Annotated in this window: 59 protein-coding genes, 6 riboswitches and 1 other annotated feature (1 of these 66 only partly in view); of the genes, 21 read left to right on the forward strand and 38 right to left on the reverse strand. The window is 46.3% G+C overall.

The features are described 5' to 3' along the window. The first annotated feature begins 223 nt into the window (after positions 1–223). Positions 224–1,039 carry a flagellar motor stator protein MotA gene (gene motA / locus AC3WTF_RS05825; RefSeq protein WP_007408461.1) on the forward strand — a complete coding sequence of 272 codons (816 nt, stop codon included), beginning with the start codon at positions 224–226 and terminating at the stop codon, positions 1,037–1,039. Then, the gene (motB, locus tag AC3WTF_RS05830) at positions 1,011–1,796 is read left to right on the forward strand and encodes a flagellar motor protein MotB (RefSeq protein WP_003154685.1); all 786 of its coding nucleotides are present in this window, start codon (positions 1,011–1,013) and stop codon (positions 1,794–1,796) included. The genes motA and motB overlap by 29 nt, the downstream gene beginning before the upstream one ends. A gap of 35 nt (positions 1,797–1,831) precedes the next feature. Here motB and mhqR read toward each other — a convergent pair whose 3' ends face one another. Further along, the gene (gene mhqR, locus AC3WTF_RS05835) at positions 1,832–2,278 is read right to left on the reverse strand and encodes a MarR family transcriptional regulator MhqR (RefSeq protein ID WP_007408463.1); all 447 of its coding nucleotides are present in this window, start codon (positions 2,276–2,278) and stop codon (positions 1,832–1,834) included. A 198-nt stretch (positions 2,279–2,476) separates the two neighbouring features. On the opposite strand from mhqR, the gene kinD reads away from it, so the two are divergent. Continuing rightward, positions 2,477–3,994: a sporulation kinase KinD gene (kinD, locus tag AC3WTF_RS05840; protein WP_046559543.1), complete on the forward strand. Its 1,518-nt coding sequence runs from the start codon at positions 2,477–2,479 to the stop codon at positions 3,992–3,994. Positions 3,995–4,203: 209 nt separating this feature from the next. On the opposite strand, the gene spo0E is transcribed toward kinD, so the two are convergent. The 6 genes from spo0E to AC3WTF_RS05870 form a co-directional block, all read right to left on the reverse strand. After that, on the reverse strand, positions 4,204–4,464 hold the full coding sequence (spo0E, locus tag AC3WTF_RS05845) for an aspartyl-phosphate phosphatase Spo0E (RefSeq protein WP_007408464.1): 261 nt from the start codon (positions 4,462–4,464) through the stop codon (positions 4,204–4,206). Positions 4,465–4,744: 280 nt separating this feature from the next. Beyond that, positions 4,745–5,281: a 1,2-dihydroxy-3-keto-5-methylthiopentene dioxygenase gene (locus tag AC3WTF_RS05850; RefSeq protein ID WP_007408465.1), complete on the reverse strand. Its 537-nt coding sequence runs from the start codon at positions 5,279–5,281 to the stop codon at positions 4,745–4,747. A gap of 15 nt (positions 5,282–5,296) precedes the next feature. After that, on the reverse strand, positions 5,297–5,926 hold the full coding sequence (locus tag AC3WTF_RS05855) for a methylthioribulose 1-phosphate dehydratase (RefSeq protein ID WP_007408466.1): 630 nt from the start codon (positions 5,924–5,926) through the stop codon (positions 5,297–5,299). After that, positions 5,884–6,588 (reverse strand): 2-hydroxy-3-keto-5-methylthiopentenyl-1-phosphate phosphatase, encoded by a 705-nt coding sequence (mtnX, locus tag AC3WTF_RS05860; protein WP_047935655.1) that lies wholly within the window; start codon positions 6,586–6,588, stop codon positions 5,884–5,886. Before mtnX ends, AC3WTF_RS05855 begins: the two co-directional genes overlap by 43 nt. Further along, complete coding sequence (mtnW, locus tag AC3WTF_RS05865; RefSeq protein WP_015239734.1) at positions 6,585–7,799, reverse strand: 2,3-diketo-5-methylthiopentyl-1-phosphate enolase; 1,215 nt, start codon at positions 7,797–7,799, stop codon at positions 6,585–6,587. Before mtnW ends, mtnX begins: the two co-directional genes overlap by 4 nt. A gap of 81 nt (positions 7,800–7,880) precedes the next feature. Beyond that, positions 7,881–7,980: riboswitch (SAM riboswitch) on the reverse strand. A gap of 36 nt (positions 7,981–8,016) precedes the next feature. Beyond that, positions 8,017–9,213 (reverse strand): pyridoxal phosphate-dependent aminotransferase, encoded by a 1,197-nt coding sequence (locus AC3WTF_RS05870; protein WP_041482189.1) that lies wholly within the window; start codon positions 9,211–9,213, stop codon positions 8,017–8,019. Positions 9,214–9,304: 91 nt separating this feature from the next. On the opposite strand from AC3WTF_RS05870, the gene AC3WTF_RS05875 reads away from it, so the two are divergent. The 3 genes from AC3WTF_RS05875 (at position 9,305) to mtnA (ending at position 12,694) form a co-directional block, all read left to right on the forward strand. Beyond that, entirely contained in the window at positions 9,305–10,084 is a 780-nt protein-coding gene (locus AC3WTF_RS05875; RefSeq protein ID WP_003154702.1) for a carbon-nitrogen family hydrolase, read from the forward strand. Between the two features lie 92 nt (positions 10,085–10,176). Continuing rightward, positions 10,177–10,331, forward strand: a riboswitch (SAM riboswitch). Between the two features lie 110 nt (positions 10,332–10,441). Further along, the gene (gene mtnK, locus AC3WTF_RS05880) at positions 10,442–11,626 is read left to right on the forward strand and encodes an S-methyl-5-thioribose kinase (protein WP_047935654.1); all 1,185 of its coding nucleotides are present in this window, start codon (positions 10,442–10,444) and stop codon (positions 11,624–11,626) included. A gap of 6 nt (positions 11,627–11,632) precedes the next feature. After that, a complete protein-coding gene (gene mtnA / locus AC3WTF_RS05885) occupies positions 11,633–12,694 on the forward strand; it encodes an S-methyl-5-thioribose-1-phosphate isomerase (protein WP_015239731.1) in 1,062 nt (353 codons plus the stop codon). Positions 12,695–12,935: 241 nt separating this feature from the next. On the opposite strand, the gene AC3WTF_RS05890 is transcribed toward mtnA, so the two are convergent. Together AC3WTF_RS05890 and AC3WTF_RS05895 are read right to left on the reverse strand one after the other, a co-directional pair. After that, positions 12,936–13,433, reverse strand: coding sequence for a methylated-DNA--[protein]-cysteine S-methyltransferase (locus tag AC3WTF_RS05890; protein WP_007408473.1), 498 nt, complete (start codon positions 13,431–13,433; stop codon positions 12,936–12,938). Beyond that, positions 13,430–15,649, reverse strand: a complete 2,220-nt coding sequence (locus tag AC3WTF_RS05895) for a PAS domain-containing sensor histidine kinase (protein ID WP_020955724.1) — start codon at positions 15,647–15,649, stop codon at positions 13,430–13,432. Before AC3WTF_RS05895 ends, AC3WTF_RS05890 begins: the two co-directional genes overlap by 4 nt. Positions 15,650–15,904: 255 nt before the next feature. On the opposite strand from AC3WTF_RS05895, the gene AC3WTF_RS05900 reads away from it, so the two are divergent. Continuing rightward, positions 15,905–16,927: an acyltransferase family protein gene (locus AC3WTF_RS05900; RefSeq protein ID WP_007408475.1), complete on the forward strand. Its 1,023-nt coding sequence runs from the start codon at positions 15,905–15,907 to the stop codon at positions 16,925–16,927. Between the two features lie 41 nt (positions 16,928–16,968). Here AC3WTF_RS05900 and AC3WTF_RS05905 read toward each other — a convergent pair whose 3' ends face one another. The 4 genes from AC3WTF_RS05905 to htpX all read right to left on the reverse strand — a co-directional run bounded on the left by AC3WTF_RS05905 (position 16,969) and on the right by htpX (position 20,314). Beyond that, positions 16,969–17,139 (reverse strand): protein YkzE, encoded by a 171-nt coding sequence (locus tag AC3WTF_RS05905; RefSeq protein ID WP_007408476.1) that lies wholly within the window; start codon positions 17,137–17,139, stop codon positions 16,969–16,971. A 1-nt stretch (position 17,140) separates the two neighbouring features. Further along, on the reverse strand, positions 17,141–17,815 hold the full coding sequence (locus AC3WTF_RS05910; RefSeq protein WP_042635144.1) for a DUF421 domain-containing protein: 675 nt from the start codon (positions 17,813–17,815) through the stop codon (positions 17,141–17,143). Between the two features lie 94 nt (positions 17,816–17,909). Then, positions 17,910–19,262: a TrkH family potassium uptake protein gene (locus tag AC3WTF_RS05915; protein ID WP_007408478.1), complete on the reverse strand. Its 1,353-nt coding sequence runs from the start codon at positions 19,260–19,262 to the stop codon at positions 17,910–17,912. A 158-nt stretch (positions 19,263–19,420) separates the two neighbouring features. Beyond that, positions 19,421–20,314, reverse strand: a complete 894-nt coding sequence (gene htpX / locus AC3WTF_RS05920; RefSeq protein ID WP_007407207.1) for a protease HtpX — start codon at positions 20,312–20,314, stop codon at positions 19,421–19,423. A 148-nt stretch (positions 20,315–20,462) separates the two neighbouring features. On the opposite strand from htpX, the gene htpK reads away from it, so the two are divergent. Beyond that, on the forward strand, positions 20,463–21,164 hold the full coding sequence (gene htpK, locus AC3WTF_RS05925) for a transcriptional regulator HtpK (RefSeq protein ID WP_007407208.1): 702 nt from the start codon (positions 20,463–20,465) through the stop codon (positions 21,162–21,164). Positions 21,165–21,299: 135 nt separating this feature from the next. Beyond that, positions 21,300–21,494 carry an alpha/beta-type small acid-soluble spore protein gene (locus AC3WTF_RS05930; RefSeq protein ID WP_003154717.1) on the forward strand — a complete coding sequence of 65 codons (195 nt, stop codon included), beginning with the start codon at positions 21,300–21,302 and terminating at the stop codon, positions 21,492–21,494. Between the two features lie 6 nt (positions 21,495–21,500). Here the strand turns inward: AC3WTF_RS05930 and AC3WTF_RS05935 are convergent, their stop codons facing one another. The 4 genes from AC3WTF_RS05935 to AC3WTF_RS05950 form a co-directional block, all read right to left on the reverse strand. Next, positions 21,501–22,670 (reverse strand): anti-sigma factor domain-containing protein, encoded by a 1,170-nt coding sequence (locus tag AC3WTF_RS05935; RefSeq protein ID WP_007407209.1) that lies wholly within the window; start codon positions 22,668–22,670, stop codon positions 21,501–21,503. Beyond that, positions 22,667–23,422, reverse strand: coding sequence for an RNA polymerase sigma factor SigI (sigI, locus tag AC3WTF_RS05940; protein ID WP_003154719.1), 756 nt, complete (start codon positions 23,420–23,422; stop codon positions 22,667–22,669). The genes AC3WTF_RS05935 and sigI overlap by 4 nt, the downstream gene beginning before the upstream one ends. Positions 23,423–23,698: 276 nt before the next feature. Further along, positions 23,699–24,481 (reverse strand): TerC family protein, encoded by a 783-nt coding sequence (locus tag AC3WTF_RS05945; protein ID WP_015239726.1) that lies wholly within the window; start codon positions 24,479–24,481, stop codon positions 23,699–23,701. Positions 24,482–24,726: 245 nt separating this feature from the next. Next, positions 24,727–25,362, reverse strand: coding sequence for a DedA family protein (locus tag AC3WTF_RS05950; RefSeq protein ID WP_369878818.1), 636 nt, complete (start codon positions 25,360–25,362; stop codon positions 24,727–24,729). Between the two features lie 533 nt (positions 25,363–25,895). On the opposite strand from AC3WTF_RS05950, the gene ku reads away from it, so the two are divergent. After that, complete coding sequence (ku, locus tag AC3WTF_RS05955; protein ID WP_007610913.1) at positions 25,896–26,777, forward strand: non-homologous end joining protein Ku; 882 nt, start codon at positions 25,896–25,898, stop codon at positions 26,775–26,777. A 2-nt stretch (positions 26,778–26,779) separates the two neighbouring features. Continuing rightward, a complete protein-coding gene (locus tag AC3WTF_RS05960; protein WP_047935653.1) occupies positions 26,780–28,615 on the forward strand; it encodes a DNA ligase D in 1,836 nt (611 codons plus the stop codon). Between the two features lie 9 nt (positions 28,616–28,624). On the opposite strand, the gene AC3WTF_RS05965 is transcribed toward AC3WTF_RS05960, so the two are convergent. From AC3WTF_RS05965 to AC3WTF_RS05980, 4 genes are all read right to left on the reverse strand, one after another. Beyond that, positions 28,625–29,179: a YkoP family protein gene (locus AC3WTF_RS05965; protein ID WP_047935652.1), complete on the reverse strand. Its 555-nt coding sequence runs from the start codon at positions 29,177–29,179 to the stop codon at positions 28,625–28,627. A 178-nt stretch (positions 29,180–29,357) separates the two neighbouring features. Further along, entirely contained in the window at positions 29,358–29,822 is a 465-nt protein-coding gene (locus tag AC3WTF_RS05970; protein ID WP_007610911.1) for a MarR family winged helix-turn-helix transcriptional regulator, read from the reverse strand. Positions 29,823–29,964: 142 nt separating this feature from the next. After that, positions 29,965–30,147 carry a Fur-regulated basic protein FbpA gene (fbpA, locus tag AC3WTF_RS05975; RefSeq protein ID WP_003154731.1) on the reverse strand — a complete coding sequence of 61 codons (183 nt, stop codon included), beginning with the start codon at positions 30,145–30,147 and terminating at the stop codon, positions 29,965–29,967. A gap of 88 nt (positions 30,148–30,235) precedes the next feature. Continuing rightward, on the reverse strand, positions 30,236–30,391 hold the full coding sequence (locus tag AC3WTF_RS05980) for a hypothetical protein (RefSeq protein WP_003154733.1): 156 nt from the start codon (positions 30,389–30,391) through the stop codon (positions 30,236–30,238). Positions 30,392–30,585: 194 nt separating this feature from the next. Between AC3WTF_RS05980 and AC3WTF_RS05985 the strand changes: the two genes are divergently transcribed. Beyond that, positions 30,586–30,918, forward strand: a complete 333-nt coding sequence (locus AC3WTF_RS05985) for a MerR family transcriptional regulator (RefSeq protein ID WP_003154734.1) — start codon at positions 30,586–30,588, stop codon at positions 30,916–30,918. Positions 30,919–30,953: 35 nt separating this feature from the next. On the opposite strand, the gene mgtE is transcribed toward AC3WTF_RS05985, so the two are convergent. The 3 genes from mgtE to AC3WTF_RS06000 form a co-directional block, all read right to left on the reverse strand. Further along, positions 30,954–32,309, reverse strand: coding sequence for a magnesium transporter (mgtE, locus tag AC3WTF_RS05990; RefSeq protein WP_007407216.1), 1,356 nt, complete (start codon positions 32,307–32,309; stop codon positions 30,954–30,956). 234 nt (positions 32,310–32,543) lie between these two features. Next, positions 32,544–32,709: riboswitch (M-box (ykoK) riboswitch) on the reverse strand. 106 nt (positions 32,710–32,815) lie between these two features. After that, complete coding sequence (locus AC3WTF_RS05995) at positions 32,816–32,953, reverse strand: transcriptional regulator SplA domain-containing protein (protein WP_003154740.1); 138 nt, start codon at positions 32,951–32,953, stop codon at positions 32,816–32,818. Between the two features lie 88 nt (positions 32,954–33,041). After that, positions 33,042–34,304 (reverse strand): glycoside hydrolase family 18 protein, encoded by a 1,263-nt coding sequence (locus AC3WTF_RS06000; RefSeq protein ID WP_007407217.1) that lies wholly within the window; start codon positions 34,302–34,304, stop codon positions 33,042–33,044. A gap of 148 nt (positions 34,305–34,452) precedes the next feature. Continuing rightward, positions 34,453–34,566, forward strand: a riboswitch (TPP riboswitch). A gap of 179 nt (positions 34,567–34,745) precedes the next feature. On the opposite strand from AC3WTF_RS06000, the gene AC3WTF_RS06005 reads away from it, so the two are divergent. The 3 genes from AC3WTF_RS06005 to thiX are packed head-to-tail and all read left to right on the forward strand — an operon-like array spanning position 34,746 to position 37,705. Then, entirely contained in the window at positions 34,746–35,345 is a 600-nt protein-coding gene (locus AC3WTF_RS06005) for an ECF transporter S component (protein WP_007407218.1), read from the forward strand. After that, positions 35,332–36,969: an ABC transporter ATP-binding protein gene (locus AC3WTF_RS06010; protein ID WP_007407219.1), complete on the forward strand. Its 1,638-nt coding sequence runs from the start codon at positions 35,332–35,334 to the stop codon at positions 36,967–36,969. Before AC3WTF_RS06005 ends, AC3WTF_RS06010 begins: the two co-directional genes overlap by 14 nt. Beyond that, a complete protein-coding gene (thiX, locus tag AC3WTF_RS06015) occupies positions 36,944–37,705 on the forward strand; it encodes an HMP/thiamine ABC transporter permease ThiX (RefSeq protein ID WP_007407220.1) in 762 nt (253 codons plus the stop codon). Before AC3WTF_RS06010 ends, thiX begins: the two co-directional genes overlap by 26 nt. Before the next feature lie 45 nt (positions 37,706–37,750). Here the strand turns inward: thiX and AC3WTF_RS06020 are convergent, their stop codons facing one another. Beyond that, entirely contained in the window at positions 37,751–38,584 is an 834-nt protein-coding gene (locus AC3WTF_RS06020; RefSeq protein WP_007407221.1) for an STAS domain-containing protein, read from the reverse strand. Between the two features lie 219 nt (positions 38,585–38,803). Here AC3WTF_RS06020 and AC3WTF_RS06025 point away from each other — a divergent pair, with 219 nt between their 5' ends. Both AC3WTF_RS06025 and metE read left to right on the forward strand, forming a co-directional pair. After that, the gene (locus AC3WTF_RS06025) at positions 38,804–39,763 is read left to right on the forward strand and encodes a S8 family peptidase (protein ID WP_042635138.1); all 960 of its coding nucleotides are present in this window, start codon (positions 38,804–38,806) and stop codon (positions 39,761–39,763) included. Positions 39,764–39,902: 139 nt separating this feature from the next. Then, a riboswitch (SAM riboswitch) is annotated at positions 39,903–40,057 on the forward strand. Positions 40,058–40,140: 83 nt separating this feature from the next. Then, positions 40,141–42,429 (forward strand): 5-methyltetrahydropteroyltriglutamate--homocysteine S-methyltransferase, encoded by a 2,289-nt coding sequence (metE, locus tag AC3WTF_RS06030; RefSeq protein ID WP_047935651.1) that lies wholly within the window; start codon positions 40,141–40,143, stop codon positions 42,427–42,429. A gap of 47 nt (positions 42,430–42,476) precedes the next feature. Here metE and yeiL read toward each other — a convergent pair whose 3' ends face one another. Further along, positions 42,477–43,148 (reverse strand): transcriptional regulator YeiL, encoded by a 672-nt coding sequence (yeiL, locus tag AC3WTF_RS06035; protein ID WP_041482289.1) that lies wholly within the window; start codon positions 43,146–43,148, stop codon positions 42,477–42,479. A gap of 81 nt (positions 43,149–43,229) precedes the next feature. On the opposite strand from yeiL, the gene AC3WTF_RS06040 reads away from it, so the two are divergent. Next, entirely contained in the window at positions 43,230–44,414 is a 1,185-nt protein-coding gene (locus tag AC3WTF_RS06040) for an MFS transporter (protein ID WP_007407225.1), read from the forward strand. Positions 44,415–44,685: 271 nt separating this feature from the next. Beyond that, positions 44,686–45,927, forward strand: a complete 1,242-nt coding sequence (locus AC3WTF_RS06045) for a BclA C-terminal domain-containing protein (protein ID WP_047935650.1) — start codon at positions 44,686–44,688, stop codon at positions 45,925–45,927. A 20-nt stretch (positions 45,928–45,947) separates the two neighbouring features. On the opposite strand, the gene AC3WTF_RS06050 is transcribed toward AC3WTF_RS06045, so the two are convergent. From AC3WTF_RS06050 to ohrB, 4 genes are all read right to left on the reverse strand, one after another. Continuing rightward, positions 45,948–47,075, reverse strand: a complete 1,128-nt coding sequence (locus AC3WTF_RS06050; RefSeq protein ID WP_007407227.1) for a glycosyltransferase — start codon at positions 47,073–47,075, stop codon at positions 45,948–45,950. Between the two features lie 4 nt (positions 47,076–47,079). Continuing rightward, positions 47,080–47,541, reverse strand: coding sequence for a hypothetical protein (locus AC3WTF_RS06055; RefSeq protein WP_080129844.1), 462 nt, complete (start codon positions 47,539–47,541; stop codon positions 47,080–47,082). A gap of 20 nt (positions 47,542–47,561) precedes the next feature. Further along, positions 47,562–48,092, reverse strand: a complete 531-nt coding sequence (locus AC3WTF_RS06060; RefSeq protein ID WP_240679665.1) for an alpha-helical endospore appendage domain-containing protein — start codon at positions 48,090–48,092, stop codon at positions 47,562–47,564. 140 nt (positions 48,093–48,232) lie between these two features. After that, the gene (gene ohrB, locus AC3WTF_RS06065; protein ID WP_003154758.1) at positions 48,233–48,643 is read right to left on the reverse strand and encodes an organic hydroperoxide resistance protein OhrB; all 411 of its coding nucleotides are present in this window, start codon (positions 48,641–48,643) and stop codon (positions 48,233–48,235) included. 73 nt (positions 48,644–48,716) lie between these two features. Here ohrB and AC3WTF_RS06070 point away from each other — a divergent pair, with 73 nt between their 5' ends. Further along, positions 48,717–49,226, forward strand: a complete 510-nt coding sequence (locus tag AC3WTF_RS06070; RefSeq protein ID WP_012117386.1) for a MarR family winged helix-turn-helix transcriptional regulator — start codon at positions 48,717–48,719, stop codon at positions 49,224–49,226. Positions 49,227–49,253: 27 nt separating this feature from the next. On the opposite strand, the gene AC3WTF_RS06075 is transcribed toward AC3WTF_RS06070, so the two are convergent. The 8 genes from AC3WTF_RS06075 to AC3WTF_RS06110 form a co-directional block, all read right to left on the reverse strand. Next, entirely contained in the window at positions 49,254–49,679 is a 426-nt protein-coding gene (locus tag AC3WTF_RS06075) for an organic hydroperoxide resistance protein (RefSeq protein WP_007407231.1), read from the reverse strand. Between the two features lie 113 nt (positions 49,680–49,792). Continuing rightward, a complete protein-coding gene (gene proA / locus AC3WTF_RS06080; protein WP_007407232.1) occupies positions 49,793–51,040 on the reverse strand; it encodes a glutamate-5-semialdehyde dehydrogenase in 1,248 nt (415 codons plus the stop codon). Further along, a complete protein-coding gene (proB, locus tag AC3WTF_RS06085; RefSeq protein WP_007407233.1) occupies positions 51,037–52,149 on the reverse strand; it encodes a glutamate 5-kinase in 1,113 nt (370 codons plus the stop codon). Before proB ends, proA begins: the two co-directional genes overlap by 4 nt. A gap of 69 nt (positions 52,150–52,218) precedes the next feature. Continuing rightward, positions 52,219–52,432 (reverse strand) — a binding site (T-box leader). Positions 52,433–52,518: 86 nt separating this feature from the next. Next, positions 52,519–53,421 (reverse strand): formyltetrahydrofolate deformylase, encoded by a 903-nt coding sequence (gene purU, locus AC3WTF_RS06090; protein WP_007407234.1) that lies wholly within the window; start codon positions 53,419–53,421, stop codon positions 52,519–52,521. 74 nt (positions 53,422–53,495) lie between these two features. After that, positions 53,496–53,810: a DMT family transporter gene (locus AC3WTF_RS06095; protein WP_007407235.1), complete on the reverse strand. Its 315-nt coding sequence runs from the start codon at positions 53,808–53,810 to the stop codon at positions 53,496–53,498. After that, positions 53,810–54,148, reverse strand: coding sequence for a DMT family transporter (locus AC3WTF_RS06100; RefSeq protein ID WP_007407236.1), 339 nt, complete (start codon positions 54,146–54,148; stop codon positions 53,810–53,812). Before AC3WTF_RS06100 ends, AC3WTF_RS06095 begins: the two co-directional genes overlap by 1 nt. A gap of 66 nt (positions 54,149–54,214) precedes the next feature. Next, a riboswitch (guanidine-I (ykkC/yxkD leader) is annotated at positions 54,215–54,323 on the reverse strand. Positions 54,324–54,335: 12 nt separating this feature from the next. Further along, on the reverse strand, positions 54,336–54,881 hold the full coding sequence (locus tag AC3WTF_RS06105; protein WP_007407237.1) for a GNAT family N-acetyltransferase: 546 nt from the start codon (positions 54,879–54,881) through the stop codon (positions 54,336–54,338). A gap of 99 nt (positions 54,882–54,980) precedes the next feature. After that, positions 54,981–55,499 (reverse strand): acyl-CoA thioesterase, encoded by a 519-nt coding sequence (locus tag AC3WTF_RS06110; protein ID WP_003154772.1) that lies wholly within the window; start codon positions 55,497–55,499, stop codon positions 54,981–54,983. A gap of 189 nt (positions 55,500–55,688) precedes the next feature. Here AC3WTF_RS06110 and AC3WTF_RS06115 point away from each other — a divergent pair, with 189 nt between their 5' ends. Next, positions 55,689–56,067, forward strand: the 5' portion of a protein-coding gene (locus AC3WTF_RS06115; RefSeq protein WP_015239707.1) for a dimethylarginine dimethylaminohydrolase family protein. 482 nt of this gene lie beyond the right edge of the window; 379 of the gene's 861 nt are visible here — the first part of the coding sequence; its start codon is at positions 55,689–55,691; the stop codon falls past the right edge of the window.

The raw sequence follows: 56,067 nt of genomic DNA on the forward strand, positions 1-56,067 counted from the left end.
CTAATTTCGGATAACAACGATCCGTTTTCAAACTTGAAGGTGTTTTTTGTTTGTCTCATATTATGGGGTCAGTCCCCGGGGAGCCGCTTTTTTGTTTCTTTCTCCATGCCGGAAGGGAGAAACTGTGAAGAATTCGGGAACAATTTCTCAATCACCCTAAAGTTCCATGCACTGCCACCGATATTAACCATAGAAAGCTAGTATAAAGGATTTGGTGAAAACTATGGATAAAACATCGATTATCGGTATCATCCTCGCCTTGATTGCTTTAAGCGTGGGCATGGTGCTGAAAGGGGTCAGCTTAAGCGCACTCGCTAACCCGGCAGCTATTCTGATTATTTTGTTCGGTACGATTTCTGCGGTGATCATCGCATTTCCCGGAAAAGAAATCAAAAAAGTGCCTGCCCTTTTTAAAGTGCTGTTTAAAGAAAACAAACAGCTGACAATTGCGCAATTAATTCCTATGTTCTCTCAATGGGCGCAAATCGCCAGACGTGAAGGTCTGCTCGCATTGGAAGCAAGCATTGAAGACGTGGATGACGCATTTTTGAAAAACGGCCTGAGCATGGCGGTTGACGGACAAAGCGCAGAATTTATCAGAGATATTATGACTGAGGAAGTTGAAGCGATGGAAGACAGACACCAGGCCGGCGCAGCCATCTTTACACAAGCCGGCACATATGCGCCGACACTCGGCGTTTTGGGTGCGGTCATCGGCCTTATCGCGGCTCTTTCCAACATGAACAATACCGAGGCGCTCGGACATGCCATCAGTGCGGCGTTTGTCGCCACCCTTCTCGGGATTTTCACAGGATATGTACTATGGCATCCCTTCGCCAACAAACTGAAACGCAAATCAAAGCAGGAAGTCAAACTGCGTGAAATCATGATCGAAGGCGTTCTGTCAGTGCTTGAAGGACAGGCCCCGAAAGTGATCGAACAAAAACTTCTCATGTATCTTCCTGCGAATGAACGCGCAAAAGTCGCTGAACAAGAAGGAGAGGCAAACAATGGCGAGAAAAAAGAAGAAGAAGCATGATGACGAGCATGTGGATGAGTCTTGGCTGATCCCGTACGCGGATTTGCTCACCCTTCTTTTGGCTCTGTTCATTGTATTGTTCGCCATGAGCTCGGTCGATGCGGCGAAATTCCAAATGCTGTCTAAATCATTTAACGCCGTGTTTACCGGAGGCACGGGTGTTCTTGAATATTCAAGCGTCACCCCTCCTGAAAACGAAAAAGACGGCGTTGATCAGTTAAAAAAAGACAAGGAAAAAGATAAAGAACAGAAAAAGAAAGAAAGAGAAGCAGCCGACCGCGAAGAACTTGAAGGCGTGCAAAAGCAAGTCAATCAATTTATAAAAAATAAAAAGCTTGAAACTCAGCTGGAAACAAAGCTGACTAAAGAAGGACTCTTAATTACCATTAAAGACAGTATCTTTTTTGATTCCGGACGGGCGGATATCCGTCAGGAAGATATTCCGCTTGCCAAGGAAATCTCGAATCTCCTTGTGCTGAATCCGCCAAGGAACATTATTATCAGCGGACATACGGACAATGTACCGATTAAAAACTCACAATATCAATCTAACTGGCATTTAAGCGTCATGCGGGCCGTCAACTTCATGGCTATTCTCACGGAAAACCCGAAACTTGACGCAAAAGTATTCAGCGCCAAAGGTTTCGGAGAGTATAAACCGGCCGTGTCGAACAAAACCGCCGAAGGGCGCAGCAAAAACAGGCGCGTCGAGGTATTGATACAGCCTAGAAACGCCGCGACTGACCAAAATCAGTAATATAAAAAAGGAAGCCTTTCAAATGGCTTCCTTTTTTATTTCTGATGAAAATGTTTAGCGTTTAACCCCACTCTTTTCAGCATTTCCGTACACATTTCTATCTCTTCATCACTCAACACACTGATCATTTCTTTAATTTCGTCAGCATGATCAGGGAAAATATCGTCCAAAAGACGGATTCCCTTTTCGGAAATCTGTGCGAAAGTCACTCTTCTGTCAGTCGGCGAGGCTTTTCTGATGAGAAGTTCTTTTTTCTCTAATTTGTCAACAACGTATGTAATACTTCCGCTCGCTAATAAAATTTTGTCGCCGATCTGCTGAAGCGGCTGGTTGCCTTTGTGGTACAGCAGCTCAAGCACCGCAAATTCCGTCGGGTTCAGGCCGTGCTTATGAATATGTTTATTCATATGGTCGTTAATAGATCGGTACGCACGTGACAGTACAATAAATAATTTCAATGAGTTTTCTGTTTTATCCGTCATACATTCAATCATCCTTTTACAAAAGAAACCGTTACAGAGAAACATTAATAAACAAAATGAAAAATGTCAACAAAAATGTTTCCAAAATTTCTCTTCTTTTTGTCAGACCTTAATAAAATAATTTGTTTTTCTATCATTTTGGTTATTTTTTCTTATTAAAGAAGTATAAAAATGATATAATACCTCTATTCAAGTGTAATGTTGGAGCGATGCAGAGTGAATACATTTAAAGGTGCCCGGGGAAAGATCAAGCTTTATCTCATATTGGTGATCATCCCGGCACTTATTATCAGCTTTTTCATTTATGAAAAAGAAAAGCAGAAAATAGCCGATAAACACATACAGGAAGCCAGTATGATGCTCAACCTTCACCGCAATAAGCTCAATTATTTAATCGGTGAAACAAAAGCCCGGATGACAACACTTGCGATCGCTGTCGATAAGCCTGTCAATGAAGAAAAGATCATTGACATTCTCGATCAGGCTTTTGAGGATGAACCCAGATTCAGCGGTCTGTATATGCTGAATTCCAAAGGTGATGTCATCGCAAGCACGACTGATCTGAAATCAAAGGTGAATTTGGCCGACAGACCGTATTTTACGAAGGCGAAAAAGACGAAAAAAACGGTCATCACAAATGACTACTCCAGCAGAATTACAGGCCAGCGCATCTTCACGATCTGCGTGCCGGTGTTAGACGCAAAACGGGAAGTCACGGATTATTTAGTAGCCGCCATACAAGTCGATTATTTGAGAAATATGATCAATATGCTGAGCCCTGACGTTTATGTCAAGGCAACCAATCAGAATAAAGTGATATTTGCCAGCGGACGGGCTGATCAATCAGAAGGTGTGAAACCGGTCAGCGGCTATCTGGATGATATTAATTGGAATATCAATGTTTATCCGAAACCGGTTGAGCTGAATGAGCTGACCAAAAGCGTGCTGCTGCCGATGTCCAGTATTGCCGTGCTGCTGAATATTCTGTTCATCCTCGTTCAATATTATTTGCTTAAGCGCAAGACCCAGCTGGAGCGCGCTCAAAATGAAGCGCAGAAATTGGAGCTTATCGGAACGCTTGCCGCCAGCACCGCCCATGAAATCCGCAACCCGCTTACAGGGATCAGCGGCTTCATTCAGCTTTTGCAGAAAAAATACAAATCGGAGGAAGATCAGCTGTATTTCTCAATTATTGAGCAGGAGATTAAACGGATCAATCAGATTGTCAGTGAGTTTTTAGTGCTTGGAAAACCTACTGCTGAACGGTTGGAAGTGAACTCGCTGCAGGATATTCTTGATGAGATTATGCCGATTATTTATTCTGAAGGGAATCTATACAATGTGGAAGTGAATGTGGAGATTCTCGTCAATCGGCCGCTCAAGGTCAACTGCACGAAAGACCATATTAAACAGGTGATTTTAAATGTCGCGAAAAACGCGCTGGAATCCATGCAGGAAGGCGGCCGGCTGTCCATCTATTTAGAAGCCCGCGATCATAAAGCAGTCATTAAGGTGGCCGACAACGGAATGGGCATTTCTGAAGATATGCTTGAGCACATTTTTCTTCCGTTTGTAACGTCAAAGGAAAAAGGCACCGGCCTCGGCCTTGTCGTATGTAAACGAATCATGCTGATGTACGGCGGTTCGATTGACATTCAAAGCGAAGTCGATAAGGGCACAGAGGTCACCATTACCCTCCCTGCCGCTTCTCGATGAAAAAAACACCCTGATCGGGGTGTTTTTTATTTAAAGAAGAGTATGTGTAAGAGGATATACCAGAGGAACGGCATCATAGCCGGCAGATAGTACGAGGCGCTTCGTGAGCCGTGCCAGCGGAAAAATGTGCTGACTGTACGCGGTCATCTTTCGGATGCGGCGCTTGATCAGGAAGCGCATTCAGTCTTCGTTATCTGTTTTATCATCCATCATTTGTTTGCTTCATATGCAGGCATGACGTCACCGCGGGAGAACAAGCCTATTTTCTTCACAAGGCCCTGTATTCCTTGGTGATGTGTACGATCACGGTTTACCAGCTGCTGATACGCGTTCATCAGACAGTCCAGTTCCTGGCTGTGCCTGATCGTGTCATATCCTGTAAACCCTTGCCTGTTAGCCGCATCTATCATCATTTTTCTTTTTTTATCAATAGATAGAAGCAATTTTTCTTGTTCAGAATAACTGCCCATTCACTTCACCCCTCACCGCTAAAAGAATAGGAAACAAGTTTGATTGGGTTATTGAGCATTATTACAGATTATACTTTATTTGTAAACATTTTTTTACTAAATAACTTATTTTTTCATTTCATATTGGAATCTTTAGCATGAATAAGAGAATAATACCCATTCGGGTAATGATATAAACAGAATGCGGCATATTCAAGAATTAAAAAACAGCCAAAGCTGACTTTATATTACAATAAAAAACCTCTCATGCCGGTGGGTGCATGAGAGGTTCGGGCGTCTATCAGTTTTGCACACTTTCATTTTCGTAAATCGGCACCCAGCCCTCAGTCGTCACGAAGATTCGGATTGCGACGACCCGGCGGTCTTCCTGAAGCGTAAAGTAGTGGCGGATGTTCTCCGGAACTGAAATCAAATCTCCCGGATTTAAACGGACGTCGAAAAATGTGCCGTCTTTGCCTTGAATGACGAAGATGCCGTGTCCGCTGACGATAAAGCGGACTTCATCATCCGTGTGGTGATGTTCTCTTTGGAAATTTTTTAATAATTCATCAAGATTCGGCGTGGTGTCTGATAAAGAAATGACATCCTGAGACTGATATCCGCGCCGGGCTGAAATGTCCTGAATCTCCGTGTCAAACGCCGCGAGAATCCGTTCTTTTTCATCTTCGGTTAGATCGTATTTTTCCGAAAGCTCAGACGGAAGTTTTTCAATGTTCCACTGCTCATAGATCACCTCTTGTTCGTCTAAGAAGCGCGCTACTTCTTCCTGATGTTCAATGAGCGTATTTTTTTCGTCATGAATTCTGATGGTCGCCATTTTCTATTCCTCCTTTTATTTTACCAGCTGCGGCCGAAGTGACAGAAGCTTGAGGTGACAGCTGAATAAAAATTCATAGGCTTCCAGCACCCTTTTCGCTTCAAATGCGGTCCGCCCCCATGCCGTAATGCCGTGATTGCGGATTAACACCGCGCCTGAGCCGGCGGCCGCATGGTGCGCGAAGTTTTCGGCCAATGCCGGGATGTGCGCCGGATTGTCAATGATCGGAACGGTCACGGACGCGTTTTCCTCCCATAATCCGAGCGCCTTAATCATCTCCTGCCCCTGAAAAGTGATTTGTTTTTCATCCCCGTAAAGCTCTGAGATGACATTATTATTGACGGTATGGACATGCAGACAGCAGCCGGCGTCTGTCTTTTGGTATAAGTAAGTATGGAGAAGCGTTTCTGCTGAGGGTTTTAAAGAATGGCCGGTCTCAGCGGGCTTCCCGTTCTCATCGATTAAGAGAAAATCTTCATCTGTTTCTTTTCGTTTGTCTTTTCCGCTCGCCGTAACGAGGAAAGTCAGCGGCGCGTCGGATACTTTGATGGAAAGATTCCCGCTCGTTGCCGGGAACCAGTCTCTTTCAGCCAGCTCGCGCTTTACCTCGGCAAGTTCGCGCCAGCGTTCTTCTTTTGCAGCCATGCCTGCACCTCCCCGATGTTTTCAATGCCTGTTTTCACCTCATGAAAATCTTGAAAAGGCAGATGCCGGAGGCCGAGTTCTTTGCATTCAGTCATTAGATAATCTCTCGCAAAGCACATATCGGATAACTTTGCAGCCTCAACATCCGTGACCGAATCACCGATCATAATGAGAAATTTCTGCTGATCGGATAGCTTTCGGATGACTGACGGTTTGCAGCAGCCGCATTGATTGGTGCAATCTCCGTCACAGGCATGCGGCCAGTCTATATGAATATATTCATTGTCAAAGGATGCATGATTGCAGAAAATCCGCTCCTTTTCTACGATCCCTTCCAAAAGCGGATGCACAAAAAAGTCCATTCCCCCGCTTACGATATAAAACGGGAGGCCGTTTGACCGGACAAACGAGACAAAATCCAAAAAGCCGTCCCGTATTTTCGCATCCTTCAGGATAAAGCCGGTCAGTTCTTCTTTTAAGCTGCTCGGCAGCAGTCCGAACATCCGTCCGACTCCTTCTTGGATTGATATGCTTTTAGACAGAACACCGTCTTTTAATTCAAGCCACTCAGGAGGCGCGAATTGTTTCATCATGCTGACAATGTTGTCGTTCATGGTGACCGTTCCGTCGAAATCACAAATAATCAGCGGTGTGCGGGTCATACGGCTTCCACCCTTCCCCATTTGTCTAATGCGAGCTGAAGATCTTTGCACGACGCGGCTTTTTCTTCAATCGGCTGCGCTTCAAGCACCGCATCAATGATGGCGCGGAACGCTTTTCCGCCGCCCTCGGCTCCTTTCGGGTGGCCGTGAATGCCTCCGCCGGCATTGATGATGTGATCGATGCCGAAATCGCGCATCAACAATGGCACCATACCGGGGTGAATGCCTGCTGACGGGACGGCAAACGACGGATGAAAGACATCGTCTTTTACACATTCATCATGGATTGCAAGCGCGGACTCCTTCGGAAGAGCAACGGATCCGTAAGGTGACGGAAATAAACTGAAATCAGCGCCGCAATAGCGGTTCAGCTTGCCGAGCAAAAGCGCATGCGACAAGCCGTAAACGGGAGATGATGTGAACGCGCCGCTGACTGCCGGATGCGCCATGATCGGAAGCGGGATTTCCCTGTCCTCAGCAAGGCTCTGCATCACATCTAAACCGTAAGCAAACACATTCAATAAAAGCGCGTCCGCCCCGAGTTCTGCCGCGCGCCTCGCTTTATCCCGCAATTCAGCGGTCCTTCCCGTAAGGTTTACGGCATACAGCGTTTTATGCCCCGTTTCCTCCCGGGTTTCCTTCAGGACTTGTTTTCCTTCGATAATGCGGGTTTCAAACGGAGCCAGTTCATTTTCAAAGAAAATTTCATCATCTTTAATCAGATCCACGCCGCCGAGCGCCTGCTGTCTGAGCTGTTCTTTAATGTCGGCGAGATCCCGTCCGATCACGCCTTTAAATATGCTCATCAGAAGCGGTCTTTCAAATTCGCCCAGCAGTTTGCGGATGCCGTATATACCGAATTTCGGCCCGGGAAGGGAGCGTTTAAACCCTTCGGAAAATTCAAGATCAGTCAATTTTATTTTTCCGTCCAGTGACAGCTTTCCGAATACCGTCGTCAGGACGGCCGGAATATCTCTTGAAAAATTCGCCTCGGGATAGGCGATGGTGATGACGGATTGTGTTTCGTTTTCTGAGGTTCCTTCTTTCTCCTCAACTTTTACGACCCGCCCTTTATGTTTTCTGAGCTGTTCCTGCTTCACCAGGGGCAGGTCAGTCCAGGAGCCTACCGTCAGCCCCGCCGCAATCTGTTCCGCCCGCTTTTCACTGTCCGTTGTGTCTGTCAGAAGATATGTTGCCAATACTTCGCTCATGCGTGAACGCCTCTCTTTCTTTCGCAAAACATAAAAAAACCTCTTCCGTATGAGCAGAAAGAGGCTTCGTGTTATGTCCGAATCTTATCTCTCAGCTCCTGCTGCAAGAATTAGCACCGTGCTTTATCAGTCGGTTGCCGGGCTTCATCGGGCTCGTCCCTCTGCCTGCTCTTGATAAGAATAATGATTTTATAAAGTATTTTGAATTATCGCATTGTTATTCTGATATGTCAATGCTTTTTCGGGTGAAAAGATTCAGTTTCCCGATCCGTTCCGCAGCTTCTTTAAGTCTTTCTTCACTTGTCAGAAGACCGACTCTTATATAGCCTTCCCCCCATTTTCCGAACCCGTTTCCGGCAGCGACCGCGACATCCGCTTTCTCGAGCAGCAGGTCTGAAAACGACTGTGACGTATAACCGTCAGGCACAGGGAGCCATGCAAAAAAGGAGCCCGCCGGAGCCGTCACATCCCAGCCGATATTGCGGCAGGCTTTAATCCATGCATTGCGTCTCGATTCATATCTGTCATTTTGCGCCGCGACGCATGCCTGATCCGCTAAAAGTGCGGCTGCCGCCGCCTGCTGCGCTGCGGGAAACAGGCTGACAAACATATGATCCTGATAAAGGTTGATCGCTTCGATGACAGAAGCGTTTCCGACGGCAAAGCCGACCCGCCAGCCCGCCATATTATACGTTTTGGACAAGGTATAGATTTCGATTCCCGTCTCTTTTGCGCCTTCGGTCTGCAAAAAGCTCAGCGGTTTATGCCCGTCAAAGCCGACGGCTCCGTACGCGAAATCATGAACGACACAAATGCCGTTTTGCTCCGCAAAGCCGACCGTCTCCTCGAAAAACGCCTCAGTCGCCACAGCGCCGGTCGGATTATTCGGATAATTGAGATACAGCAGCTTCGCTTCGCTCCGCACCTTTTCAGGAATTACGCTGTAATCAGGGAGAAACCCTCTTTCTTCTGTCAGCGGCATCATTTCCATTTTCGCTTTCGCAAGGGCGACGCCCGACCAGTAATCAGGATATCCGGGATCAGGCACCAGAATGGTATCTCCCGGGTTTAAAAGACATTGCGGAAGCTCAACAAGTCCCGCCTTGCCTCCGAACAGCACGGCGACTTCCGTTTCCGGATCAAGCGTGACCCCGTACTCCCTTTCATAAAATGCAGCGGCTGCTTTTTTGAAGCTGTAAGCGCCCCGGAATGATGAGTATTTATGATTTTCCGGCCTTTCGACGGCGCGCTTCATTTCTTCAACGATATGCTGAGGCGTCGGCTGATCAGGGTTTCCCTGCCCTAAATTGATGACGTCTCTGCCTTCTTTCAGCTTTTGATTCACTTTTTGCACCAATGATGCGAAAAATTGTTCTGGCAGCTGTTTGAGTACATCTGAGATTTCAAAGTTCATATTTTCACCTTCTAAAAATGTCTTGAAATGATAGTCCATCATCATATATGGTTAAATAAAAAAAGTAAAGAGAAACTTGAGGTGTTAAAAAATGAAATGGACCGTTTCCTGTTTGCAATTTGATATTTCATACGGAAATCCTTCAGAAAACTTTAAAAAAGCAGAATCTTTGATTGAGCAAGAAAGCCGCCATGCGGATGTAATCGTGCTTCCTGAGTTGTGGACGACCGGCTATGATCTCACACGGCTAGACCAGCTGGCGGATGAAAACGGCAAAGTTTCGGAACAATGGCTTAAAGAAACGGCAAAAACATACAACGTACACCTCGTTGCCGGATCTTTTGCGGTCAAAGAAGGCGAAAATGTCTATAACACCATGTACATCGCCGATAACAGCGGACAGATCGTGAAGCGGTATCAGAAAGCCCATCTGTTTCAGCTGATGGATGAACACCTTTACTTGTCAGCAGGAAATAGCGACGGTTCCTTTGAGCTTGACGGTGTCAAGTGCGCCGGGCTGATCTGCTATGATATCCGTTTCCCCGAATGGATCAGAAAGCATACGTCCCAGGGCGCGAATGTCCTGTTTATCTCTGCGGAATGGCCTCTGCCCCGCCTTGATCATTGGCGAAGCCTGCTTATCGCCAGAGCAATTGAAAACCAATGTTTTGTCGCAGCCTCTAACTGCACGGGGTCCAATCCCGATAATGAATTTGCCGGCCACAGCCTGATTATTGACCCGTGGGGCCGGATTTTAGCCGAAGGAGACCGGACGGAAGGCGCAGTCCGGGCGGAAATCGATGTGTCAGAAAGCGCGGCCGTGCGGGGAACCATTCCGGTTTTCCAAGACTTGCGGCGTGATTTATATTAATTTTCAAAAAAATGTTGACAAGAATATCCGGTACCTGCTAATATTTTCATCAACTGATTAATCCGAATTGTGATACAAATCAATATATTTTTCTCTTATCGAGAGTTGGGCGAGGGATTGGCCTTTTGACCCCAACAGCAACCGACCGTAATTCCATTGTGAAATGGGGCGCGTACATTTTGCGCCGAGACGATTGTCTCATAAGGCACGGTGCTAATTCCATCAGATGTTATCTGAGAGATAAGAGGCGGACTGCACTGTTTCAGCCTCCTTCTCTTTCAGAGAAGGAGGCTTTTTTTTCGGGCGTATTCTCCGTCACGATCTCTTACTGCCACTACATAATTGGAGGGTAAATCCATGTCAGCAACTAAAACAAGTCTTTATGAACAATTAACAGAAAGCTCCGCCGCCGCGTTAGCCGTCAAGCTCGGCTTATTCCAAAGCAAAAGCACTCTGACATGCCGTGAAATCGGCGACGGCAATTTAAATTACGTCTTTCATGTTTACGATAAAGAAAACAAAAAAGGACTGATTATCAAACAGGCGATTCCTTACGCGAAAGTCGTCGGTGAAAGCTGGCCGCTTACAATTGACAGGGCGAGAATCGAAAGCAGCGCCCTCATCCGCCAGGGCGAACACGTGCCGCACCTCGTTCCGGCCGTTTACTATTCCGATACTGAAATGGCCGTCACGGTAATGGAAGACCTCTCGCATTTGCGGATTTCAAGAAAAGGGCTGCTGGAAGGGAAGCATTATCCGAACTTATCCGCCCATATCGGTGAATTTTTAGGGAAAACGCTTTTTTACTCATCCGATTATGCGCTTGATGCGAAAGTAAAGCAGCAGCTCGCAAAGCAGTTTACAAATCCTGAGCTTTGCAATATTACGGAAAGGCTTGTGTTTACAGAACCGTTTCTCGACCATGAGACAAACGATTTTGAAGAGGAGCTGCGCCCATACGCAGAAAAAGTTTGGAACAATTCCCGGCTGAAAGAAGGTGCTGACGAATTGAAAGCCATCTTTCTGAATTCCGCGGAAACATTGGTTCACGGCGATCTGCACACGGGAAGCATTTTCGCCGATGAACATGAAACAAAGGTGATTGATCCCGAGTTTGCTTTCTTCGGACCGATCGGGTTTGACATCGGCCAATTTATCGCCAATCTGCTGTTAAACGCCCTCAGCCGCGACGGTGACGACAGACAGCCGTTATATGATCATACTGCCGCCGTATGGGATACATTTGTGAAAACATTCAGTGAAGCATGGGAGAAAGACTGCTTGCCTTCCCGCAGACACCTGCTGGAAGACACACTGAAAAACGCGTTTGAGGAAGCGGTCGGTTTTGCGGGATGCGAACTGATCCGGCGCACGATCGGACTCGCCCATGTGGCTGACTTAGATGAAATCACTCCGTTTGACAAACGAATCGAACGGAAGAAGCTCGCGCTTGACATCGGCGCCTATTATATCGAAAACAGAAAAAAACTGAAGCATATCACCGAGGTTCTGGACCAATTTAAGCTCCGTGTAAAGGAATGATGCAGCATGACCAATGAATTTGCCATCCCCCGTTCTGTAGAATGGAAAGAAACCTACATCCGCATTTTAAATCAGCAAAAGCTTCCCGACGTCACTGAATATGTGGAACTTGAAACAAAGGAAGATGTATTCGACGCGATTGTCACGCTGAAAGTAAGGGGCGCCCCGGCCATCGGTATAACCGCGGCGTTCGGACTCGCGCTCTCCGCCAAGTCGTTTGAAGCCCGCGACCTTTCGGATTTCCGACGTCAGTTCGCGGATGTCAAAGCGTATTTAAACAGTTCGAGGCCCACTGCCGTCAACCTCGCGTGGGCGCTTGACAGACTGACGGATTCCATCAGGGATGCGATCTCAATCAATGAAGCGAAGACAACGCTCGTTCATGAAGCCATTCAAATTCAGATTGAGGATGAAGAAACATGCCGAATGATCGGCCAGAATGCGCTGCACCTTTTTAAAAAAGGCGACCAGATCATGACCATCTGCAATGCGGGCTCGATTGCCACAAGCCGATACGGTACGGCGCTTGCTCCCTTTTACTTAGCGAAACAAAAAGATCTCGGCCTTCATATCTACGCATGTGAAACAAGACCCGTTCTCCAAGGATCACGGCTGACGGCGTGGGAGCTGATGCAGGGCGGAATTGATGTCACGCTCATTACCGACAGCATGGCCGCCCATACAATGAAGGAAAAACATATTTCTGCAGTCATTGTCGGCGCTGACAGAATTGCAAAAAACGGTGATACGGCCAACAAAATCGGAACGTACGGTCTCGCTATTTTGGCAAACGCCTTTCAAATTCCGTTTTTTGTGGCCGCACCGCTTTCGACATTTGACTTGCAGATTGAAAACGGCTATCAGATTCCGATTGAAGAGAGAGATCCGGATGAAGTCAGACAGATCTCCGGCATACGCACCGCTCCCGAAGATGTGCCGGTCTTCAATCCGGCCTTTGACATCACACCGGGCAGCCTGATTTCCGGCATTATAACCGAGAAAGGAATTGTGACCGGCTCTTACACGGAAGAAATTGAACAATTATTCACTGACTGCCAGCTGAGCTGAAAAACCGCTGATGATATTGCCTCAGGCAATGTCAGCGGTTTTTTTGTCTGCACAATGTAATCACTTCATCTTTTTGGACGGCTGTAATGAGATGCATTTTAAAAAACAGCTCTGCATAACCGGCTATCTTTTGCGGACGGCTCATTTTCATCAGGCTTCGTCCTCCTTTTTCATCAGACCAACTTTTTTCACTTAATAAAATGATATGTCGGACGTGAAAAAACGGAACGTGCCATACGCTTTATTTTTCTTTATAGGATATTTGTTCGATGTTCAGCAGCACCGCTTTTACATCCGTCTTCGTGCCCGCGTATCCCGTTAAGGCGCTGTTTTTGCCGATTACCCGATGGCAAGGGATCAAAATCGGCAGCCGGTTTCGTTTATTGGCTTGTCCGATGGCGCGCACCGCTTTCGGTTTTCCGATCGCTTCAGCCATATCGCCGTAGCTTCGGGATTCCCCGTAAGGAATCATCGTCAGCGCGTTCCATACCCTTTCCTGAAAGGGTGTGCCTTTTTGTCTCAGAGGCAGAGAGAATTGCTTTCTTTCTCCTGAAAAATATGATGCCAGCTGCTGTTTCGCCTCCGACAGCAAAGCGGTTTCGCACGGCTTTACGCCGGGCGCGTCTTTCCGCCATTCCTCAAAATCTTCCCCGGTGAGAAACAGGCCGGTAATAAAGCTCTCTTCCTCTGTTATGATGACGGTTCCAAACGGCGCTCTCACACTTGTAAAACAGATCATTCCCCGCTCCTTCTTTCTTCGGTATTCTGCCGGATCGGAAGCGTCAAATGAAAAACGGTGCCCTTCCCTTCTTCACTTTCCACATGAATGCGTCCCTGATGTTCTTCGATGATTTTATAGCTGACCATGAGACCGAGGCCCGTTCCCCTGTCTTTTGTCGTGTAAAATGGTTCACCCAGACGTTTTAATTTGTCTTCGGAAATGCCTGTTCCTTCATCTTGAATAGAAATCAAAATGTGGTCTTGATCAGAAGACTGAATGGTCACGTAGATATTGCCGCCGCCCGGCATGACTTCAATGGCGTTTTTTAAAATATTGATAAACACCTGTTTTAATTGATTCGGTTCACAGTAAATCGGCGGGATGTTTCCGGTCAGGTTCAGATGGATCTGCACATTGACAAGATTGGCCTGGGCATTCAAAAGATCAGCCGTGTCTTTCATAATCTGCGTCACGTCTTTTTCTTCATATAATATCGCCTGGGGTTTCGCTAAAATTAAAAATTCAGTGATGATAGACTCGATTCGTTTTAATTCTGAGGTAATGACGTTAAAGTACAGAGAATATTCGCCTTCAATGCTTCCTTGAAGAAGCTGAATGAACCCTTTCAGCGCCGTCATCGGGTTTCTGATTTCGTGGGCGATGCCCGCCGCCAGCTCCCCTACAACATGAAGAGTGTCGGATTTCCGCAGCCTCTCTTCAAGCTCTTTGGCCTCTGTGACATCTTTAAAGATGGCCAGATTCATATTTTGAATGATATTTCTTTTGAAGGAGAATTCCAGTTTGCGGCTGTCGCTGCTGCTTAACAGGAAGGGGATTTCATTATCCATTCCTTCTAAATCAATCTTTCTGGCGGGAACACCCGCGTTTTCAATATCAAATAAAGAAAGAATATCCGGAACGGTGTACGCTCTCAGCTCCTCATCCGGCATACCGAGTATACGGCTTGCGAGAGGATTCGCGTCAATAATGCGGAATTGGTTGTCAAATAAGACCTTGCCGTCCATTGAGCCGTTGAATACTTTTCTGAATTTCAGCTCGCTTTCCCGCAATTCCTTTTCCATCCGCTTACGATCGCTGACATTTCTTAAAATGGTTAAATGCTGACCTTCAAGTATGGTTCGTTTTGATGTGAATTCCAGCTCTTTAAATTGGCCGTTTGCCATCTGAAACAGCATTTCTTCACGGATTTCCCCGTATTTTTCATATTTTTTCTTAATCTGTTTGTATTTTTTCTGCGGATCAACGATAAACGTACATAAATTCGTCTCCACCAGTTTATCCATCGGCAGTTCGAAAATGCGGCACGCCGATTCGTTTGCTTTGGCAATCTTTCCGTCATCAGACCAAATGACAATCGCGTCCATGGCGTTTTCAAAAATTTCGCGGAATCGCTCTTCGCTTTTGAAAAGTTTCAATTCCATCAACCGTTTCTCTGTTATGTCCCTCATAATGGACATGTAGAACCCGCTGATTAAGTTGGACGTAATCGTAAATTCAAACAGCTTCTCTTCGCCCGACCGAAGCTTGACGGGCAGTTCTCCTTTGGCGTTTCCTTTTCTGCGGAGGGTTTCCCAGATTTCTTTCAGATGCTTTTTGTTTTCTCCGTCGGTAAAATGGCGGAGCGACAGATGGGACAATTCATTCTGGCCGATCTCAAAGCTTTTGCAAAAAGAGAGGTTCGCATCAATAAACCCGCCGTCCTTATCAAACAGCACGATGCCGTCGACAGCCCTGTCAAACAAATCTTTAAACAGCTGCTCGTTCATGGAGAATTCGCGCTCTAATATTTTTTTAGAGGAGATGTCCCTCATCACCACAAAAAAATAATCCTCCCCAATTCCGTCTCTGGCGAGGAATTCAATGTATTTCGTCGCGCCGCTGTCAAGCTTAATCGGCACCTCTTTCCACAGATGGCCTTTTTTTAAAAACTTTTTCACGGCCTTATTCAGTTCTTCCTGAGGCACGGAATATAAAAAATCCAGGACGGAGCGGTTAATGAGGCTCTCTGCCTCAATCTGCATCATCCGGGCCGCAGCCTCGTTCGCCTGGACGATTTTCATTTCCTTACGGCATATAAAAATGGCATCAAGCGTGTTATTCATAATCACGTGATACCGGTTCAAATCACTCTTCAGGCGGTCATTTTCCTCTTTCATCCGCTTCAGCTGCTCTTTCAGCGACTCGTTTGTTTGCAAATCCAGAGTTTCAGCCATTCAGTACACTCCTTCTTCAAAAACCTATCCTTCAATATTTCTACAAAATACCTCATCTTCCTTCATTCGCCCTATACATTTCAGAAAATTTCAATGATATGACAAGTTAAAGTCTTTTTCTACGATCCTTACCTCCCCGTTACATCATCCTAACAATCCCTTTTGTCCTCCTTCAATTTTTTGTTTTTTATTTTAAAATGAACACCAACAGGAAATAATCATGCAGTGGATGATTTTTGAAGAGAAGGTGATGCTATGACAAAATCGCGAGACAGTTACTTTGACAACGCCAAGTTTATCTTGATTTTTCTGGTGGTGTTCGGCCATATCCTCCGGTCATTTATTAACGGAAATGAGTTTATGCTCCATCTCTACAAATTCATTTATACTTTTCATATGCCGGCCTTTATCCTGGTTTCCGGCTATTTCGCAAAAAACTTTAAGCGGAAAGGTTATGTGAAGAAGCTGGCTGTGAAGCTGATTATTCCGTACCTGATTTTTCAGGGCATTTACTCAGTTTTTTACTATTTGATTCAGGATGAAAGCATGGCAAGCGTCAATCCGATTGATCCGCAGTGGTCTCTCTGGTTTTTAGTCAGCTTATTCTTTTGGAATCTGCTGCTTTATCCCTTTACGAAGCTGCCGAAAATGTGGGCGCTTGGGGCGAGCTGCGGGCTTGCCGTCATGATCGGGTATCTTGATTTTATCAGCAGCACGCTGAGTCTTTCACGGACGTTTGTTTTTCTTCCGATGTTTCTCGTCGGGTTTTATTTAAAGAAACAGCACTTTGATTTGCTTCGGGCTAAAAGAGGCAGACAGATTGCCGCGGGCGTACTGGGGATTGTTTTCCTCTTATGCTGGTGTATTGACTTTGATTACTCGTGGCTGTTCGGATCGGAGCCTTATTCTACATTCGGCACAGTGTCGCTGTTGAGCGGTCTGTCGCGCATCGGCTGGTATGTTTTGGCCTTTGCCGCCACTTTCAGCTTTTTGGCGCTCGTTCCGCAAAAGCGTTATTTCTTTACGAAATGGGGGACGAGAACGTTTTACGTGTATCTGCTGCATGGATTCATTATAAAAACGCTGCGGCAGATCGGGCTTGAAGATCACTTGTCTGATTATCAGAATTTAGTCATGCTCTTAATTTTAACGGCCGCTCTTACGTCCATTCTCTCCAGCAATGCGGTGAAAACGGCCGCACAGCCGTTTATTGAGCTGCGGATCACCGGCTGGCTTGAAGCGGTGAAAGGAACAAGAAACGGTGCTTATTCGAAATAATGCAAAATACCTCTTAAGCGTTGCCGCCTAAGAGGTATTTTTTATTGTTTGCGGTCTTCTTTTTTCTTTGGCTTCGTCTGTTCAAGCGTTTCAATCCATTTTCCGGCGTTATAATCACCGAGCTCGCTTGCAAACTCTTCTTCAAGCAATTTAGGGTCCATCGGCTTTTTATGGTTTTGCATGTCTTTGCTGTGGCGGTTTTTTTTCGTCATGTTACTCGCCTCCTTGTTTGCCGTGTTTTGATTTGCGGTTTGCGCCTCTCAGTCCGGGATCACCGTCATATTGTGTTTTATATGCATCTTTGTCCATGCTCTCAGTCGGTGTGTTGTTGTTGGTCAAAGCTTCATTCTTTGCTGCTTTGCGTTTCATTTGATTTCCTCCTTCTGTCAGCAAATCTGTTTTGAATTCATCAAGCATTTTTTTCAAGTCGCGCACTGTCACGTTTTTGGCCTCATCAATGAGTTCATAGCCGATCTGTCCGTTCGGCTCAAGCAGCACATATTTAAAATCTTGAATGTCTCCGAGGCCTTCCTGCCTGATCCTCATTGACAGCTGAGCTTCGGTAAAACGCATTTTTTTTAAGTTTTCCGGGATGATTTTTCCGTTTCTGACAACGGCGACGGTTTTTCCTGAAAATAAAAACTCAAAAAAGCTTGATTTGATTTCTAAATATTCCATCAGGATTAATACCGCAATAAAAATCGCCGCCGCGAAAATAGTTTCCCATAAATTATGTTCAATAAACGGCTGAATAATAATCGAGCCGATCGAAATCATGATGACTGTCTGGGTCACCGACAGCTGGCTGATTGATTTCCGTCCGGCAATCCGCAATAAAAAGGTACCGACCGCTATCATAACTACCGACTTCCAAAATACGGTAAACAATGACGTCACCTCTTTACAAGTAGAATCTCCAAAGAAACTGTTTCCACTCATCCATTTTACGGCAATAAAAAACACCGCTTTCTGAAAAGCGGTGTCAGCCGATAATCATTCTTTCCTTCGGATAGTGATAATTTGCTTCGATTTCTTTTCGGCCGATCAGATAAAGGAACGTCAAAATGCCGATCCGGCCGATAAACATGACAATCATGATGACGCATTTTCCGATGTCGCTTAAATGCGGAGTAATCCCAAGCGACAGGCCGGTCGTTCCGAATGCGGAACACACTTCAAAAAGCAGTCCGAGGAGCGTCTGATTTTTCTCGGTCACGGCCAGAATCAGCGTCGATCCGAACACGAGCAGAATCGCCATCATCGTAACGACCAGCGACTTCATGACATCAGCCTGGTGAAGCTCGCGTTTAAAGACCTTGACCGCTTTATTTCCCCGGGCAAAATGAAACAGGGCAAGAAGGTTAAGCGCAAACGTCGTCGTACGGATTCCGCCGCCGACCGAGCTCGGTGATGCGCCGATGAACATGAGGGCGCAGATGAAAAATAATGTCGGCGCCGACAGCTGGCTGATATCAATTGTCGCAAGCCCGCCGCTTCGCGTAGCGGTTGATTGAAAGAGACATAAAAATAAAACATCATGCCAGCTTTTCCCCTTCATGACATGGCTTGCTTCAAGCGCATAAATGCCCACGGCTCCGAACAAAACGAGCATTCCGAACGTAACGGTCGTAATTTTCGTAAACAGCGTGAATGAGTATCTGCGCTGTTTTGAAAACAAAAAGTCCTTTACTTCTACGAGCACTGGAAAACCGATCGCACCGAAAATAATCAGAAGCATCGTAATAAACTGCACGAAATAGTCATGTCTGAACGGGACGAGTGAATTTCCCGTAATATCAAAACCGCCGTTTGTCGTGGCACTGACGCTCGCAAAGAATCCGTGCAAGTACGCCTGTTCAAACGAATCATAATACGTTAAAAAATATGTTCCTAAGATGATGCCGCCTAAAAACTCGATTAATAAAATCAAAAACAGCACTTGCTTCATCAGGTTGACGATACCGGAAAACTGCGATTGATTCTGATCCACCATGATGAGCTTCCGTTCCCGCAGACCGATCCGTTTGCCCATAATGAGCCAGACGAATGTTCCGAGCGTCATGATGCCGATTCCGCCGAATTGAAGCACGAAAGCCAAAATGACAATCCCGGCCGTGCTGAATGTATCAGCCGTGTTGACGACCGTTAAACCGGTGACACTGACTGAGCTGACAGCCGTAAACAGCGCGTCTATAAACGACCAGCTGGCCCCTTGTTTGTGGGCGGCCGGCAGACTTAGCAAAATAAATGCCACCGTCACAGCGAGAAAATAATATAATGCAATCAGCTGTGCAGGCGACAAGATCTGTATGAATTTCTTCAGTTTTAATTTCATAAGATAGTTCCTTCTGCCTCTCAAATGTAGTACGTAATTATTCTAATGATATTGGGAGAATTTTTAAAGGTCTTTTTAGAAAGATTTTTCATTACCTTATGTAATTTGCCGATCTTTAAACAAAAAACCTCTGAAACGATTGTCAGAGGTTTTGTTGATTATTTTGCTTCCAGCCTGCGGATGCGCTCATCGAGATCAGGGTGTGTGGAGAACAGTGACGAATGCTTTTTACCGTTAATTTTTAACGTCTGCACCGCCGTCTGGTCCTCTTCATTCACATGTCCTGTATAAGACTTCAGCGTACGCAGGGCGTGAATCATTTTATCCTTGCCGGCAAGGTCTGCACCGCCGCGGTCAGCGTGAAACTCTCTATGGCGCGAGTAGGCGAAGACGACAAGACTGCCGAGAATGGAAAAGATAATCTGAAACACGATCATCGCGATAAAATGAACGACCGGCGCGAGGTCTTCTTTGACAAAGCGGCTTGCAACCCATGCCGCGATTCGGGAAAGGAATACAACGAACGTATTGACGATTCCCTGCAGCAGCGTCATCGTGACCATATCACCGTTTGTGATGTGTGCGACTTCATGGGCAAGAACCCCTTCCACCGCAGCATCATCCATCTGCTGCAATAAACCTGAAGAAACCGCGACAAGCGAACGGCGCTTAGAAGGTCCGGTCGCAAAAGCATTGACCTCCGGGGAATGATAAATGCCGACTTCAGGCATTTTCGTCATCCCTGCGGCACGGGACAATCTGTGCACGCGGTCAACCAATTGCTGTTCTTCATAGCTGAGCGACTGTTTCTTCGGATTTAACACCCGGACGCCCATCATCGTTTTGGCCATCCATCTGGACATTCCGAGAGAAATAAAAGAACCGACAAAACCGACGACAAGACTGAACACGAGCAATGCCATCAGATCAATGCGGCCATTTTGTATATACGAGCCGACACCGGTAACGCTTGTAATAATCGTAAGCACAATTCCGATTGTCGTAATGACCAAAAGGTTCGTTAAAATAAACAGAAATATTCTTTTCGCCATAATTACCTCCGTCTTTTTTAAGATCAAAAGAACTTATTTACTTAAATTATAAATGATCTGTTTGAAAATGCAACAATTTCGACGTATGATGTTAATGTAATTCTCAGTGATATTAAAAAGTGAACACGTAATCAATCAGAGGTGAACCATGAACACGTTTAAACTGACCCGAACTGATATGGTCCGGCTTCTTTACGCGCTAAAAGGCCAAGGAGACGCAACCCCTCTCCAAATCTTATTGCAATCAGCGGATATGACCTTGGATGAGGCGGAAAGCCGTCTGCATATCCCTGAATTTCTGACGAGATTCGAACGAAAAAAAGAGAAAAAGGAATACGGGCTTTCAACTAACGAGATTGTCGAGCTGGGAAATCTGTGCGAGCTGACGTCTTTAAAATCAACCGCCGTCCAAAACTGGGTGAAGCGCGATATTAAAGATTTAATCGGCCACCCCTTACTCGGCAAAAAATATACAATTGAACAAGCTGTCATCCTTCTCATTGTACGTGATTTAAAATCAATTTATGACTTCGAACATATACGCGGCATATTAAAAATCGCTTTTAACACGATCACAGACAGATCAGACGACGTCATCAGCCCGATCAGCTACTATGAAAGCTGCGCCCAAGTGATTGATTATCTTCATCATAAGGCAAACCCGCCGATGAAGGAAACGAGCCTGCAGGAGCTCGTCGAAGAGCAGACGGACAAGCTCAAAGGCTGCTTTAAAGAACTCGGAAGCGGACAATGGAACAATATCAGATCCATAATCGCCGTCACGGTGCTCTCCGTTTTGACTTTCCATATTCAAGCCTCAGCCTACAAAATGACCAGCCATTTATTATAATTCATAACGCTTCTTCGCCCCGGTGTCTGCGCCGGGGTTTTTTTGCTGTACAACAATTGCCAGCATAATCAATACCGTTCCGTTTGAAACTAAAACGCGAAAACACATCTTGCCAGAGAAAAGGAGATGAAAAAGATGGCGAGCAGAAATAAACTCTTAGTTCCAGGGGCTGAGCAGGCACTTGACCAATTTAAATACGAAGTGGCTCAAGAATTCGGCGTGAACCTTAGCTCTGATACAGCAGCACGCGCAAACGGCTCTGTAGGCGGGGAAATGACAAAACGTCTTGTACAGCAGGCTCAATCACAATTAAACGGGAAAAATCAATAATGCAGCTTATTCGCCGGGACTTCTCGGCGAATTTTGATATTTATCGGCATTCTCCTTTCCGTGCCGGTAGCCGTTCGGATTCCTTCGGTCTGACGAATCTTCATGATGCCGATAGGATTCCCAATGTTCATTGCGATCATGGTTCCAGTAATGATTGTAATACTTTTGCTTAGGCTCTTTGTCATTTCCGTTTTCCTGAGGATTTTGTGTTGGGGGCTGCTCTGTTTCCCCATCTTGTTCCTTCTGTGTGTTTTCCTCTGATCCGGAAGCTGCATTTTTTTCGGTTTGCTGATTGCCGTCCTGACTGTCCGGCTTCGCTTCTTCCGTACCGGGCGTTGTTTCATTGTTTCCCGGCTTCTCTGCTGCCTTTTCTTCATCAGGAGCTGTCTTTTCATCAGCCGCCGGCTTTTCTGTGTCCGGCTGCTCGCTTTGATCAGCGTCTGTTTCGGTATCTTTTTGATCTGTTTCATTGCCGTCGGTTTGCTTTTCAGGCTGTTTTTCTTCTGTTTTCTTTTCGTTTCTTCTTATGTAGCTGCCTGTTGACATCCCTTCCTGTTTTGCTTTTTCTCTTGTTTCCATATCAGATTCAAGCGATTGGACCTGGTAGGTGCCCTTATATTTTTCAGTCATGTCAGCCAGCTGTTTTTTAACGCCTTTTTTATATGTATTGTCATCTGTATTTTCATAAACCGTGGAAATTAAAATCTCTTTTGATTCCTTTACATATCCATGCTTGCTGCAATCGGTAATAATATTACTGATGACTTCCTTAAAATCGCTGCTTTTCCAATCTCCGATGTCACTGATGACCTGTTTGGCGTCATGGTTCAGCGGTGTCAGTTCAATGACTTCATATTTGCTGTTTAAAGCCATTTCAATGCTGGGATTAATGTCAAGCGTCATATACGCGTAAGCTTTGTTATCAGAAAAAACCGGGAGCAAAATTAAAATAAACAAAATAATAGCAGTCATCGTAAACACTCCCAATTTAAAAGGGCGCAGTTTCAGAAAATCAAAAAAGCTGGCCCTTCTTCCCATACGCGTTTCGCCTTCGAACGTAATTTCCTCTCCGATTTCACAAGTGCGGTGATCATTTTTTGTTTTTAAAAATTGTCCGTCAGGGGTTAGCAACGTGACGAATTTTTTATTTTTCTCTACTATGATCCCTCTTCTCATGAGTGCAACACCCCTTTAAGATAATCTTTTAAATAAATATAATCACCGGTAATAATAATACTCATGGCGATGATATATTTTCGGTTCCGTTCGATCGTTTTTCTGCTGACCGACACGAGCTGCTCCAGCTGTTTGACAGGAAGCTGTTTTTTCTGGTGCAAAATGGACGCCAGCTCTTCATTTTCAACAAGCGTGTAGGCAACCTTAATCGCATTCTGCCTCGCATCTGTATGCTTCGGCGATTGTTCCAGCAGCTCTTTAAAAGACAGGCCGTATTCTTTCAGCTGCTTCTGAAAAAAAAGAATTTCTTCCCGGCGCTGTTCCTGTTCTATCTGTTTGCGGTATTCATCAATAGAAAGCTCCGCTTCGATAAGGCTCTGCGAAGATTCCTGGTCGTCGCCTTCCTGCACATCCATATTGATATGCTGAGCGGTTCTTGCTTCTTTTCTGATATAATCTATCACTTTTCTTTTTATAATCAGCTCTGCAAATGCAAGCAGCGAATTACCTTTTTCAGCCGAATATTTTTCAATGGCTTCGTTAAACGCGATCAGCCCGATGCTGAATTCGTCGTCTTTTTCATCTATATATCGTTTACAAACGGATGAAACCGTCTTCGCGATAAAAGGCTTATATTGCTGTATTAAATCGTTCTGCAGATCTTTGTCGCCTTTTTGTATTTTTTCAACAGATGTTTCAAGCGTTTGCTTCTTTTTTCCCAATTTAAACAAAAGGCTAAGCACTGGTTTCACCTCAGTTCCTCCCTATAACTACTCATAATCATAGCTAATTTAGTAGGGATTCGCAAAGGAAGAAAAAGAGAAATCGATTTCATTTGTCTCAATTATGACAAGCCAATAAGACGTACTATACATGATTTCGTGCCCCCATGCAGAATTAAGGGGGTTTTCTCTGTGTTTTTTGTAACAATGCTGTTATAAAATTGTTATCATATGTCTTAAATGTAAGCGTTTCAAACAAAAAAGGGAACCTGCTTTTTAAAAAGCCAGACTCCCTTTTTGATCATTTTACGCGTGTTCTCTTTTTTCCGATTCCGCGCCAGACTCTATTTGTTTTGCTCCTGACATAAACCACCCGCAAACCGCAATGGCAGCCAGAACCGCCCAGAAAATGATTTTCCAGGCCGCCGAATGGATGACATCTGCCGGAATTATACCGAGTTCCTCATGGGCCAATGTATAAAGAGCGAGCTTCACGCCTACCCATCCGACAATCACAAATGCCGCCGTTTCAAGGCCCGGCCTGGTTTTCAGTAAGGATACGAACATTGATGCCGCAAAACGCATAATGATTAAACCGATTACGCCGCCGGCTAAAATAACGAGAAACTGACCGCCGTCCAAGCCGCCGATGGCAGGAAGCTGAGTTCCCGGGAGCGTTACGGCAAGCGCGACCGCCGCTAAAATGGAATCAACGGCAAAAGCGATGTCCGCGAGCTCCACTTTCAAGACAGTCTGCCAAAACCCGCTTTCTTTCTGCATTTTCTGACCGGCGTTATCTTTAAATACATACCGCTTCAGCAAATGGCTGACCGCAATGTAAAACAGATATAAAGCGCCGACGGCCTGGACCTGCCAAACATTCACCAGAAAAGAAATGGCGAACAGCGACCCGAAACGCAAAATAAATGCGCCCGCCAATCCGTAAAATAAAGCCTTCTTCCTTTGTTTTTCAGGAAGATGCTTCACCATCACAGCCATCACCAGCGCGTTATCCGCCGCCAAAATCCCTTCCAGCCCGATTAAAACGAGAAGAACCCATCCATACTCCAATAATAATGCAAAGTCCAATCCATTCCCTCCGTTTCTTTTTTCTATCATCCGAGCTTATACCGGCGGTTTTTTACGCAAAAAAGACCTTTGCCGATATAAGGCAAAGGTCTTGCTAGACATGAATGATTGGCATGCCAACAAAGCCGATGGATATGATCCATGAATTGACGACTTTGTTTCCGGAATATCCGGACGCTACTCCCCTTTGGGATTTCAAGAAATATTTGTTTATACGCTCATGATAAAGCCTGTTTCATCATTTGTCAACGCTTAACTTTTTTAACAAATTGAGAAATTTTTTCTGTTTTGGCCCGCTGTTTTCTTCTCTTTAAAAACATCCAAAGAATGAGAAGCAACACAATGAATATACCGAGCGGCAGCATATATTGATCGAGAATGGAACCGACGCTTTTCCAATTTTCCCCGAGTTTCATTCCGAGGTATACGTAAGCAAATGTAATCGGCAGCATCGCTGCATATGTATATAGAGAGAACACCCAGACATTCATCTTCGCTATGCCGCACGGCAAAGAAATCAGCGTCCTGACCCCCGGTATAAAACGGCCGCTGAACGCGACCAAACCTCCGTGCTTCTGAAAGAAATCATCTGATTTCTGCAGGGATTCGGGTTTTATCCATATATACTTTCCATATTTCAGCAAAAACGGCCGACCGCCCAGCCTGCCGATTCCATATAAGACAAGCGGACCTGAAACACCGCCGAGCGAACCGGCAAACACGGTCCCGGCAAGCGTCATATCCCCTTTTGAGACCCAATAGCCCGCAAGCGGAAGAACAATTTCCGCCGGGATGAATTCTATACTGAGCGCCAAAAAAATCCCGGCGTAAGATAAGCTTTTAAACGCCTCTATTATTGATATGATGAAATCTTCGATGATCTATCACTCCCGGCTTACGTCTATATTCCGAAACTTAAGAATGATTTTAACACAAAACCTTGAGGCTGAAATATCTTTTAGACATGCCCTTTATAAATGTGAGTCGTTTCAGATCAGTATAGCGGGAGGGAATGACATGCGCAATACACCGTCCCGCCTGTCTCCTGATTGCTTGTCTGGCGGTGTTTACATCACTTAAGATCTCCGGAAAAGGAAGCGGCGGCTGACCGCGAATTCAGTTCATATGGGAGCGGGAAATTTTCTCAGTCACTTCATGGGAATGCGTAGGCATTTCCCGGGGAATGATTTTGTATAATCTTTTTGATTACCACTGATGATTTTCAGGGACTTCAGCGCTTTAAAGAACTTATCGATTCACTGATTGTAAATAAAGAATTCATTTCCTTTTCAGCCGACCATTTCCGCCTGAGGAAATGGAACAGCCGCTCCATGAAGCGCCGCAACACCCATAAGTTGCTACACATGGAACGGACCCGTTTATCCACAATAAAGACAAAAAGGAGTTTTTATTCATGCACACGATGTGGAAGGGTTCGATCAGTTTCGGCCTCGTCAATATCCCGGTCAAGCTCTTTGCGGCCACTGAAGATAAAGATATAAAATTCCGCAGTCTTCATAAAGAAGACCATGCGCCGATTAAATACGAGAAAATCTGCACCGGATGTGAAAAAAGTCTGGAACCTGATGAAATCGTGAAAGGCTATGAGTATGTAAAAGGGAAATACGTCATTATGACAGACGAAGACTTGAAAGACGTAAAACAGGAACATGAAGAAAAAGCGGTTGAGATTGTTGACTTTGTCCAGCTGCAGGAAATTGATCCGATTTATTTTAACCGGTCATATTATGTCGGGCCGGGAGATAACGGCACAAAAGCCTATACACTTCTGCGGGAAGCGCTGAGGACGACGGGTAAAATCGGGATTGCCTCCATTACGATCCGCTCTAAACAGCAGCTTGCGATTCTTCGCGTGTATGACAACTGCATCGTGATGGAATCCATTCATTATCCGGATGAAGTCAGAAATGCCGGACATGTGCCGGGCGTTCCCGAGCAGACAGCCGTTAATGAAAAAGAGCTGCAGACGGCGATTACGTTAATTAATGAGCTGACAACCGAGTTTGACCCGGAACAATACGAAGACACGTACCGGAAAGCCCTTCTCGCTAAAATTAACGATAAGCTCGAACATGAAGAAGCGGGCGTGACACCGGCTGCTGCCGGCCCGCGCGAAGATGTCATCGATCTTGTCAGCGCGCTTCAGGCAAGCATTGACCGGACGAAGCGGCCGGATCGCGAACAGGCTGCGCCGGCGCGGACAAAAGACGCCGCGTCAGCAGGCGGCGGAGGCAAAAAGCAGAAAACGACCAGACAAAAAGCCGGAACGTCTTAATCATGGTGCTGACGATGCAGCCGATTTTGACCTCTGTACCGCCTGAAGGCAGTGAGTGGCGCTATGAGGTAAAGTATGACGGATTCCGCTGTCTTCTCCGCATAGACGAAAGCGGCGTGACATTAACCAGCAGAAACGGACAGACGCTGACGAATCAATTTCCGGAAATCACGGTTTTTGCGGCTCGGTGTTTTCAGCACATGAAAGACAGGTTCCCCATTACGCTTGACGGAGAGCTTGTCTATTTAATCAATCCGTACAGAGCGGACTTTGAGCATCTTCAAATCCGCGGACGTTTAAAACGGACGGAAGCAATTGAAAGCAACGCTGATAGACAGCCGTGCCGCTTTCTGGCATTTGATCTCCTCGTTCTGGAAGGCGCCGGCACCGTCTCATTACCGTATGTGAAACGGAAGCGCGCCCTTTCCAAACTGTTTAAAGAAGCAAATCTTCCCGCCTGCCCTCATCACTTAGCGGAAGAAGCGATTCAATACATTCCGGAACACACTGACTTTGATGCGCTTTGGGAGAAGGTCGTCCGCCATGACGGAGAAGGTATCGTAGCAAAAAGGGCTTCCAGCGGCTGGGCGGAAAATAAACGGTCTCCCGACTGGCAAAAGTATAAACATATGAAAAAGGCACATGTGCTATTAACCGGGTTTAATCCGAAAAACGGGTATGTAACGGCCTCTGTTTTAAAAGACGGCATCGCCGTCCCGATCGCGTCCGTTTCCCACGGCATGCAGGCGGAAGAAAAAAACGCCGTCAGAACCATTATGGAGACCCACGGAAAAAAACAAAAAAGCGGCGAGTATACACTTGAGCCTTCTATCTGCATGACCGTGCAGTATTTAACCATATTGCAGGACACGCTGCGTGAAGTATCTTTTGTGTCTTTTCAGTTTGAAATGGATTGGACGGAATGCACGTATCAGCAGCTTATCCTTCACTCTAAAACGCTGCCGCCGAAGCTGCAGTTCACAAGCCTGGATAAGATTGTTTTTAAAAAACGTGAAAAAACGAAAGCAGATTTCCTTAGTTATATGGTGAAAATGAGCGATTTTCTTATGCCCTTTCTTAAAGATCGGGCCGTCACGGTGATCCGTTATCCGCACGGCGCGCCTGGCGAATCTTTTTTTCAAAAAAACAAACCGGACTACACGCCGGACTTTGTCTCAAGCGTGTTTGACGGGAGCCACGAGCACATCGTATGCAGCAGCATACCGTCACTTCTATGGCTGGCCAATCAGCTGGCGCTTGAATTTCACGTTCCGTTTCAGACAATGCATTCTGAAAGGCCCGCAGAGATTGTCATTGATCTTGATCCTCCGTCAAGGAATGATTTTCCTATGGCAGTGGAGGCTGCGCATGTGCTGAAACAGCTGTTTGACTCATTCAGCATTACGTCATTCCCGAAGCTCTCCGGAAATAAAGGCATTCAGCTCTACATCCCGCTTTCACCGGAAGCATTCACCTATGAAGAAACCCGTGCGTTCACAATGCTCATCGCCGATTATTGCGTCAGGACGCGGCCGGATCTTTTTACGACAGAGCGGTTTATCAAAAACCGAAACGGCAGGCTCTACCTAGATTACTTGCAGCATGCCGAAGGGAAAACCATTATCGCCCCCTATTCGACCCGGGGCAACGAATTGGGAACGGTTGCGGCTCCCCTTTATTGGAGCGAAGTCAACTCCTCTTTAACACCTGATGATTATACGATCGATACAGTAGTGAACCGCGTCAGGACAGAGGGAGATCCGTTTTATGATTTTTACCGGAATCCGCAGGACGGCCCGCTTTCAATCGTGCTTGAGCAAATCAAGAGAAAGAGCTGACGCTTTTTGTCAGCTCTTTTCAGTCTGATACTTGCACATCAATTTTTCTTTGGAAATAAATAAATAGCAGGAGTAAGGAATGTTTTTGAGGGTGAGCTGTTTTGCAGTAAAGTATAAAATCGGAATATGGGCCGCTTTCTTAAACAGCCTGTAGCAGCCGCTGGACGGTTTTATCACATCAAAACCGAGTCTCGCAGCTCCTTTATGAAGCATTGTAATGCCGACGACTCCCTTAATCTCGTCTTTCCGTTTATGCTGGTTAATATAATCCGCTAAATGAGGCATGGATTGATATACCTTCTGATATAGCATAATCCCCCTTCTGACCGCGCTTTCAATAGGCTGCAGCTCTTTCAGGAGTTTGACATTATGAAGATGAATCTTAACTAACACGTCGTTTTTTTTAATTCTGGTTCCGTCGCTCAGGATGACTTCTTTTCCTTTATATCTAGTCAAACGGACGCGGAATACATTCGATTGCCGTTTATCAATCAGCGTCAGCCGGGTAAAGAAGAAATAAAGCGGATCAAGTAAGTACCATATAGACAGCAGACAGCTTCTCACATGTTCACCTTCTTTATATTCAAAGCACCCTCATATTTTGGCATGGGGCATGTCACATTATGATTGGTAAATAATGATGCCGACCTGTATCAGCTTATGCAAAAACCGCTTCAGGCTCTACTGTCCGGAACAGAAAAAAACACTCTTCGTGAAGAAGAGTGTTTGTATCCGCTTTCTTTTAACGGAAAAGCAAATGCTGGCTGTGAATTCCCGCTTTTTTCAGTAAGGCTATCAGCTGTTCCTGTTCCTCAGGCATAAGTCCTGAAAACGCTCTCGCAATTCTCAATGAATGAATCGGATAAATTTTATCCAAATACTCGTTTCCTTTATCAGTTAAATGGGCGTAAACAGACCGTTTGTCCTTAGGGTCTTGTTCTCTGACCAAAAACCCGTTTCTTTCAAGCTTGTCGATGACATAGGTGACATTCCCGCTGACAAGCAAAAGACGCGACCCGATTTGCTGAAGCTTTTGCGGTCCTCTCGTATAGAGCAGCTCCAAAACGGCAAATTCAGTCGGATTAAAACCGTGTTCTTTACTGTCGCGGATGCTGTGTTCAGACACACTCTTGAAAGCCCTTGCAAAAACTTTGTACAAATTCATCGAACGCATCACTTCTTCTTCGTTAAATGATAATCTCATCATATCTACCCCGTATTTAAGATTTTTATAAAAAAATAATGTAAACCCTTACAATTCATAAGAGTCGATCTTTGTTTTATATTCTATTCGTGCCGTTTTTCAGAATTCCTTCTTTTTTATATAAAAAAATACCCTTATACATCATTTAATTTGTATAAGGGTTCCGTTCTTTATAGGGAATGTTCCGAAAAAAATACGCGTATTCCTTTCTCAGCTCCGTAATTGTCATGGAATTGAGTATTTCTTTCGTATAGACTCCGATCTGCAGAAGCTTTTTGGAATAATGGTTTCTCTCTTTGTCCAATGCATTTTGAAGCAAACGACTCATGGCGGCCTCCTTTGTTTTCCGTTATTCTATGATCAGAATAACGCTTTTATATCAAAGACGTATAAAGCCATTGTAAAACTTCTGTAGATTATGATGTTTTTCGGTAAAGTCCGTTCTGGACGGCTCTGAGCAGCGGAAAAGCATGTTCTCCGGCAAGCTGCATGAACGCCTCCAGCATTTCGTCGCGTTTCATATCTAATTCAATGATTTCTTTTGCCAGCGAAACCGCTTTTTCTTTCTCCATTCCTATCCTTCCTCCTCATTGTGTCTGTATAGTACAGCATAAAACGGGGCACAGGACCATGCATTAACCTTGTCAATTTTTCTGCCGCTTTTTTTCTAAAATTTTCTATTCCGCGTCAGAAAACCTGACAAGCGTCAGGTTTTTTCTCTTTTTTTCTTATATAATATGAGTAAAAGACATCCAGGGGTGGAAAAATGACGACAGACGAACAATCTTACAAAGATAAAAAAGTAATCTCGATCGGCATTGTAAGCGAATTAACCGGATTGTCAGTCAGACAGATCAGATACTATGAAGAACGGAAATTAATCTATCCGCAGCGTTCATCACGGGGAACGAGAAAGTATTCCTTCGCGGACGTTGAGCGGCTGATGGATATTGCCAACAAGCGGGAAGACGGCGTGCAGACGGCTGAAATTTTAAAAGACATGCGAAAAAAAGAACAGGCTCTCAAAAACGACCCGCAGCTCCGCAAAAAAATGCTGGAAGGACAGCTTAATGCTCATTTTAAGTATAAAAACCGCTGATCAAAAAAGTCCGCCTCCTGTGAGACGGACTTTTTTTATAAAGCATGAAGAAATGCAGTTGCAATGCCGAAATAAATTAATAAGGACAAAATATCGTTCAGCGTCGTAATCAGCGGTCCTGATGCAATCGCCGGGTCAATGTTCAGTTTATGAAGAATAATAGGGACGATCGTTCCGGCCATCGTACCGATAATCAACGTTGCAAGCAGCGATGAACCGACGACAAAACCGAGCGTTAAGTCTTTCTGCCAGACGGTTGCGACAATCGTAATCGCGATCGCACAGACGATGCCGATGTAGATACCGGTTCTTAATTCACGGAAAATCAGTTTAAAGATGGTTTTTTTATTCATTTCTTCTTTAGCCAGTCCTCTGATGACGACGGCGAGTGACTGTGTGCCTGTATTACCCGTCGTTCCCGCGATCATCGGCATGAAAAACGCGAGGGCGACTACTTTTTGCAATGTATCTTCAAAATAATTCAGAATGCTTCCGGAAATCAATCCGATAAACAAAAGCAGAATGAGCCACGGCAAACGGCGGTACGCCGCAACGTACGCTTTCGTATCAAATGTAATCGCCTTACCGGAGGCTGCGAATTTTTCGTAATCTTCATCGGCTTCTTTAATCACGACGTCAATAATATCATCGACAGTGACAATACCGACAAGCACATGATTTTCTTCCACGATCGGAATGGCTAAAAAGTCATACCGCTGGATCAGCCTGGCGACTTCTTCCTGGTCTTGGAGCACCCCGGCCGAGATGACACGTGTAAACATGAGATCCTGCACTTTATCGTCAGGCTCGCCGAGAATTAAATCTCTGTATGAGAGCACTCCGACAAGCTGCTTGCTGTCATTAATCACGTACAAATAATTTATTGATTCTGCGATTTCTGCAAAGCTTTTCAGCTTCACGACCGCATCTTTTACTGTATAATGCTGCGGAATCCAGACGAAGCGGTTCGTCATCATCCGTCCCGCCGATTCTTGCGGATAGTTCATCAAAAGCTGCACGGCCTTTGATTCCTCAGCCTCCATGCTGGATAAAAGCTGTTCTTTCAGTTCTTCATCCATCTCTTCCAGCAATGCGGCGAGATCGTCGTTATCCATTTTATTCATTGCGAGAGTGGCTTTCGTTTTACCGACTTTATGCAAAACGGCAAGCTGAAATTCCCGCTCCAGCTCTCCGATCATGTCGGTGATGTCATCAACCGTCATATATGACAGATAACGGGCCCGGTGCTTTTCCGGCATTTCTTTAAACAAAAATGCCATGTCATAGGGCTGAAGCTCATCTATCATGTTTCGGAATTCTTTTATTTTTCCGTCCCGCAATAAAATGATAATGCGTAATATGAGTTCGTCATAGGTCATGTTTTGGACCATCGGGACTCGTACCTCCTTTACGGAGACGCGCCGTCCGTCAAGGGAAGTGCGGCGGTTTGTCTCCTCATCATGTCGTCACTGGTTATCTGGCTGTATATGGGTACTTCTTCTGACATACTCGAATGGGGAGAATCCATACTCCGCACCTCCTTATCATGCTCAGTCGTGTACGTTTTGAGGCATAAAAAAAACCTTCTGATATGAAGGCGAAAACAAGCACGGCAAATAAACGTGCGGGGCCTCCAATCGTAGAGCTTTAGCACTGTATGGCATAGGACAGCCATCCAGCTGCGTTAAGAATCACCTTATGTCGATGATTCCTGTTGACCCATTGGCGTCTTTGGACATTTTTGGGCAGCAGCGTATCTCCATACAGGAGCCTCACCTAACGAAGTTCTTATTTGAATTGACACACTGAGATTACAGAAAAAAAAGGAATGTGTCAACCTTAAATTTGTGATTTCAGCACATACCTATAAAATAAACGGAATAAAGGCATAAAGCCCTTATTCCGGCAAATCGCTTTCATCCTCTTCTGAAAGGAAATGATAGGATTCATGCAGCATGAGCGCGTACTCCCCTTCTTTTGTCGGATGCGGTACATACTCAGCCTCGTTGATATACTGCTCTTCCCTTTTCTTCATATGACAGACCTCCTGTTCAATTTTAGATTGTCCAAAAGAAGACCCGTTATCATAGGAAAAAAAATTACTTGCGTAGCGGGACATGCAGCTATATTTTTCGGATCGTGAAAAAGTTCCTAAGCAGCCACGGGCCCGGTTTGAAACCGAGCGTTAATTGCCACGCGCCGATCGCCTGCAGTCCGAACTCCCGGACGAGAACCATTTTTTCACTCATGCTCCGCACATCCTCAAACCACACTTCATGCGTTCTTCCATTTTCATCAGTATACCGGAAGTAAGGGGAACGCTCCTGCTGGGAATAACGGATCACTGATTGGTGCTTCATGGCCGTTTCCATGGCGCGCTGATTGGAGATGGCGGATCCGATCGTTCCGGGACGGTACGGAATCACCCAATCATACCCGTATAGCGGAACACCGAGAATCACTTTTCTTCTCGGCACCCTGCTGATGGCAAAATTGATCGTTTGCCTGACCTCTGTCAAAGGCGCCACGGGTCCCGGCTCACTGCCGGCGTGGTGCCAGTCGTACGCCATAATGAACATATAATCGACCACGGCTCCGATTCCGCCGTAATCATATCCCCTCAGCCACGGCACTGCATCACTTGTTTTCGCCGGAACCGATATCGTTAACGCGAGCTGATGCTCTGAAAGCCGGGTTTTTAACTGCCGGAGAAATCCTGTGAAGAGGTCCCTGTCAGCTTCTCTGACCCGTTCAAAATCAATATTTACACCGCCGTATCCCTTTCTTACGGTTAAGGAGACGATATTGTTGACGAGATTCGTTCTTGCCGTCGGATTTTGCAGCACTTGATGGGCTAATTCCGGACTGAATCCCCCTTCTGTCAGATTCGTAATGACGGCAAGCGGACGCACTCTGTTCTGCCATGTGGTTTCTATTGCGGTTCTGTCGTTTAAATCGTTAATGATATCTCCATTCGGGCCAAAATGATATTCAAACAAAGAAATCGCCGAAGAATACGGCGCAAAATCATTAATTAGCTCTCTATCCGCTTCAGGCGTCCGAATGACATAAAATTGCAGGGTTCCCGCAAGATAGTTAGAGATATCAGGAATCTTCACTTTCATACCCGCCCGCAGCCGGTTCGGCGGAATATCCGGGTTTGCCTGCATCAGCTGCATCTGCGGCACATAAGCCTTACCTGCGATAACGGCATACGTATCATTCGGCTGAACCGTATATTCATTAAGAGGGATTAAAAGCGCCTGCCCCGGAACGATATTCGTTTCCTCAAGCCCGTTGACGCTTCTGATGCTGTCAACAGGGTATCCGTACTTTCTGCTGATGGAAAATAACGAGTCACCAGACTGCACTGTATGAACAAACATAGATGTCCTCCGTTTCCTTTTGATCAAAAGGGCTCTACTTATCTTTATGAATGATCATCCGGTCCGATTCCAAACTCTGTTTGAAGAAAGGCTGTTTACAAATCAGACATGATCAACTATGATGATGTCATCATAAAAAACTGTATAGGAAACGCACTAGGGGTGCTGTTATCGGCTGAGATAAAACATGCGGCAGGCGTGTTTTGATCCCTTATAACCCGATCTGGATAATACCAGCGTGGGGAAGTGCAGATTGACCGGAGCGCAGGGTTTTTCCCCATGCGTTTTCGTTCTGCTGCTGCATATTCCCTCGGATATGCAGTTTTTTATTTTTCATTAAAAAACGGGGGAGGACACCGCAATATGAAACTGAATATGAACCGCCTGTAAAATCATCTCTTTCATACATACGACTATCCGATAAGAAAGCAGGAGATCACAATGAAAAATTGGAAAATGAGAGAAATTGTCGTCATGTCCGTCATCAGTGTTGTATTTGCTGTCATTTATTTAGTATCAACTCATGCAAGCAATATAGCGGCAGGGTTTTTCGGCCGGATGAGCTATGAACCGATTTACGGTATCTGGTTTATCGTCTCGGTAATTGCCGCGTACATTATTCAAAAACCGGGAGCGGCTCTCGTTTCTGAAATCATCGCCGCTTTTGTGGAGTGCTTACTCGGAAATCCGTCAGGACCGATGGTGATTCTGATCGGGATCGCACAGGGAATCGGTGCGGAAGCGGTCTTTTTTGCGACACGCTGGCGGGTGTATACCCTGCCCGTGCTTCTTTTATCCGGTATGGGGTCTTCTGTGACGAGCTTCATTTATGACTTGTTCGTTTCCGGATACTCTGTTTTGAATCCGGGTTTATTAGCCGTCATGCTTCTCATCCGTCTGATCTCAGGTGCGCTTCTTGCCGGCCTTCTCGGCAAAGCAATCAGTGATGCGCTGGCTTACACAGGGGTGCTGAACGGCATGGCGCTCGGAAAACAATTCAAGAAGAAAAAGAAACAGGTGAACCAAGATGCAGGCATCTGAGCCCCTTCTATCGGCCGGCCGTCTTACCTTTTCTTATGATCAGGATGAAAAGCCGATTCTTCAAAACGTGTCCTTTCAGCTCCGGAAAGGAGAGCGGGCTTTATTGCTCGGGCCGAGCGGATGCGGCAAAAGCTCGCTCGCTCTCTGTTTAAACGGTCTGTACCCGGAAGCATGCGATGGGGTTCAATCGGGAACCGTTTCTTTATACGGAACACCTCTTTCACATCTGACAGAACCCGCCGCCAGATCCATCGGCGTCGTGTTTCAAGATCCGGACCAGCAGTTTTGCATGCTGACGGTTGAAGATGAAATCGCCTTCGGCCTGGAAAATTTGCAATATACAAAAGAAGATATGGACGCAATCATCGATGACGTTTTGGCAAAATTAGAGATCACTCATTTGAAAACGCGAACGATCGCTTCGCTGTCAGGCGGTTCAAAACAAAAAGTGGCGCTTGCCTGTATCATTGCGATGGAACCGGAACTCATTATTTTGGACGAACCGACGGCACAGCTTGATCCATATTCCGCACGTGAATTGGCGCGGCTGATCAAAGATCTTCAAGCAAAAAAAGGCTTCGGCCTTCTCGTTATCGAACATCAGCTTGATCATTGGGCGCCGTGGATGGACAGGACGATTGTCCTTGACGAAACGGGTCAGAAGGTGATGGACGGAGAGACGGACGTTATCTTTGAAACAAAGATTGAAGAGCTGATGCAGCTCGGCATTCCGATTCCGCGTGTGATCTCATTGCAGGAGCACGTCAGCATTCCTTTTACATTGTGTAAAGAAAAGCTGTTTCAAGAATCTGTACCGTCTCTGCCCGAACCCCGGCCCGCCGCGCTTTCGGCAGAAGACGCGCTGAGCGTTCACGAGCTGTCATTCTCAAGAGGGGCAGACGTCATTTTTCAGGATGTGAGCTTTTCCGTAAAAAAAGGTTCAATCACCGCGATTGCCGGCCCTAACGGAACAGGAAAAACAACGCTTCTTTCTGCCGCGGCCAAGCTCATCCGTCCGCTGGGCGGAGACATCAAAATAGACGGCAGACCGATTGATTCCTATTCTGAAAAAGAGCTGCGGCGGCTGATCGGATATGTTTTCCAAAATCCTGAACACCAATTTGTCACAGATTCCGTCATTCAAGAGCTGATGTTCGGTTTTGAAAGCAGCAGAGCCGCAAAGGAGAAAGCTCTTCAGCTGTTAACCCGATTCGGCCTGAGACGCCATGCCTCACAGCATCCGTTTTCTTTAAGCCAAGGACAAAAACGCCGGCTCAGCGTCGCAACGATGCTTATGCACAATGTGAACGTTTTGATGCTTGATGAACCGACTTTCGGACAGGATGCCAAAACGGCGCGGGAGTGTATGCAAATGCTCCGTGAGATTCAAAAGGAAGGAACGGCTGTTTTGATGGTGACACACGATATGGAACTCGTCTCAGATTATGCCGACACGATCCTTGTGCTCTGCGGCACGAAACTGGTATTCCGGGGAACTCCCGACGCTTTATTTTCTGATAACACCGGGATCGCCGAGCAAGCGCATTTGGCTTTACCGCTGCGGTATGAATGGATGAAACACGACAGGAGGCGGAGAAATGAACTTGCGGCTGGAGGCTGTTAACCCGTCAATAAAGGCGGCGGCTGTATTGTTATGCGTCATTATGCTGTCGTTTATTTATAATCCGTACACCCCTGCTTTGTTTTATATCATCATTGCGGGAGGCGTCCTCTCGGCGGGGCGTGTGCCGCTGAAAAAATGGCTGCTGTTCACGATTCCGTTTGTCATTCTGGCCTTCGGTTCTTTATGGACAGCCGCCGTATTCGGAAACGTCCCGACAACCGGAAGCAACCTGCTGTTTAAGCTCGGGCCGATTGCCGTCAACAGTGATAACGCGGCGCTCGGGATTTCTATCGCGTTTCGTATTTTATGTTTTTCCGCTTTGTCGATGATGTTTCTTTTCACAACCGATCCGATTCTGTTCATGCTCAGTCTGATTCAGCAGTGTAAGCTGCCGCCCAAGCTTGCATACGGCGTTATCGCGGGGTTCCGGTTTCTCCCTCTTCTGAAAGATGAAATCCTGATCATCCGGCAGGCGCACAGAATCAGGGGCGCGGGGTCTGATTCCGGGCTGAAAGGAAAGCTCTCCGCCTTCAGGCGCTTCACCATTCCGCTATTGGCAGGCGCAATCAGAAAGGCGGAACGCACGGCGATCGCGATGGAATCTAAAGGCTTTACGGGGAGCCGAAACCGCACGTTTTACAGAACTGTTACCGTGCGCCGCGCCGACTGGTGCTTTTTCCTGCTCGTGCTTCTGTTATTCGGCGCAAGCTGGCTCATTTCATTGTTGTTTGTATAAAAACAGGCCGCCGGAGTGATTCGGCAGCCTGTTTTGTTATGTATGTTATTGATGATAATTGAGAGCCTGAGCGAGATTGGACTTGATCGTAATATCTGAGAAATTAATGCCGAGCTGTACGGCGGTTTGAGCGATTTCCGGCCTGATTCCGGATAAAGTGGACGTGACGCCGATCAATTTCAGCGCCTCAACTAATTTAAAAATCTGATGCGCCACCATCGTATCGACAACCACTACACCCGACAGGTCAATTAACAGATGTTCAATCAGCCGTTTTGCACATGTGCTCAGCGTATTTTCAAGAATGAATTTGGCGCGCTCCGTGTCAATATCGCCGACAAGCGGCAGCAGCGCCGTCCGTTTGCTCAGCGTGATAACCGGCGAGCTTAACTCCAAAATCATTTCTCTTTGCGCATTCAGCTGCATTTTTGAGTTATGCTCGGCATGATCGACAAACGTGTAAATCGTAAAATCAAATACTTGTACAATTAAATTCTCCCATTTCTTCCTTTCTCCCTGTGCAAACGAAGATTCATGTTTATCGGCAAACGCATCGTAATAACTGATGTATAGTCTCCGGTTTCTCATGAATTCACGGACCACATACTGTACGGGAGTATCCAGATGCTTCTGGTCTTTCGCAAGCTCAATCACCCACTGCTCGAACTCTTCTAAAAATTCTTTTTTCGGCATGATATACATTTTATTAATATGCCGGTAAAATTCTTTATCCTGCTCCGTCAGTTCTTCTGTGATGACGGGATTTGTCAAAGAATAAATCGAATTCGGATCCGAATCTTCCATCGTTTCGATCCACTCTTTCGCAATTTGATCCACTTGTTCTGAAAAATAGTTGTATAATGCTTCACTTATCTTCATATCTCTTCTCCTTTCCCATTTCCAATTATACCGTCAGCGGATCATGAATGAAAATAAAAGCTGTTAAACTATCCATTTATTTGAAATTTTTTAGTGCGATAGATTACGCCTTTTTTATGAAAATGCTTCAAATGACTCTTTCCGGCCGGCATGCTCTGCCATAAAATAGTAGCAACACCCTTGTATCCACTCGCAAGCATAAAAAAGGAGGGCTTTTTTATGAATGGTGAAATGCATTTGATTCCTTATGTCACGGATGAACAGATCATGGAGGTAAACGAGCTTCCAGAGGGTATTAAAGTGATTAAGGCGCCAGAGTTGTGGGCAAAAGGGTTTAAAGGCAAGGATATTAAAATCGCGGTGCTTGACACAGGCTGCGACATCAATCATCCTGATTTGAAAGACCGGATTGTCGGCGGGAAAAACTTCACCGATGATGACGAAGGCAAAGAAGACGCGATTTCCGATTATAACGGACACGGGACACACGTTTCCGGAACGATTGCCGCCAATGATTCAAACGGCGGAATTTCGGGTGTCGCGCCGGAAGCAAGCCTTTTAATCGTTAAAGTTCTCGGCGGTCAAAACGGCAGCGGCAAATACGAATGGATCATTAACGGCATCAACTACGCCGTTGAACAAAAGGCCGATATCATTTCCATGTCACTCGGCGGGCCAAGCGATGTGCCAGAATTGAAAGAAGCCGTCGCAAATGCGGTAAAAAGCGGTGTTCTGGTCGTTTGCGCGGCAGGAAACGAAGGCGACGGAGACGAGCGTACAGAGGAACTGTCGTATCCGGCCGCTTACAACGAAGTGATCGCAGTCGGATCAGTCTCAATCGCCCGTAAATCGTCTGAATTTTCAAACGCCAACAAAGAGATTGACCTGGTGGCTCCGGGAGAAAATATTCTCTCCACCCTTCCCAACCATAAATACGGGAAGCTGACGGGCACTTCAATGGCCGCCCCGCATGTGAGCGGAGCGCTTGCCTTAATAAAAGGGCTTGAACAGGACGCGTTTCAGCGGACGCTTTCTGAGGCTGAAGTCTACGCCCAGCTCGTGCGGCGGACCCTTCCTTTGGACATCGCCAAAACATTGGCCGGGAACGGATTTCTGTATTTAGACGCGCCTGAAGTACTGATGGAAAGAGCCGAACAGGCACAGCTGCTGTCTTTCTGATATTTTTCTCATATAATGATTGATCAGCTTGTCATATCACCAATTTTTAAAATGTGAGATTTTCTATTGACAGTGGTCTGAATAAGCTGATAAGATAACCAACAAATGATGTAACTTTTCAAAAAAATTTAAATATTTTCTCTTATCGAGAGTTGGGCGAGGGATTGGCCTTTTGACCCCAACAGCAACCGACCGTAATTCCATTGTGAAATGGGGCGCGTGATTTTTGCGCCGAGACGACTGTCTCATAAGGCACGGTGCTAATTCCATCAGACGTGATCTGAGAGATAAGAGAGGCTTGCATTTTGAAGTTAAAGCCTCTTTCTCTCATGAGAAAGAGGCTTTTTTGTTACATCTCACTTAAAGGAGGAAACTTAATGACAACAATCAAAACTTCGAACCTCGGTTTTCCGAGAATCGGCTTGAACAGAGAATGGAAAAAAGCGCTTGAGGCTTATTGGAAAGGAAACACTGACAAAGAAACGTTTCTTAAAGAACTTGACGGTTTATTCTTATCAGCTGTCAAAACACAGCTTGACCAACATATCGATATCGTGCCGGTCTCTGATTTCACCCATTATGACCATGTGCTTGATACCGCCGTCAGCTTTAACTGGATTCCGGAAAGATTCCGCAACATCACGGATCCCGTTGATACATACTTTGCGATTGCCCGCGGTGTAAAAGACGCCGTTTCCAGTGAAATGACGAAATGGTTTAATACCAACTACCATTACATCGTTCCTGAATATGACGAAAGCATTGAATTCCGTCTGACGAGAAACAAACAGCTTGACGACTACCGCCGGATCAAAGAAGAATTCGGAGCGGAAACAAAACCTGCCATCGTCGGTCCGTACACATTCGTCACACTTGCGAAAGGATACGAAGAATCAGAAGCGAAAGCGATTCAAAAGCGCCTTGTTCCTCTTTATGTTCAGCTGCTGAAAGAACTTGAAGCTGAAGGCGTAAAATGGGTTCAGATCGATGAGCCGGCCCTTGTGACAGCTTCTTCTGAAGACGTCCGTGCCGCAAAAGAACTCTATGAAGCGATCACAAAAGAGCTTTCAGGACTGAATGTCCTCCTGCAGACATACTTCGATTCGGTTGATGCATATGAAGAACTCGTTTCTTATCCTGTACAGGGAATCGGGCTTGACTTCGTACATGATAAAGGCAGAAACCTTGATCAGCTGAAAAAGCACGGCTTCCCGAAAGATAAAGTGCTGGCAGCCGGTGTGGTCGACGGCCGCAACATTTGGAAAATCGATGTTGAAGAACGCCTTGATGCAGCTCTGGATATCCTCAGCCACGCTGATGTTGAGGAGTTATGGATTCAGCCTTCAAGCAGCCTTCTGCACGTGCCGGTGGCGAAACACCCTGACGAGCATCTTGAAAAGGATTTGCTGAACGGCCTGTCATACGCTAAAGAAAAACTGGCGGAACTCGGCGTCTTAAAAGAAGGGCTTCTGTCCGGCAAAGCGGCCGTCAGTGAGCAGATCGAAGAATCAAAAGCGGCACTTAAGGCTTTAAAAGCATTCGCAACAGGAGCGAACTCAGCTCAAAAAGAAGAGCTGAATCAGCTGACGGAAAAAGATTTCTCCCGTCCGGCAAGCTTTGAAGAACGATTGGCGCTGCAGAATGAATCACTCGGTCTTCCCCTTCTGCCGACGACGACAATCGGAAGCTTCCCTCAATCTGCAGAGGTGCGGAGCGCACGGCAAAAATGGCGGAAAAAAGATTGGACGGATGAACAGTACCAAGCCTTTATTAATGCGGAAACGAAGCGCTGGGTTGACATTCAGGAAGAAATCGGCTTAGACGTGCTCGTTCACGGAGAATTCGAGCGTACGGACATGGTCGAATACTTCGGTGAAAAACTGGCCGGATTCGCCTTTACGAAATATGCATGGGTGCAGTCTTACGGTTCACGCTGCGTACGTCCGCCTGTCATTTTCGGAGATGTCGAATTTATCGAACCGATGACGGTAAAAGATACGGTCTACGCCCAATCGCTGACGGAAAAACACATGAAAGGCATGCTGACGGGACCTGTCACCATCTTAAACTGGTCATTCCCGCGTGTGGATATTTCAAGAAAAGAAATCGCCTTCCAGATCGGGCTTGCCCTCAGAAAAGAAGTAAAAGCGCTTGAAGATGCCGGTATTCAGATTATCCAAGTGGATGAACCCGCGCTCCGCGAAGGACTGCCGTTAAAAACGCAGGATTGGGATGAATATTTAACTTGGGCCGCAGAAGCATTCCGGTTAACGACGTCTTCTGTGCAAAATGAGACGCAGATTCATACGCATATGTGTTACAGCAACTTTGAAGATATCGTAGATACGATCAATGATCTTGACGCGGATGTCATTACAATCGAACACAGCAGAAGCCACGGAGGATTTTTAGAATATTTGAAAGAACATCCTTACGTGAAAGGCCTCGGACTCGGTGTATACGACATTCACAGCCCGCGTGTGCCGGCAACTGAAGAAATCTATCAAATTATTGATGACGCGCTTGAAGTGTGTCCGACTGACCGCTTCTGGGTAAACCCGGACTGCGGACTGAAAACAAGACAGCAGGAAGAAACCGTTGCGGCATTAAAAAATATGGTCGACGCCGCGAAACAGGCACGAAAAAAACAAGCTCAGCTTGTATAAAAAAACAGCCATCCGCAAATCGCGGGTGGCTGTTTTTTCTGGGCGTGCTACTTATTCTTCAGCGCCTTCGCAAGTTCACTTAGTGAATCATGCTGCTTAATTTGATAGCCCCGCCCTTCTTTTTGCAAATACCCTTTTTGGCAGAATTGCGTCAGCACATGCAAGAGATGACGGTAAGATACACCCAAATAATCACAGACCGTTACGTGCTTCTCTTTATAAACCCCTTCATAAGCCGTCTGCAAAATAAAATCGGCCAGCCGGTTTTCAAGCGGGAACGCCAGACTTTGTGAATATTTCGAAGCCATAAGCGTTGCCTTAGCACTTAAAAACTTAGCCAATTCACGCAGGAATTTCGCATCCTGCAGCAATTGCGCGCGGCAGCGGTAAATAGGCAGAGCAAAACAAACAGTCTTCGCTGAGGCTTGAATTCCTTTTGTGTAATACACTTTATGTAATAGTTCCATCTCTCCGATGTAATCATTTTTGTTGATAAAATTAATTAAAGAAACTTTCCCGTTTTGGTGGGTTACATATATTTTCGCTTTTCCTTCAATCACGTAAAACAGGAAGTCAGGCCTCCTGCCCTCTTGAATAATCCATTCGTCCCGCTCATATTCGCGCACTTCCATAAACTCTTCAGCGGGGAAAGAGAATAAATGCGCGATTGAGTGTTTTTTTAACTGATGCCGCTTTTTCTCGCCTTTATAAATTTCCATCGTCCACCCCAAAAATATGAGATATCTCATATTGTCTTTATGTCTTTACATGATAACATGCCAATTAAAGGAGGAACGGGAATGAAAGCATATCGCTGGATGAGTCTGCATTTTTTTAGTTTTTTTATGACATGGGGTGTTTTTCTGCCCTATTGGACGGGATGGATGGTGCATATAAAAGGGGTTTCCGTATCCGAAGCCAGTTTCATTATGAGCCTGGGCTTGGCGGCAAGAGGGATTTCCACATTATTATTCTTCCCTTATTTATCAGGAAAATTCAGCAACAAAGCCTTATTAAACGGCGCCAGAATCGGGACGCTTCTCGCACTTTTATGTTATATTCCCGCTGATTCTTTTCAAAGCCTGCTTCTTGTCACATTAGTGCTGCATGTGTTTTACCCTGCTTTAATGCCTGCTTTAGACAGCGCTTGCGGCGTCCTTGTACAGCATAACGAATTAAAGGCCTATGGGACAAGCCGACAGTGGGGGTCCGCGGGTTTTGTTTCAGCCGGCGTCATCCTGTCCGTCTTTACAGGTATATTCGGAGATCAAGCGATTTTATGGGCACTGCTTTTGGGCACCCTGATATTCGCATGCCTCAGCTTTATGCATGCGCCAGCTGTTCTTTCAAAACGGCCGGAAACAGACCGCGCAAGAAAAGAGGGCATGTTTGCCTTATTCCGCATCAAATATTTCGGTCTGGTGCTCGCAATCGTTATCTTACTGCAGGCGGCACACGCGTCTTATTACAATTACGGTTATCTCTTTTTGCAGGAAATCGATGCCCCCGCATATGCCATCGGAATCATTATCAACATCGCCGTTATCGCGGAGATTATCTTCTTTGCAATCGCTGACCGATACTTTCATCAATTTACGGCAGGCTCTTTGCTCGCCTTGGCGGCGCTTGGTGCTACCGTACGCTGGATACTCGTATTTGCCTTTCCTCATGTCATCATTTTCTGTATTGCGCAGACGCTGCATGCCTGTTCATTCGCGATGGCACACTATGCATTTATGAAATACTTAATTAAAAATATTTCACCCGCGCAAATCCCGAAAGCCCAAGGCATATATTCAGCGCTTGCTCTCAGCTGGAGCACTGCGGTATTTACTATTTTCGGAGGTTTTTTATATGAAATTGAACCCCGGTATGCCTTTATCGGAATGATTGTTTGTACGATCCCATCCATGCTTCTCGCCCTTTTATACAGAAAACTTGAAATGAAAAAGAGAGTTTTTGCAGGAAACGCACAAGATATATAGCCATCGCTTTATAGACGATCACATGTCCCGCTGTCATTTTGACCGATTTGCGAATGCTGTGCGATGTATTTTCTCTATATTTAAAGTATTTCCTTCATATATGATGAAATCAAAAACAGCGGTATAACCCGCTCAATTGGTTAATGAAGGGAATCCATTCAGAAACTTGGACAGAATCAGTGAATATACTGATACAGTACTGCTTACGCTCATTTCGGGGAACTTTGTTCGTAATAAAATGATTTTCAGCCAACTCATAAGGAGGGACATTGTGTCACAGCCTAATTTGCCCAATATCACCCCTGTCGTTACACTTTCCAGAGACGATACCATTAACCTTCTTCTTTCGTCAATTGCTATGGAAGAGCTGGGAATGGCACATATTCTGAATGCGGAAGGGGAAAAAATCCAATACGCGCTCGGAACGATTCCCGGATTAACAGGGCCCCCGTCAAGTCTTGCGGATATTCTTAACCTGAATGAGAGCGTCCGGGATACGCTTGACAGCTTAATGAAACAGGAGCTTCTTCTCGGTTCAAAATTGGACAGTATCTCAAATATCCCTACACTGGCGGGACCGACTGGTGCTACGGGGCCGACGGGACCGACGGGAGCAGTCGGACCGGCCGGAGCGACGGGGCCAACTGGATCGATCGGACCTACGGGGGTCACCGGTGCGGGCCTTCAAGGGATTGTTGCTTTTAATCCGCTGATTGCCCCCACTTACACAACCGGACAGGTTGTCTTGTATAACGGAAGCTCTTACGTCGCAAACGTAAACAGCCCGGCGGGAACCCCTGGAGCCTCAGCTGACTATACACTTTTAGCTGCGGCGGGAAGCACCGGTGCTACTGGCGGTACCGGGCCGACCGGAAGCACCGGCGTTACTGGCGACACCGGACCGACTGGAAGCACTGGCGCTACTGGCGGCACCGGACCGACCGGAATTACCGGTGCTACTGGCGGCACCGGACCGACCGGGATCACCGGCGTTACTGGCGGCACCGGATCGACTGGAATTACCGGCGCTACTGGCGGCACTGGACCGACCGGAAGCACTGGCGCTACTGGCGGTACCGGGCCGACCGGAAGCACCGGAACAAGTCTGACAGCCACTTCCGGCTATGCGAGCAATACGGGCGGCGGTGTTGTCGCAGTTATTGTGGGCGGCACGACCATTTCCTTACCGAATGAACAAAACCTTTCGGCAGATATTACGGCTAATGCCGCAAATACCATATTTACCGTTGCTCCGGCGGGACGGTACTATATTTCCTACCATATTAATTTAACGGCCGGCTTGCTTGTAAGTTCGCGTATTTTAATCAACGGCACTCCTCCTGCAAGTTCGATTATCGCCCCGGTCGCGTCTTTGGCAAACTTTAATAACTCCTTTATTGTGACTTTGCCAGCAGGCAGCACCATCCAGCTTCAGCTGTTCGGATTATTGGGTGCGGCCACATTGCTTGGAGGAAGCGTCGGTGCAGCTTTAAACATTATTCGATTATCTTAATGGAACATGCAAAAAAAGGATCAGGCGTTTGTCCGCTGATCCTTTTTTAATTGAGACAGAAGTTCTTTCGCGGGTTTAAATTGAGGATTGAACTTCACGGATTTTTTGGCGTAAGCGATGGCCGTCATATCATGGTTTAATGCAGCATGGCATTTCGCCATATAATAAAAGGCTCTGAAATCGGCGGCACCTTTTAAAATGAAGTGATCAGCGTTTTCTCCTTCAACCTGCGTTCCGTATTCAAATGCTTTGATTGCCGCTCTGTACTTTTCCAAATGATATAATACAAGGCCTTTATAATAATGAAGATTGCTGTAATCAGGATATAGCTTGAGCACTTTTTCAATCCCTTGTTCGGCTTCTTCATACCGTTTGAGCTCAAGCAATATTGTATATTTCAAATAATACAGGAGAGACGGAGGCATTCGTTTTTCGCTTAAAAATTGAAAAATTGAGCCGTTGACAAGATGTAATGCTTTTTCATAGTCTTTGATTCTGTAGCATTCACTTGCCAAATGATAGACAAGCCACGGATCAGGATTTTCCTCTGAAAGCTCTTCATTTAAAATGCTGATATTCCGTTTATGTTTTTGCTTGATCTTTTCTTCCTGCTCCAAGTAGCCGTAGTGATGAATCACACATGGGAGCGTGAAAAAAGCATTGTTTTCTTCCTCATTGGAAGCCGAGATATTCTCGTGAATTCTGCCTTGATACAGAAGGCCTTTATGATTGCGGAACAGTCTCGGCTGCATGCTTTCAAACGCTTCGTTTTCATCGAGCTGCTTCCCCGTATAATTGATGATTTTCAAAAGGCCCCGGCTCGGTAATCCGTCATGAAGCAGCGAAGTTAAAAAACGGCCCGTCTCCTGATCGAGCTCTTCATCCGCGTCAAGCACTAAAATCCAATCTCCTTCGGCATGCTGCAGGGCGTAATTTCTGGCCTTTGCGAAATCATTCTCCCATTCGAAATCAAACACTCTTGCCTGAAAGCTTTTGCAGATATCTTTTGTATTATCTTGTGATCCGGTGTCTGCGATGACGATCTCATCAACGATGTCTTGTACACTTGATAAACAACGGGAGATGTATCTCTCCTCGTTTTTCACAATCATGCAAAGAGTCAGTTTACATTCAGCATTTCCGCTCATTTTCTCACCTTTCCCGATGTTGGAGTTGTTGATTGAACCAAGGCCGTTCAGGAGTGCCGTTCATCGTGATGATGACAGGCCGCACCCATCTGACGGCAGGTTCGGCAGTTTCCGTATTCCATTCCTGAAGCTGCCTGACAGCCCGCTTCGTAATCGGATGCGCCCGGAATTCGCGCGGGCTTTCAGAAATGAATTTTTTCGTTCGTTCCGTAACTGTCTTCATTTCAAGAAAGTGCCGCTCATACATCTGCTTCTGCTCTTCTTCCAAGCTGATCATTAAAAACAGACGGCCGCCTGTTTCCATCTGCCAGCGGCACAATGCGGAGAACAGCCTGATTTCTTCTTTGTAATTTGAACCCCTTCTTTTATCCACGGTCACAGATAATATATGTAACAGCGCCATCGTGAGACAATGCAAGGCTTCAAAAGATGCCTGTTTCGCTTTTGAGATGCTTGGATACGGCATATGCTTCACCCGTCTCTTTTTTATGAACGCTCCCCGCCTTTTTTCTTCCAACCGCAGTCCTCACAATCCCCGCACTCACAGCAGCCAATGCGGCCGTAAAACAGGCCGTCACACGGATCTTCCGGATCACTGGGATCGTCTGGATTCCACGGGTCATCAGGATCGCCCGGATCACTCGGATTGCTCGGGTCGTCCGGATTCCACGGGTCATCAGGATCGCCCGGATCACTCGGATTGCTTGGGTCGTCCGGGTCCATACAGACTTCAGAATCCTGTAAGAAGATAATGTCCTCAAGCTTCGTCTGCAAAAGGAGTTGTGATTTCATGACGGTGCGCAGGAGCCGTTCAGTGCTTCTATTGATTGATGACAATTCCTCCAAGGAGGGATCACCGGAAGCGCCGAGAAACATTTGAATCCTTTCCGCTTCCGCCTGCAGAATATGGGATAGTCCGATTTCTTCCATAGCCACGGATGAAAGAAGGAGGTTCAGGGTCTCACATCTGGAGAGTGTAATGTCGGGGGTGATGTTCGGTATGTTTGGAAGAGACATCGATTTCTCCCTCTTTTCTCTTGGTGTCATTATGCAAAAGTGCTATATCGTATTCTTATTCCGGGAGAGAAGAGATCATTACTGTTGTTTTCGTTAATAAAATATCCCGGATATAAAATCCGGGATATTCGTTCGGTTATTTATTTTAATTCAAGTTTGACGTCTACATTTCCTCTTGTTGCTTTTGAATACGGACAGAACTCGTGAGCGGCGTGCACTAGCTTCTCCGCCGTTTCTTTGTCAAGATCTTTTGTATCAATGACGAGCGTTACGCCGATTTTGTAACCTCCGTCACTCTCATCTTTTAAAAGGCTGACCTGTCCTTCAATTTCAGAGGTCATGTCGATTTTTTGTTTTTGGGCGGCGAGCTCAAGCGCTCCCCCGAAGCAGGCAGCATATCCTGCCGCAAAGAGCTGTTCAGGGTTTGTGCCGGTTTCTCCGTCTTTTTTTGCATTCGGCATGATGATGTCAAAATCCAGCACCCCGTCTTCGGATTTAATATGTCCTGCTCGTCCGCCGACTGCGGTCGCTTTTGAAGTAAATAATGCCATTATTATCAGCCTCCTCATTGTACTTACTGTATATATTGCCCCTGCTCATATTTTTAAACATGAGGAATAGGAAATGGACTGTTTTTCGGCTACAATAGGGGTAACGTTAACAAACAAAGAGTTGGTGAAAGAAGTAATGGCAGAAAAAGATTTTGAACATATGAAACTGGAGAATCAGCTTTGTTTTTTGCTGTACGCAAGCTCAAGGGAAATGACGAAACGGTACAAACCGCTGCTTGATAAGCTCAATGTAACTTATCCCCAATATTTGGCGCTGCTTTTATTATGGGAGCACGAAGAACTGAATGTGAAACGGATGGGTGAGCTTTTGTACCTGGATTCCGGAACGCTGACACCGATGCTGAAACGGATGGAGCAGCACGGAATCATCATGAGAAAGCGGTCGGCTGAAGACGAGCGATCCGTGACGATCAGGCTCACAGATGAAGGACGGGCCTTGCAGAAAACAGCGGCGGATATTCCCATTGCCATGCTGGAACAGACGGGACGGTCAAAAGAGGAATTAAAGCAGTTAAAGCAGTCGCTTTATGAGGTTTTGAATACGCTGCACGGCAAAAAATAAGGATGCCCCGAATGGGCATCCTTATTTTTATTCTGCTGCCAGAAGCTTCACTTCAATATTTCCCGCTGTCGCTTTTGAATACGGGCAGACACCGTGCGCTTTTTGGATAAGGGCTTCAAGCTCCTGTTTATCAATGCCGGATGCTTTGACCTCAAGCGTAACGCCTAGTTTATATCCTTGGTCTGCTTCATCTTTCAGCAGACTGACATGCGCAGTGACCTCTGTTTCAATACTCAGACGCTCTTTTCTCGCTACGAGCTGAAGAGCGCTGTCAAAGCAGGCTGAATATCCTGCGGCAAACAGCTGTTCAGGGTTTGTAGCATGTTCGAGCCGTTTTGCTCTTGGCGTTCCCGGCATGGCAACATCAAGATTCAGCACTCCGTCAGAAGACGTGACTTTCCCTTCACGTCCGCCGGCGGCTGATACGGTTGCAGTAAATAATGGTTTTGTCATGTGAATTCACCTCTATTATATTGCGTACAATTTAATTTTACACAATATAATAGAGGGCGTCAATCTTTCCGCATAAAAAAAGCCTACCCTTTTTGAAGGATAAGCTTAAAAGATTATACCCGGATTTGTCCGTTTCCTTTGATGATGATTTTTGTAGATGTTAACGCCGGAAGCCCCATCGGCCCTCTCGCGTGAAGCTTTTGCGTGCTGATGCCGATTTCGGCTCCGTATCCGAATTCAAAACCGTCCGTAAACCGGGTTGAAGCATTATGATACACGGCGGCGGCGTCAACGGCGGTCTGGAAGTAAGCCGCATGCTCGGTGTTCTCCGTCAGAATGGCTTCTGAATGGTTTGTGCCGTACTGCTGAATGTGGCGGACCGCCTCCTGTACGTCCTGCACCGTTTTCACACTGAGAATCGGCGCCAGATACTCCGCTCCCCAATCGGCTTCTTCTGCTTGTTTCGCTTGAGGCTCCAGTCTGCAAATCACCTGGTCTCCTCGGAGCTCCACCCCTTTTTCTGTCAGCTGATTCAGCAGCTTTCGCCCGTGTTCTTCGGCCCATTTTTCATGAATCAAAAGAGATTCAATCGCGTTGCAGACCGAAGGACGCTGTGTTTTGGCATTGATGACGACCTCGCTTGCCATTTGAGGATCTGCTGACTCATCTATGTACACGTGGCAATTGCCCGCTCCGGTTTCTAAAACGGGTACGGTTGATTCCCTGACCACAAGATCAATTAAATTTTTACCGCCGCGCGGGATCAATACATCCAGCCCGTCATTTAATGTAAAGAGCTGTTTGGCGGTTTCTTTGCTTGTATCTTCTATGAGCTGAACGGCATCAATCGGAAGCTTTGACAGCCCCAGAGCGCGTTTCATCACACTGACAAGCGCTATGTTGCTGTGGATAGCGGAAGAACTTCCTCTGAGCACAACCGCGTTTCCGGTTTTCAGGCAGAGTGTGGCCGCGTCTACGGTAACGTTCGGTCTGGCCTCATAGATCATGCCCACTACTCCGAGGGGCACGCGGATTTTTTCAATGGATAATCCATTCTCTTTTTGAATGGTCTCCAGCGATTCACCGACGGGATCTTCAAGACCGATCAGCAGTTCCACGGCGTCCGCGATATCGAGCAGGCGTTTTTCATCAAGAGTCAGCCTGTCAATAATGTCAGGTGTCAGTCCTCTGTTCCGTCCCGCTTCAATATCTTTCTGATTCTCTGTTAAAATCAGCCGGCGTTCGTTTCTGAGTCCGTCTGCAATACATTGGAGCGCTTCGTTTTTTTCAGCCGTCGTTTTCATGACCATTTCGGCAGCCGCTTCTTTTGCCAAGGCTGCTTTTTGCAATACTTCACTCATTTGTGTTCCCCCTCGTCAAATAAATTCACCCAATCATCTCTGTGAATCACTTCCACCTGCTTCGTTCCTGAAAGCTGGTCGCTCCGCTTCCCTTTGGCTTCTAAAATTTCATCGGATGAGTACTGCGTCTGCCCTTTGCCGATAATGCCGCCGGGCCCTTTGACTTCCACTACGGCCCCTTTCGGAAAACTGCCGCAGACATCGGCGACGCCGGCCGGGAGGAGACTTGACCCGTTATGAATCATCGCCTGCTCCGCTCCCCCATCAATGATGATTTCCCCTGATATCGGAGAATGAAACATGATCCATTGCCGTGTATTATTTACTGAGGACAGGTCTTTATCGCCGATATAAGTGCCGTCGCCTTTTCCGTCTAAAATTCCCATCAGTTTTTCCCGTCCGGAGCCGGTTCCGATAAATACCTTCACCCCGAGCGACAATGCGGTCTGGGCGGCGAGAAGTTTTGACTTCATGCCTCCGGTGCCGACCTTTGAGCCTGCTGATCCGGCATATCCGAGCAATTCTGGTGTGATGTCATTCAGATAGTCGAACCGCTTTGCGTCCGGGTTTTCATTCGGATTGGCATCGTACAGCCCGTTAATGTCTGTGAGAATCATTAATTGGTCTGCATGAATCAAACCGCTTACAAGCGCCGACAGCATGTCGTTATCACCGAACGTCAGCTCTTCGACTGATGTGGAATCATTTTCATTAATAATCGGCACGACTCCCCGCTCCAACAGTTCCATTACAGTGGCATAGGCATTTCTGTACCGCTCTCTTTTTGAGAAATCATTTCTTGTTAATAAAATTTGTGCCGGCGTCAGACCGTATCTTTTTAAATGGTCCATATATTGCTGCATTAAAAGTGTCTGGCCGACTGCGGCAGCTGCCTGCTTTCCTTTTATCGTAACGGGTCGCGACGGATAGCCGAGAGCGGAAAAACCCGCTGCCACCGCGCCTGAGGTAATGAGGATCACTTCATGCCCGTTTTCTTTTAATAAAGAAATGGCTTCCGTATGTTCCTTGATTTTTGCTTCATCAATACTTCCGTTACTGTTGGTGAGCGAGCTGCTCCCGATTTTCACAACAATTCTTTGTTTTTTCATCGTTTCTCCTCCGTGGCAATCAATCCAAACCGGCTCTCGTCAATAAAAAAAGCCCATTCCGTCCTGAAAAATAAGGACGAAATGGGCTTTCCGTGGTACCACCTTGTTTGAACGCGTTTTTCACGCGTCCCGCTTTCCTGTAACGCCAGGTTATCGCGCCTGAGTTTTCCCCTCAGGACTCCAAGGCAGGTTCGGCAGGTTTCATGCGGCAAAATGTTTCAGCGGGCCATTTTGCTCTCTGTCACAGAAAGTTCTGCGTACTGATCCTCTTCAACGCTCAATGATTTTTTTATATTATGCAAAGAAAACAGGTTCTTGTCAAGACATTTTCATCCATAAAAAACAGTCCGCCTCCCCGGCGGACCGTCATCAATTAAATACGATCGTTTTGTTTCCGTGAACGATGACGCGGTCTTCCAGATGCCATTTTACGGCTCTTGCCAACACGCTCCGCTCAATCGTTCTGCCGATATTCTTCAGATCCTCTGCGTGATCTCTGTGATCGACGCGTTCAATATCCTGTTCAATAATAGGCCCTTCATCAAGATCGTCCGTCACATAGTGAGAGGTCGCGCCGATTAATTTCACTCCGCGCTCATAAGCCCGTTTATACGGGTTAGCGCCGATAAAGGCCGGCAGAAATGAATGGTGGATGTTAATAATCCGATTCGGATGGGCAGATACAAAATCAGACGTCAAAATCTGCATGTAGCGGGCAAGAACGATCACATCAATCTTATACCGCTCCAGCAGCTCAAGCTGGCGCCGCTCCACTTCGGCGCGGATGTCTTTGTTAGCTTTCATGTAATGGAACGGAATATTCAGCGGTTCGACCACTTCTTTGGCCTCTTCGTGGTTGCTGATGACGACCGCAATTTCGGCCATCATATTGCCGCTTTGCCATTCCCAAATCAGTTCATGAAGGCAGTGCAGCTCCTTCGATACAAAGATCGCCACCCGCTTCAGCTCACTTGCCAGAGACAGGCTCCATGTCATGCCGAATGTCTGGGCGATTGAGGCGAACGCCTGCTGTAAGTCCTCTTTTTTCTCACGAATGCCCTTGCAGTCGAATTCGATCCTAAGAAAAAACCGTCCGCCTTCAGGGTCAGTCGTGTATTGATTTGATTCAATAATGTTTGCGCCATGTTCAAACAAAAACGCCGACACTGCCGATACAATTCCTGGCTGGTCGGGGCAGCTGACAAGCAGGCGCCCTTTTTCCTCATTCCCGCGGCGGTATTCTTTCAGCCGCTGTGTCATATATGAATTCATCTGTTTTAATCCCTCGTATCTTCATAATTCGTAACTTACTAATAGATTATACTGAAGATTTGATAAAAATCAATTTACGAAAGAATTTTCAGCCCTACGGCAGCGCATAAAATAAGCGCAATGAAAAAGATGCGCTTCGCATCCTTCTGCTCGCCGTAGAAAAGAATGCCGGCTAATGCGCCGCCCGCCGTGCCGATACCGGTCCAGATCGCATAGGCCGTGCCCATCGCGATCGTCTCCATCGCATAAGAAAGCAGGGAAAAAGAAGCCGCAAATCCGGCGATAATGAAAAGAATCCATTTGACTTTCTTTTCTTTTTGAAATTGATTCATTAAAATGACCCCGAGCATTTCACAAAGACCCGCGGCTATCAGGCTGATCCAATGCATTACGCCTTCTCCTCCTTCGTCTCAGGCTTATCCTGTGTGACCAGCTTTAATCCGATGACACCGATCAGCAAAACGCCGATCAGCACGATTTTCACCGGATCGGCCTGTTCTTTGAAAAGCAGGATTTCACTGAGCACGGTGCCCGCTGTCCCGAGTCCGGTAAAGACCGCATATACCGTTCCTACGGGCAGGCTGTCTGTCGCCTTGATTAATAGATAAAAACTGATGATGATTCCCGTAATCGTGCCGCTCCACGCCAGTGCCGAATCAGCATGTTTCAGGCCGGTGACCCATACCACTTCAAATACGGCCGCTATGACCACTAAACCCCATTTCATGTTCTTCACCCTTTCTGTATCCGGACAATACAAAAAAGCCCGGATAGTCGTCTCACATGAGATTGACTCTCCCGGGCTTTTTTCCCTCCGTGTGCATATGCGGGATATGTCCGCATATGTGTTTTCTCTCGGACCAGGCCATGTATAAACATGCGGAACCCTAGAAAACATGTCTGTTCGTATCATACTACATTTCGCCGAAACGTTCAACGTCAGATGTGATGTCAAAAACCGTCAGCTGCCTCTCCCATTTGGTAACGGTCTCACCGGGCACCATACCGATTTTTTCCGCGACACGGACGGAGGCAGCGTTTTCCGGATCAATCAGCGCCGCTATGCGTCCGTATTGCTGCGTATGAAAACCGTAGTCCAGACAGGCGTTCGCCGCCTCTGTCGCATAGCCGCAGCCCCAGCGGCGGCGGGCAAACATATAGCCGATTTCCATCAAAGTGTTTCCGTTTACCGTCTGCGGAACGATTCCGCATTGACCGAGAAATGCGCCCGTCTCTTTATCCTCTGCGATCCAAAGACTGACGCCGTATCCTGCGGCCAATCGTTTGTTCCAGGCAATCCATTCCTTCGTTTCCCGTCTGCTTTTAAGAGAAGGATAATATTTCATGACCTCTCTGTCGGTAAACAGCCCGTACAAATTTTCTTCATCGTCATCCCGCATAGTCCGCAGACGGATACGCCCGGTTGTCAGGATGGTGCCGGAAGACTTATGTTTCATCATGCACGCCACGTCTCCTTTCCCTGTAATAGATTATGGATCCGGCAGGAAAAGTCCTTTCTCAGCATAAAAAAACCGCTTTTTAAAAAAGCGGTTTGATGATTACCAAGGTTTATCTGTTCCGAGCGCCTCGGCCAGGGCCTTGCTGTGTTTTAAGCGGTTTTTTCGTTCTCCGGCGCGCTGAACGGCCGTATTGTGAAGCATGATTTCTTCCTCGGTTTCCGGCACGATCCGCGGAACGGGTACCGATTTCCCGTTTGAATCAAGCGCGACAAAGGTCAGAAACGACGTTGCCGCAAGCTCGCGTTCGCCCGTCATCAGATGTTCTTTAATGACTTTGACAAACACCTCCATAGACGATGTGCCGACCCATGTGACGTAAGATTCAAGGCATACGGAATCCTGTTGGCCGATGGGGCGCAAAAAATCTACAGAATCCATTGAGGCCGTGACTGTTTCACACCGGCAGTGGCGGGCCGCGGAAATTGAAGCGATATCATCAATGTAGCTCATCAGCTTTCCGCCAAACAGCGTATTGTGATTATTCGTATCAAGCGGAAAAACCCTGCTTGTTTTAACAACCCTTGTTTCTTTGCAAAATCTTGATTCTGGCAACTTCATATTATTTAAACTCCCCTTTGGTGTCTGGTCGTTTTGACTCATTCATCTGTACCCTATTAAACAATACTTTGACCGTTTTGTCTAAAATTTTAAATATTAAGTTGGTTAGATATTCTCTCATAAATGTTTCATTATTCATCACATCCGGGAATAATAAACGCACATTGAATACCGATAGGAGGATATCACATGGACGTATCCATTCCCAAATCCACGCGGAAACCGGCTTGCCGCAGTGAGTTTGATGCTTTGCAGACAGTCATCTTATGCCGGCCGGAACACATGGCCATCAAGGATATTATTAACGGAACGCAGAAACATTTCAAACAAGAAAATATTAACATACCCGTTGCCCTCAAACAGCATAGTGAGTTTATTGACATTTTAAGATCTCATCAGATTGAAGTCGTCCTGCTGCCTGCCGATCCCGCATTGCCTGAGCAGGTATTCACCCGGGATATCGGATTTGTCTTAGGCGAGACGGCGTTTATTTCAAACATGGCGGCTTCAGTCCGGCAGGGAGAAGAAAAAGTGTTTCAAAACCTGCTTGACAATAAGAAAATCCCCT

Source organism: Bacillus sp. EB106-06-01-XG163 (assembly GCF_058791615.1).

Excerpts from the sequence above, each read along its gene's own strand:
- AC3WTF_RS05850 (WP_007408465.1), bottom strand. The coding sequence starts at position 5,281 with ATGGCGACCATCAGAATTCATGACGAAAAAAATACGCTCATTGAACAT.
- AC3WTF_RS05905 (WP_007408476.1), bottom strand. The coding sequence starts at position 17,139 with ATGACGAAAAAAAACCGCCACAGCAAAGACATGCAAAACCATAAAAAG.
- mtnK (WP_047935654.1), top strand. The coding sequence starts at position 10,442 with ATGTCAGCAACTAAAACAAGTCTTTATGAACAATTAACAGAAAGCTCC.
- AC3WTF_RS06105 (WP_007407237.1), bottom strand. The coding sequence starts at position 54,881 with ATGATGAAACATAAGTCTTCCGGCACCATCCTGACAACCGGGCGTATC.
- AC3WTF_RS05895 (WP_020955724.1), bottom strand. The coding sequence starts at position 15,649 with ATGGCTGAAACTCTGGATTTGCAAACAAACGAGTCGCTGAAAGAGCAG.
- AC3WTF_RS05980 (WP_003154733.1), bottom strand. The coding sequence starts at position 30,391 with ATGGAGAAAGAAAAAGCGGTTTCGCTGGCAAAAGAAATCATTGAATTA.
- ku (WP_007610913.1), top strand. The coding sequence starts at position 25,896 with ATGCACACGATGTGGAAGGGTTCGATCAGTTTCGGCCTCGTCAATATC.
- htpX (WP_007407207.1), bottom strand. The coding sequence starts at position 20,314 with ATGGCGAAAAGAATATTTCTGTTTATTTTAACGAACCTTTTGGTCATT.
- mhqR (WP_007408463.1), bottom strand. The coding sequence starts at position 2,278 with ATGACGGATAAAACAGAAAACTCATTGAAATTATTTATTGTACTGTCA.
- AC3WTF_RS06060 (WP_240679665.1), bottom strand. The coding sequence starts at position 48,092 with ATGTCTCTTCCAAACATACCGAACATCACCCCCGACATTACACTCTCC.
- proB (WP_007407233.1), bottom strand. The coding sequence starts at position 52,149 with ATGAAAAAACAAAGAATTGTTGTGAAAATCGGGAGCAGCTCGCTCACC.
- yeiL (WP_041482289.1), bottom strand. The coding sequence starts at position 43,148 with ATGGAAATTTATAAAGGCGAGAAAAAGCGGCATCAGTTAAAAAAACAC.
- AC3WTF_RS05875 (WP_003154702.1), top strand. The coding sequence starts at position 9,305 with ATGAAATGGACCGTTTCCTGTTTGCAATTTGATATTTCATACGGAAAT.
- AC3WTF_RS06110 (WP_003154772.1), bottom strand. The coding sequence starts at position 55,499 with ATGAAGTTGCCAGAATCAAGATTTTGCAAAGAAACAAGGGTTGTTAAA.
- spo0E (WP_007408464.1), bottom strand. The coding sequence starts at position 4,464 with ATGGGCAGTTATTCTGAACAAGAAAAATTGCTTCTATCTATTGATAAA.
- AC3WTF_RS05930 (WP_003154717.1), top strand. The coding sequence starts at position 21,300 with ATGGCGAGCAGAAATAAACTCTTAGTTCCAGGGGCTGAGCAGGCACTT.
- AC3WTF_RS05970 (WP_007610911.1), bottom strand. The coding sequence starts at position 29,822 with ATGATGAGATTATCATTTAACGAAGAAGAAGTGATGCGTTCGATGAAT.
- AC3WTF_RS06075 (WP_007407231.1), bottom strand. The coding sequence starts at position 49,679 with ATGACAAAACCATTATTTACTGCAACCGTATCAGCCGCCGGCGGACGT.
- AC3WTF_RS06040 (WP_007407225.1), top strand. The coding sequence starts at position 43,230 with ATGAAAGCATATCGCTGGATGAGTCTGCATTTTTTTAGTTTTTTTATG.
- kinD (WP_046559543.1), top strand. The coding sequence starts at position 2,477 with ATGTTGGAGCGATGCAGAGTGAATACATTTAAAGGTGCCCGGGGAAAG.
- AC3WTF_RS06025 (WP_042635138.1), top strand. The coding sequence starts at position 38,804 with ATGAATGGTGAAATGCATTTGATTCCTTATGTCACGGATGAACAGATC.
- thiX (WP_007407220.1), top strand. The coding sequence starts at position 36,944 with ATGAACTTGCGGCTGGAGGCTGTTAACCCGTCAATAAAGGCGGCGGCT.
- mtnW (WP_015239734.1), bottom strand. The coding sequence starts at position 7,799 with ATGAGCGAAGTATTGGCAACATATCTTCTGACAGACACAACGGACAGT.
- AC3WTF_RS06095 (WP_007407235.1), bottom strand. The coding sequence starts at position 53,810 with ATGCATTGGATCAGCCTGATAGCCGCGGGTCTTTGTGAAATGCTCGGG.
- AC3WTF_RS05915 (WP_007408478.1), bottom strand. The coding sequence starts at position 19,262 with ATGAAATTAAAACTGAAGAAATTCATACAGATCTTGTCGCCTGCACAG.
- htpK (WP_007407208.1), top strand. The coding sequence starts at position 20,463 with ATGAACACGTTTAAACTGACCCGAACTGATATGGTCCGGCTTCTTTAC.
- AC3WTF_RS05985 (WP_003154734.1), top strand. The coding sequence starts at position 30,586 with ATGACGACAGACGAACAATCTTACAAAGATAAAAAAGTAATCTCGATC.
- AC3WTF_RS06005 (WP_007407218.1), top strand. The coding sequence starts at position 34,746 with ATGAAAAATTGGAAAATGAGAGAAATTGTCGTCATGTCCGTCATCAGT.
- fbpA (WP_003154731.1), bottom strand. The coding sequence starts at position 30,147 with ATGAGTCGTTTGCTTCAAAATGCATTGGACAAAGAGAGAAACCATTAT.
- AC3WTF_RS06070 (WP_012117386.1), top strand. The coding sequence starts at position 48,717 with ATGGACTGTTTTTCGGCTACAATAGGGGTAACGTTAACAAACAAAGAG.
- AC3WTF_RS05960 (WP_047935653.1), top strand. The coding sequence starts at position 26,780 with ATGGTGCTGACGATGCAGCCGATTTTGACCTCTGTACCGCCTGAAGGC.
- mgtE (WP_007407216.1), bottom strand. The coding sequence starts at position 32,309 with ATGGTCCAAAACATGACCTATGACGAACTCATATTACGCATTATCATT.
- AC3WTF_RS05995 (WP_003154740.1), bottom strand. The coding sequence starts at position 32,953 with ATGAAGAAAAGGGAAGAGCAGTATATCAACGAGGCTGAGTATGTACCG.
- motB (WP_003154685.1), top strand. The coding sequence starts at position 1,011 with ATGGCGAGAAAAAAGAAGAAGAAGCATGATGACGAGCATGTGGATGAG.
- ohrB (WP_003154758.1), bottom strand. The coding sequence starts at position 48,643 with ATGGCATTATTTACTTCAAAAGCGACCGCAGTCGGCGGACGAGCAGGA.
- AC3WTF_RS06100 (WP_007407236.1), bottom strand. The coding sequence starts at position 54,148 with ATGAAATGGGGTTTAGTGGTCATAGCGGCCGTATTTGAAGTGGTATGG.
- AC3WTF_RS05935 (WP_007407209.1), bottom strand. The coding sequence starts at position 22,670 with ATGAGAAGAGGGATCATAGTAGAGAAAAATAAAAAATTCGTCACGTTG.
- purU (WP_007407234.1), bottom strand. The coding sequence starts at position 53,421 with ATGAATTCATATATGACACAGCGGCTGAAAGAATACCGCCGCGGGAAT.
- AC3WTF_RS05870 (WP_041482189.1), bottom strand. The coding sequence starts at position 9,213 with ATGAACTTTGAAATCTCAGATGTACTCAAACAGCTGCCAGAACAATTT.
- AC3WTF_RS06050 (WP_007407227.1), bottom strand. The coding sequence starts at position 47,075 with ATGAGCGGAAATGCTGAATGTAAACTGACTCTTTGCATGATTGTGAAA.
- motA (WP_007408461.1), top strand. The coding sequence starts at position 224 with ATGGATAAAACATCGATTATCGGTATCATCCTCGCCTTGATTGCTTTA.
- AC3WTF_RS06010 (WP_007407219.1), top strand. The coding sequence starts at position 35,332 with ATGCAGGCATCTGAGCCCCTTCTATCGGCCGGCCGTCTTACCTTTTCT.
- AC3WTF_RS06055 (WP_080129844.1), bottom strand. The coding sequence starts at position 47,541 with ATGCCGTATCCAAGCATCTCAAAAGCGAAACAGGCATCTTTTGAAGCC.
- AC3WTF_RS05890 (WP_007408473.1), bottom strand. The coding sequence starts at position 13,433 with ATGATCTGTTTTACAAGTGTGAGAGCGCCGTTTGGAACCGTCATCATA.
- metE (WP_047935651.1), top strand. The coding sequence starts at position 40,141 with ATGACAACAATCAAAACTTCGAACCTCGGTTTTCCGAGAATCGGCTTG.
- AC3WTF_RS06020 (WP_007407221.1), bottom strand. The coding sequence starts at position 38,584 with ATGAAGATAAGTGAAGCATTATACAACTATTTTTCAGAACAAGTGGAT.
- mtnA (WP_015239731.1), top strand. The coding sequence starts at position 11,633 with ATGACCAATGAATTTGCCATCCCCCGTTCTGTAGAATGGAAAGAAACC.
- mtnX (WP_047935655.1), bottom strand. The coding sequence starts at position 6,588 with ATGACCCGCACACCGCTGATTATTTGTGATTTCGACGGAACGGTCACC.
- AC3WTF_RS05855 (WP_007408466.1), bottom strand. The coding sequence starts at position 5,926 with ATGGCTGCAAAAGAAGAACGCTGGCGCGAACTTGCCGAGGTAAAGCGC.
- AC3WTF_RS06000 (WP_007407217.1), bottom strand. The coding sequence starts at position 34,304 with ATGTTTGTTCATACAGTGCAGTCTGGTGACTCGTTATTTTCCATCAGC.
- AC3WTF_RS05900 (WP_007408475.1), top strand. The coding sequence starts at position 15,905 with ATGACAAAATCGCGAGACAGTTACTTTGACAACGCCAAGTTTATCTTG.
- proA (WP_007407232.1), bottom strand. The coding sequence starts at position 51,040 with ATGAGTGAAGTATTGCAAAAAGCAGCCTTGGCAAAAGAAGCGGCTGCC.